Source organism: Pedobacter sp. 22163 (assembly GCF_052045595.1).
GTDB lineage: Bacteria > Bacteroidota > Bacteroidia > Sphingobacteriales > Sphingobacteriaceae > Pedobacter.
In genome coordinates this window covers 230,686-288,356 of the sequence record NZ_JBQEPM010000002.1, presented here as the reverse complement: position 1 = coordinate 288,356, position 57,671 = coordinate 230,686, and the positions used below count along the sequence as shown (strand labels likewise).

At 40.5% G+C, this 57,671-nt stretch carries 43 protein-coding genes, 1 tRNA gene and 1 riboswitch (2 of these 45 only partly in view); of the genes, 18 read left to right on the top strand and 26 right to left on the bottom strand.

Annotation, left to right across the window (positions count from 1 at the left end; all coding sequences use genetic code 11):
• From ACTJKN_RS05755 to serC, 4 genes are all read right to left on the bottom strand, one after another.
• Nucleotides 1-96 carry the 5' portion of a lacto-N-biose phosphorylase central domain-containing protein gene (locus ACTJKN_RS05755; protein ID WP_440823406.1) on the bottom strand. It extends 696 nt beyond the left edge of the window, so 96 of the gene's 792 nt are visible here — the first part of the coding sequence; the start codon lies at nt 94-96; its stop codon lies off the left edge, out of view.
• 181 nt (nt 97-277) lie between these two features.
• Nucleotides 278-424 carry a hypothetical protein gene (locus tag ACTJKN_RS05750; protein ID WP_165456383.1) on the bottom strand — a complete coding sequence of 49 codons (147 nt, stop codon included), beginning with the start codon at nt 422-424 and terminating at the stop codon, nt 278-280.
• Between the two features lie 23 nt (nt 425-447).
• The gene (locus ACTJKN_RS05745; RefSeq protein WP_440823405.1) at nt 448-1,569 is read right to left on the bottom strand and encodes a DUF1015 family protein; all 1,122 of its coding nucleotides are present in this window, start codon (nt 1,567-1,569) and stop codon (nt 448-450) included.
• Nucleotides 1,570-1,580: 11 nt separating this feature from the next.
• Nucleotides 1,581-2,678: a 3-phosphoserine/phosphohydroxythreonine transaminase gene (gene serC / locus ACTJKN_RS05740; protein WP_440823404.1), complete on the bottom strand. Its 1,098-nt coding sequence runs from the start codon at nt 2,676-2,678 to the stop codon at nt 1,581-1,583.
• Nucleotides 2,679-3,001: 323 nt separating this feature from the next.
• On the opposite strand from serC, the gene ACTJKN_RS05735 reads away from it, so the two are divergent.
• Nucleotides 3,002-3,469, top strand: a complete 468-nt coding sequence (locus ACTJKN_RS05735) for an Lrp/AsnC family transcriptional regulator (RefSeq protein WP_230148021.1) — start codon at nt 3,002-3,004, stop codon at nt 3,467-3,469.
• A 53-nt stretch (nt 3,470-3,522) separates the two neighbouring features.
• Here ACTJKN_RS05735 and ACTJKN_RS05730 read toward each other — a convergent pair whose 3' ends face one another.
• Nucleotides 3,523-4,110: a pentapeptide repeat-containing protein gene (locus tag ACTJKN_RS05730; RefSeq protein WP_440823403.1), complete on the bottom strand. Its 588-nt coding sequence runs from the start codon at nt 4,108-4,110 to the stop codon at nt 3,523-3,525.
• Nucleotides 4,111-4,153: 43 nt separating this feature from the next.
• On the bottom strand, nt 4,154-4,699 hold the full coding sequence (locus tag ACTJKN_RS05725; RefSeq protein WP_440823402.1) for a TetR/AcrR family transcriptional regulator: 546 nt from the start codon (nt 4,697-4,699) through the stop codon (nt 4,154-4,156).
• 111 nt (nt 4,700-4,810) lie between these two features.
• On the opposite strand from ACTJKN_RS05725, the gene ACTJKN_RS05720 reads away from it, so the two are divergent.
• The gene (locus tag ACTJKN_RS05720) at nt 4,811-5,056 is read left to right on the top strand and encodes a hypothetical protein (protein ID WP_440823401.1); all 246 of its coding nucleotides are present in this window, start codon (nt 4,811-4,813) and stop codon (nt 5,054-5,056) included.
• 67 nt (nt 5,057-5,123) lie between these two features.
• Here ACTJKN_RS05720 and ACTJKN_RS05715 read toward each other — a convergent pair whose 3' ends face one another.
• Nucleotides 5,124-5,753 carry a DUF4159 domain-containing protein gene (locus ACTJKN_RS05715; RefSeq protein WP_440823400.1) on the bottom strand — a complete coding sequence of 210 codons (630 nt, stop codon included), beginning with the start codon at nt 5,751-5,753 and terminating at the stop codon, nt 5,124-5,126.
• Nucleotides 5,754-5,856: 103 nt separating this feature from the next.
• On the opposite strand from ACTJKN_RS05715, the gene ACTJKN_RS05710 reads away from it, so the two are divergent.
• From ACTJKN_RS05710 to ACTJKN_RS05660, 11 genes are all read left to right on the top strand, one after another.
• On the top strand, nt 5,857-6,903 hold the full coding sequence (locus ACTJKN_RS05710; protein ID WP_440823399.1) for an AAA family ATPase: 1,047 nt from the start codon (nt 5,857-5,859) through the stop codon (nt 6,901-6,903).
• Complete coding sequence (locus ACTJKN_RS05705; RefSeq protein WP_440823398.1) at nt 6,903-7,790, top strand: DUF58 domain-containing protein; 888 nt, start codon at nt 6,903-6,905, stop codon at nt 7,788-7,790. The genes ACTJKN_RS05710 and ACTJKN_RS05705 overlap by 1 nt, the downstream gene beginning before the upstream one ends.
• A gap of 3 nt (nt 7,791-7,793) precedes the next feature.
• A complete protein-coding gene (locus tag ACTJKN_RS05700) occupies nt 7,794-9,161 on the top strand; it encodes a BatA domain-containing protein (protein ID WP_440823397.1) in 1,368 nt (455 codons plus the stop codon).
• Nucleotides 9,148-11,280, top strand: a complete 2,133-nt coding sequence (locus tag ACTJKN_RS05695; RefSeq protein WP_440823396.1) for a DUF4175 family protein — start codon at nt 9,148-9,150, stop codon at nt 11,278-11,280. Before ACTJKN_RS05700 ends, ACTJKN_RS05695 begins: the two co-directional genes overlap by 14 nt.
• Before the next feature lie 2 nt (nt 11,281-11,282).
• Nucleotides 11,283-13,070 (top strand): hypothetical protein, encoded by a 1,788-nt coding sequence (locus ACTJKN_RS05690; RefSeq protein WP_440823395.1) that lies wholly within the window; start codon nt 11,283-11,285, stop codon nt 13,068-13,070.
• Nucleotides 13,071-13,583: 513 nt separating this feature from the next.
• Nucleotides 13,584-15,218 carry a TldD/PmbA family protein gene (locus ACTJKN_RS05685; RefSeq protein WP_440823394.1) on the top strand — a complete coding sequence of 545 codons (1,635 nt, stop codon included), beginning with the start codon at nt 13,584-13,586 and terminating at the stop codon, nt 15,216-15,218.
• Nucleotides 15,219-15,220: 2 nt separating this feature from the next.
• On the top strand, nt 15,221-16,537 hold the full coding sequence (locus ACTJKN_RS05680) for a TldD/PmbA family protein (protein WP_440823393.1): 1,317 nt from the start codon (nt 15,221-15,223) through the stop codon (nt 16,535-16,537).
• A gap of 210 nt (nt 16,538-16,747) precedes the next feature.
• Nucleotides 16,748-18,388, top strand: a complete 1,641-nt coding sequence (locus ACTJKN_RS05675) for a TldD/PmbA family protein (RefSeq protein WP_440823392.1) — start codon at nt 16,748-16,750, stop codon at nt 18,386-18,388.
• Between the two features lie 456 nt (nt 18,389-18,844).
• A tRNA-Cys gene (locus ACTJKN_RS05670) sits at nt 18,845-18,915 on the top strand.
• Between the two features lie 4 nt (nt 18,916-18,919).
• A riboswitch (SAM riboswitch) is annotated at nt 18,920-19,019 on the top strand.
• Between the two features lie 77 nt (nt 19,020-19,096).
• Nucleotides 19,097-19,276 carry a hypothetical protein gene (locus ACTJKN_RS05665; RefSeq protein WP_440823391.1) on the top strand — a complete coding sequence of 60 codons (180 nt, stop codon included), beginning with the start codon at nt 19,097-19,099 and terminating at the stop codon, nt 19,274-19,276.
• A gap of 197 nt (nt 19,277-19,473) precedes the next feature.
• Entirely contained in the window at nt 19,474-19,908 is a 435-nt protein-coding gene (locus ACTJKN_RS05660) for a DUF4833 domain-containing protein (protein ID WP_440823390.1), read from the top strand.
• Between the two features lie 146 nt (nt 19,909-20,054).
• Here ACTJKN_RS05660 and ACTJKN_RS05655 read toward each other — a convergent pair whose 3' ends face one another.
• The 3 genes from ACTJKN_RS05655 to ACTJKN_RS05645 all read right to left on the bottom strand — a co-directional run bounded on the left by ACTJKN_RS05655 (nt 20,055) and on the right by ACTJKN_RS05645 (nt 22,738).
• Entirely contained in the window at nt 20,055-20,330 is a 276-nt protein-coding gene (locus ACTJKN_RS05655) for a hypothetical protein (protein ID WP_440823389.1), read from the bottom strand.
• Nucleotides 20,331-20,435: 105 nt separating this feature from the next.
• Nucleotides 20,436-21,761 carry an amidohydrolase gene (locus ACTJKN_RS05650; protein ID WP_440823388.1) on the bottom strand — a complete coding sequence of 442 codons (1,326 nt, stop codon included), beginning with the start codon at nt 21,759-21,761 and terminating at the stop codon, nt 20,436-20,438.
• 128 nt (nt 21,762-21,889) lie between these two features.
• Nucleotides 21,890-22,738 carry an AraC family transcriptional regulator gene (locus ACTJKN_RS05645; protein ID WP_440823387.1) on the bottom strand — a complete coding sequence of 283 codons (849 nt, stop codon included), beginning with the start codon at nt 22,736-22,738 and terminating at the stop codon, nt 21,890-21,892.
• 250 nt (nt 22,739-22,988) lie between these two features.
• On the opposite strand from ACTJKN_RS05645, the gene ACTJKN_RS05640 reads away from it, so the two are divergent.
• Nucleotides 22,989-23,879 carry a winged helix-turn-helix domain-containing protein gene (locus ACTJKN_RS05640; RefSeq protein WP_440823386.1) on the top strand — a complete coding sequence of 297 codons (891 nt, stop codon included), beginning with the start codon at nt 22,989-22,991 and terminating at the stop codon, nt 23,877-23,879.
• Nucleotides 23,880-24,164: 285 nt separating this feature from the next.
• On the opposite strand, the gene ACTJKN_RS05635 is transcribed toward ACTJKN_RS05640, so the two are convergent.
• The 13 genes from ACTJKN_RS05635 to ACTJKN_RS05575 form a co-directional block, all read right to left on the bottom strand.
• On the bottom strand, nt 24,165-25,382 hold the full coding sequence (locus ACTJKN_RS05635) for a thioredoxin fold domain-containing protein (RefSeq protein ID WP_440823385.1): 1,218 nt from the start codon (nt 25,380-25,382) through the stop codon (nt 24,165-24,167).
• A 39-nt stretch (nt 25,383-25,421) separates the two neighbouring features.
• Nucleotides 25,422-26,597, bottom strand: a complete 1,176-nt coding sequence (locus ACTJKN_RS05630) for a redoxin domain-containing protein (RefSeq protein WP_440823384.1) — start codon at nt 26,595-26,597, stop codon at nt 25,422-25,424.
• Between the two features lie 41 nt (nt 26,598-26,638).
• Nucleotides 26,639-28,075 (bottom strand): PKD-like family lipoprotein, encoded by a 1,437-nt coding sequence (locus tag ACTJKN_RS05625; RefSeq protein WP_440823383.1) that lies wholly within the window; start codon nt 28,073-28,075, stop codon nt 26,639-26,641.
• Between the two features lie 10 nt (nt 28,076-28,085).
• Nucleotides 28,086-28,823, bottom strand: a complete 738-nt coding sequence (locus tag ACTJKN_RS05620) for a DUF4843 domain-containing protein (RefSeq protein WP_440823382.1) — start codon at nt 28,821-28,823, stop codon at nt 28,086-28,088.
• A gap of 13 nt (nt 28,824-28,836) precedes the next feature.
• On the bottom strand, nt 28,837-30,273 hold the full coding sequence (locus tag ACTJKN_RS05615; protein ID WP_440823381.1) for a RagB/SusD family nutrient uptake outer membrane protein: 1,437 nt from the start codon (nt 30,271-30,273) through the stop codon (nt 28,837-28,839).
• 24 nt (nt 30,274-30,297) lie between these two features.
• Nucleotides 30,298-33,558: a SusC/RagA family TonB-linked outer membrane protein gene (locus tag ACTJKN_RS05610; protein WP_440823380.1), complete on the bottom strand. Its 3,261-nt coding sequence runs from the start codon at nt 33,556-33,558 to the stop codon at nt 30,298-30,300.
• A 273-nt stretch (nt 33,559-33,831) separates the two neighbouring features.
• Nucleotides 33,832-35,025, bottom strand: coding sequence for a FecR family protein (locus tag ACTJKN_RS05605; protein WP_440823379.1), 1,194 nt, complete (start codon nt 35,023-35,025; stop codon nt 33,832-33,834).
• A 95-nt stretch (nt 35,026-35,120) separates the two neighbouring features.
• Nucleotides 35,121-35,720, bottom strand: coding sequence for an RNA polymerase sigma factor (locus tag ACTJKN_RS05600; protein ID WP_440823378.1), 600 nt, complete (start codon nt 35,718-35,720; stop codon nt 35,121-35,123).
• Between the two features lie 379 nt (nt 35,721-36,099).
• Nucleotides 36,100-37,614: a glycoside hydrolase family 32 protein gene (locus tag ACTJKN_RS05595; RefSeq protein WP_440823377.1), complete on the bottom strand. Its 1,515-nt coding sequence runs from the start codon at nt 37,612-37,614 to the stop codon at nt 36,100-36,102.
• A gap of 59 nt (nt 37,615-37,673) precedes the next feature.
• Nucleotides 37,674-39,392: a RagB/SusD family nutrient uptake outer membrane protein gene (locus ACTJKN_RS05590; RefSeq protein ID WP_440823376.1), complete on the bottom strand. Its 1,719-nt coding sequence runs from the start codon at nt 39,390-39,392 to the stop codon at nt 37,674-37,676.
• Nucleotides 39,393-39,410: 18 nt separating this feature from the next.
• Nucleotides 39,411-42,491: a SusC/RagA family TonB-linked outer membrane protein gene (locus tag ACTJKN_RS05585; RefSeq protein WP_440823375.1), complete on the bottom strand. Its 3,081-nt coding sequence runs from the start codon at nt 42,489-42,491 to the stop codon at nt 39,411-39,413.
• A gap of 32 nt (nt 42,492-42,523) precedes the next feature.
• On the bottom strand, nt 42,524-43,414 hold the full coding sequence (locus tag ACTJKN_RS05580) for a carbohydrate kinase family protein (RefSeq protein WP_440823374.1): 891 nt from the start codon (nt 43,412-43,414) through the stop codon (nt 42,524-42,526).
• Nucleotides 43,415-43,433: 19 nt separating this feature from the next.
• Nucleotides 43,434-44,765 carry a sugar porter family MFS transporter gene (locus tag ACTJKN_RS05575; RefSeq protein ID WP_440823373.1) on the bottom strand — a complete coding sequence of 444 codons (1,332 nt, stop codon included), beginning with the start codon at nt 44,763-44,765 and terminating at the stop codon, nt 43,434-43,436.
• Nucleotides 44,766-45,101: 336 nt separating this feature from the next.
• Here ACTJKN_RS05575 and ACTJKN_RS05570 point away from each other — a divergent pair, with 336 nt between their 5' ends.
• Nucleotides 45,102-47,876, top strand: a complete 2,775-nt coding sequence (locus ACTJKN_RS05570; protein WP_440823372.1) for a substrate-binding domain-containing protein — start codon at nt 45,102-45,104, stop codon at nt 47,874-47,876.
• 203 nt (nt 47,877-48,079) lie between these two features.
• Here ACTJKN_RS05570 and ACTJKN_RS05565 read toward each other — a convergent pair whose 3' ends face one another.
• Genes ACTJKN_RS05565 through ACTJKN_RS05555 form a run of 3 tightly spaced genes read right to left on the bottom strand, consistent with a single transcriptional unit; the run spans nt 48,080 to nt 54,403 of the window.
• Nucleotides 48,080-49,465, bottom strand: coding sequence for an arylsulfatase (locus ACTJKN_RS05565; RefSeq protein ID WP_440823371.1), 1,386 nt, complete (start codon nt 49,463-49,465; stop codon nt 48,080-48,082).
• A 45-nt stretch (nt 49,466-49,510) separates the two neighbouring features.
• On the bottom strand, nt 49,511-51,001 hold the full coding sequence (locus ACTJKN_RS05560; RefSeq protein ID WP_440823370.1) for a RagB/SusD family nutrient uptake outer membrane protein: 1,491 nt from the start codon (nt 50,999-51,001) through the stop codon (nt 49,511-49,513).
• A gap of 9 nt (nt 51,002-51,010) precedes the next feature.
• Nucleotides 51,011-54,403: a SusC/RagA family TonB-linked outer membrane protein gene (locus ACTJKN_RS05555; RefSeq protein WP_440823369.1), complete on the bottom strand. Its 3,393-nt coding sequence runs from the start codon at nt 54,401-54,403 to the stop codon at nt 51,011-51,013.
• Between the two features lie 910 nt (nt 54,404-55,313).
• Here ACTJKN_RS05555 and ACTJKN_RS05550 point away from each other — a divergent pair.
• From ACTJKN_RS05550 to ACTJKN_RS05540, 3 genes are all read left to right on the top strand, one after another.
• On the top strand, nt 55,314-55,850 hold the full coding sequence (locus ACTJKN_RS05550; RefSeq protein WP_440823368.1) for an RNA polymerase sigma factor: 537 nt from the start codon (nt 55,314-55,316) through the stop codon (nt 55,848-55,850).
• Between the two features lie 42 nt (nt 55,851-55,892).
• Nucleotides 55,893-57,017 carry a FecR family protein gene (locus tag ACTJKN_RS05545; RefSeq protein ID WP_440823367.1) on the top strand — a complete coding sequence of 375 codons (1,125 nt, stop codon included), beginning with the start codon at nt 55,893-55,895 and terminating at the stop codon, nt 57,015-57,017.
• 73 nt (nt 57,018-57,090) lie between these two features.
• A protein-coding gene (locus tag ACTJKN_RS05540) for a TonB-dependent receptor (RefSeq protein WP_440823366.1) crosses the window boundary here: on the top strand, nt 57,091-57,671 show its 5' end (the start). 2,728 nt of this gene lie beyond the right edge of the window; the window shows 581 of its 3,309 coding nt (coding positions 1-581); the start codon lies at nt 57,091-57,093; the stop codon falls past the right edge of the window.

The following is a 57,671-nucleotide window of genomic DNA, read 5'->3' as shown; positions in this document are numbered from 1 at the left end:
ATTAAAAAAATAATCTAAAGTAACGGTTTGTGCACTCGCCAGAACAGATGAGCAAATTAAAATAGAAAGTGTGCAAACTCTAAAAAGTATTTTCATAAAATATATCGGGCTAAATTGTAAATATCAATAACCCAAAAGTATAAAATTTAACTATAATGAAATTGCTATAATCAACCTCTACAGGCATAATCACTATAAAACTTACCCAACGTAAAGCTAAATTGATTTACCACAACAAAAAAAATACCGTGCCCGCCCTTAAAATCAATATAACAGGTTAAAGCCAATGCAGGTAATCTTGCTCTCCATCATTTTTTTTCTTGTTTACTTTAAGGCGCTTTTTGTACAAAGCCACTAAAAAGAAAGCAATTATCAGAAAGGTAGCGCCTATCTGTGCTATACTTTCTAAATCGAGATCGAACATATCGTTTGTTTTAAGTTTAACTATTAATTTACCCTTACCTGTTCTCCTTTCGCCGTTATGGCCACCGGGCTACTCGCCATAAACCCCTGGGGGATCTTAGGCGCTATCCAGGTAGATTTGGGCGGCAAAAACTCACCCTTTTCTGCCGTGGTAATAAATGCATCCGCTGTCATCGGAAAAAGAGAAAAACCAATTGATGTTTCATCGTGATTCAACTCAGCAAGAAATTGATACCATTTGCAATCCGGAAAGCAGACTAGTCTTTCGTCTTCCTTTGGTTTATTGATACCCAGCACGGCCGACAGGATTTTATCTTGTAAAATCACCGTATCTGGCACTTCTGACAATGCAATAGAAGCTTTATTTAAATCCAGTTGGTACCATTCGCCTTTAAAACAAAGGCCTAACCTGTTCTTCTGATCAGGTTTATAAGCTTTGTTATTGGGAATTTTTGAGATATAATAATAAGCTTTCAGTTTTTCCATCAGCAGCGAATAAGAAATATCTACACCCGAAACCACTCTATGAAAGGCATCTATCGAAATTACATCAGCAGAAACAAAAAGCGAACTAATTTGCTGAACTATGTTTTTCTGCAACGAACAGGCTGCTTCCAAACGATGATGACCATCGGCCAGGTAAACCGCATGAAGTTTCATAAACGCTTCAACAAATTTTTCAATAATATCTTCTTCCAATACCTGATAAAGAAAATGTCCCATCTGCGACCATTCGCTTACCAAAGGTTTACGCGTACACACCACAAAATCGATAAGCGCATCTAAAGTTTTATCTTTTTTATGGACCAATAAGATTGGCGATTTTTGCGTTGCTTTATTTTTACGATCGATTTTAAGCGATTCTACTTTCGATGATACCGTTTCTTCGTGCCTTTTAATTGCATTTACTGGCGTTTGAGAGAGATCGGTAGCTGCCCAAATTCCCCTCATTATACCAAATTCGCTACGGAACTCGTAAACATAAATGGCAGGCCGATCATCTAAAGGACATCCGAATAGATTAAGCAGGTCTTCAAACGACAGCTGTTCATTTTTATGCACCTTACCATTTACCTGATCAGAAATCATCAGATCAAAGATGTCTTTACCTGGCTGTAATGCCTTTAAAGGAGAGATTTTTATCATCGTTTAACAGATTATTCGAATTCAAGAACTGTTTTATCAGTGTATATTTTTTCAAAACTGGCCATTGCATTTACCAATACTTCAACGCTCGATAATGGAAGCGCATTGTAGAGTGAGGCTCTAAATCCACCCACTGTTCTATAGCCTTTAATACCAACAATTCCCTGATCTGCTGCAAATTTTAAAAACCCGGTTTCTACCTCTTTGTTACTGGCTAAGAAAGTAACGTTCATTCGAGAACGATGCTCAACATCGGCCGTACCATAAAAAAGCGGATTCCGGTCTATTTCGGCATATAATAATTTTGCCTTTTCTATATTTCTTTGCTCTATTCCATTAACGCCACCCTGGTCTTTCAGCCACAATAAATTAAGCATGGACACATAAATAGAAAAAACCGGCGGGGTATTGTACATGCTCATATTATCGCGGAATACCCGATAATCCAACATTGATGGAATTTCTTTTTTGGCCTGGTTAAGGAATTCATTTTTAGCAATGACCAAGGTCATCCCAGCTGGCCCCATATTTTTTTGCGCTCCTGCATAAACAAGATCAAAATCGGTGATGTTAATTTTTCTGGAAAAAATATCTGATGACATATCGCATATCAACGGCGCACCGGCAGTAGGGAAATCAAATATTTCTGTCCCCTCAATCGTATTATTTGAAGTACAATGCAGATACGCAGCTTGCTTATCATTATTAAAATCAACCGGGATATAAGCATAATCTTTATCTTTCGAAGAAGCCACTAGTTCTACTTCCCCAAACAATTTGGCCTCTTTAATGGCTTTTTGTGCAAAATACCCGGTATCAAGATAAGCGGCTTTTTTTCCTTCACTCAAAAAATTCATTGGAACCATAGCAAATTGTGTACTGGCCCCACCCTGCAAAAAAAGTACTGAATAGTGATCGGGAACAGACAATAACTCGCGCACCAAAAGCTGGGTTTTAAGTACCACATCTTCAAATTCCGGCGATCGATGAGAAACTTCTAAAATAGATAAACCCATCCCTCCCCAATTGATTACAGCCTGAGCTGCTTGTTCCATTACAGATGACGGCAATATGCATGGGCCGGCACCGAAATTGTGTTTTTTATGCATGAGAAAAATAATATTCGGTTAAATTAATTACAGCGTAAAGATCAGTAGTTAAGCAAATTATACCGCAACAACTTATTTTTTTGGTAAAAATTATTTTTTATCAAAGCCTAAACATCCTAAAAATTTGGTTTGGCATATCAGGAAAATAAGCTGGCAGAATATAATTTTTATTTCCAGTCCATAATTTTTACCATTATTGTAATATATACACTAAGTACATTTTTAAATAACGACAATAAATTATATAAATATACCTTATTTTAACTATTTTTAGGCTACACAAAAGCGAACAAAAAAGAAACAATTATACACTAAGTATTTACATGCAACCTCAAAAAGTTGATCAGACTGATATCGAAATCCTAAATCTTTTACAACGTGATGGATTATTAACCTATAAAGAAGTTTCGGGGAAGCTTAGAAAAAGCATGACCCATATTGTAGACCGCATTAAAAAACTGCGGTCAAATGGCTACATCAAATCAACAGTTGCCATTGTAGACATAGATAAGCTCAGGTCACATTTTATAGCCTTTCCGCACATTCAGCTTACCACACATTCAGAAGATATTGTAAGGGCGTTTAAGGCCGAAATGGAAAAATACCCAGAAGTGATGGAGTGTTATCACCTCACCGGACATTTCGATTTTATGCTTAAAGTAGCCATGCCCGATATGGTTTCTTACAACAATTTCCTCAGGGATAATATAGGCGCACTGGCTTATGTAGGAAATATCCAGAGCTTTTTGGTACTGAATCAATCGAAAGCAGAAACCGCGTATGCTTTGTAGATCGGTTAACCGGTTAATTGTTGAAATCGGTTAATCGGTTCCGGATGATCTGCCTAATCCTCAATATCCAGCTTGAAGTGGTATAATAAACCTGAAAGGTTATTCGACGAAAACCTGGCTTTTTTCATCGTGTTCAGTGCAGGATCGAAAGAAAAATTTCTTGCAGTGCGGAAATCAGTTTTCTCCAAAATTGTCCTGTTAAAAGAGGTTGCCGTGAGGTCGCAATTATTAAAAACAGCTGAAGATAAATCGGCCGATTCGAAATCAACTTCCTTTAGTGAGCAGTTAACAAAATTTGTTTTCCTGAGCTTGGTACCATAAAAAACAGAATAATCCAAAATACAAGCCTTAAAAGAAAAGGAGAACATAAATTTATTGCATGTAGAAAAATCAATACCCAGTATTTTACAATCTGTGAATGTAATGTTACTAAAACCTGTACCTGTTACCTGAGTGAGCGAGAAATTACAGTGGCTAAATTCACAGTCTACAAAATCGTTATGGCTTAAGTCGCTTTTAGAAAAATCGCACTTTACAAATTCACACTTAATAAACTCCCGCTTTTGCAGTTGTTTACCCGCGTAATTGATATCAGTAAAAGTTTTATTTTGATGAACGGTTGTTTCAGCAGGTTCTTGCATAAACTATATTTTAATAACTATGGTGGAAAAAGATATTGTCAGTTTAAAGCTTAATGAGGGTTTCCAGTATTTGTTGCTTCTTTTCATCGCTGATGTTATAAATCCCCAGATTATCCGAATACCATAATCCATCGGCAACAAGCATCACAATCAGGTGTTTTATGCCCTGTGCGCTATCATCACCATGACCAATGTGCGTGCTAAACCATTCACCCCAGCCTTTACGGTACTCTGGATTGATGAGAATAACCTGAGTAATAATTTTCATCGTTCTTCTATAAAACAGGTCGTTACTTTTACCAATAATAAAGCGCAGGAAAGCCAAACTTCCCACCTCCTTACCCGACGACTTTTTTTCTTCGACAATCCACTCAGTAAGCTCGACCAAACTTTGGTTCATCAATTCTTTTAGCAGATCTTCTTTGTTACGGAAATGGTGGATAATCCCCCCCTTGCTCAAACCCGTTTTATCGGCAATTGCCTGAAACGTAACACGATGCCAATCTGATGCGCCGATTTCTGCCGCTGCTGCTAAAATAAGTTGTTTGCTTACCTCAGGCTCTTTTTTTCTTTTATAGGGGTTTTCCATACTACAAAGATACCGAACGTTTGGTTTGTTTACAAATTATTATTACGTTTGCATTGACAAAAATCAGTATCAGCTATTGATTGATCTTGAAAATCCATTAATTCCTAAAATATGTCTAGATACATCACTATCATCTCTACCATTATCGAATCGGGCAGCGATACCGGTTTAATTGCTTTAGCCGTTGCAGGGTTGCAGGATATTTCAGAATGGTCTATCGATTTAGAAGATTGCGACAAAGTAATCCGCATTGTTTCGGCTAAGGATATCAGCAATAAGTTTTGCGAAAAACTGGCACTTTTTGGGATAAAAGCATCAGTGATGGAGGTTTTTGATGAAAAATATCACCTGATGTAGTGCACTAAATCTGTCAGATGGCAACATCTGACAGCACGAAAAACAGCCAACTGAAAATTGTCAACTGCTAACTATTTATCCCCATGGCATAAAGGATAATATTTACCCCGAATTTGGTATTGTCTTCAGCTAAAAAACGTTTGTTCCTGAAATCGTAGTCCCATTCGCAACCATAATCTTTATTGCTATACAACACCCCTATCCTATTGTTAATGGTAATTGCTTTCAGGTAATCGTGCACGAGATCATCACCCCAACCATTTAACTCGAAAGAAGTAGTTGGCGGACCTTTGTCAAACTTAAAGAAAGAGCTATAAATACCATGGTTATTAGGGATTTTCTTCAAAGCCTGAGGACCAAAAAGGTTGCTCATCTGTGTTTCAAATGAACGGGCAAATAAACCATCAATATCATGATTGCAATCATCCACAAAAACGAAACCTCCGTTATGCACATAGGTTTTAAAATTTACTGCTTCTTGCTGACTAAATTGAACCAGTTTATGCCCGCTTAAATAACAGAAAGGATATTTAAATAAATCGCGGCTGCTCAGCTCTACAATTTTCTCTTCTTCATCCAAAGGAATGGTTGTATACTCGAGAAGAGAATTTAAGAGGTTAGAAGGCATTCTCTGATCGGTATCCCAATCGCCTGAATTATATTTTAACCTCGCAAATGTAAATTTAGCTCTCTGCATCACCCTAAAATTACCTTCATTTTTTATTATTCTGCTTTTTTATCCTAATTATCTTGTAAATTTTTTGATATTCTTTTCAACTAGGCTAAAACAATCTATCAATATGCCCTATATTGAAGCACAATATCGTTATACTAAAAAATCAACCGTTTTGGAGCGTTCAGAAAGCAACCTAAAAATATTGATCGATAAGATCTCCCTTTTAAAAAGCGAAATACAAAAAGTAATTGTGGGTCAGGATGTGATCATTGAAGAAATGCTGATCGCTTTAATGGCGGGCGGACATTGTTTACTGGAAGGTGTACCGGGTTTGGCAAAAACTTTAATGGTAAGAACCATGTCGCAGGCTTTAGATCTTTCTTTTAGAAGAATCCAGTTTACGCCTGATTTAATGCCTACCGATATTGTGGGAACCGAAATACTGGAAGAAGACCATGTAACTGGAAAACGTTTTTTTAAATTTAACAAAGGCCCTTTGTTTGCCAACATTATTCTGGCCGATGAGGTGAACAGAACGCCTCCAAAAACCCAATCGGCACTATTAGAGGCCATGCAGGAATTTGAAGTCACCTACGGTGGACAAACTTATCCTTTAGATCGGCCATTTTTTATTCTGGCTACGCAAAACCCTATTGAACAGGCCGGAACTTACCCCCTGCCTGAAGCACAGTTAGACCGTTTTCTTTTGTACATCAAAATCGGTTACCCAACGGCAGCCGAAGAAACTCAGATTTTAAGCAGTACAACGGGCATTAAAAAAGCGATGATTAACCCGATTATCGGTGCAGAAGAGATCAAAGAATTGCAAGCCATTACCCGCGAAGTAAGCATCAGCGATGATTTAATTACTTACGTAAGCGAAATCATCCGCGCCACCCGACCTGATACCACCACCGTAAATTTTGTTAAAGAATGGGTGCGTTGGGGCGCAGGTCCGCGGGCAGGACAAGCCTTAATATTAACAGCAAAAGCAAGAGCCTTATTTAAAGGCAGATACGCTGTAATTATGGAAGATCTACAGGCCATGGCTTATCCTGTACTTCGCCACAGGGTATTGATGAATTTTAAGGCAGAAGCCGAAAATGTTTCGTCGGATAAAGTTACAGACGAACTGATTAAAGCCATTTCGAAACCAAAAGCCAATATTTAATGAGTAAACTGCTCGATCCAAAAGTATTGATGGCCATTAAAGACCTTTCATTATCGGCTAAAATGACGATTGATGGTTTTATGAATGGCATTAATAAAAGTACCGTAAAGGGACCGGGATTGGAGTTTAGTCAATACAGAAGTTATCAACCCGGCGATGATTTACGATCGCTCGACTGGAAAATGTTTGCCCGCTCCGACCGTTATTATATCCGCGAATCGGAAGTGGAAACGAATATTGCCGTGCGCATATTAATAGATGCCAGTGCCTCGATGAACCATAGTGATGGCGATTTTACCAAAATAGATTATGCAAAATATCTTGGTGCATCTTTAGCTTACCTCGCTAATTTACAGGGCGATGCGATTGGTTTGTATGTACTGAAAAATTCAGGAATCTTCTCCATGACGCCAAAGCAGGATTACCAGCATTTAGCCCGATTGTTTTACCAGTTAGAGCAGATCAATCCAAATGGAGCATTCACCAAACCCATTCATTATAAAGAATTGTTTGCCGGAGCCCAAAAACGTGAATTGCTGATTTTCATCACCGATCTTTATCAAAAAGAAGATGAAATTATCAAGTTATTGGATACATTGAATACTTTAAGACACGAGATCGTGGTTTTTCATGTGTTATCAAGAAACGAACTGAATCTTGATTTTAAAGGTTACAGCACTTTCGAAGACCTGGAAACAGGAGAAACCATTCAGATTGATCAAACCAAAGCGAGGACCAATTATCAAAACAAGTTTAATGCTTATCTTGAAGAAACCAGGATAAAGCTGCTTGATAGAAGGATTTTTTATCGGACAATTACAACCGATGAACCTTTAGACCAGGCATTGAGGGATTTTTTAAAACAAAGAAGTAAACTTAGAATTTAAACCGTGCAATTTTTATATCCCATAGGTTTACTGGCGCTTGCAGGCTTAATTATCCCGCTCATTATACACCTGTGGAATGTTAAACAGGGTAAAACACTTAAGATTGGCAGCATTGCGCTGCTTGGCGAAAGCTCGAGGGCCAGTTCGAAAAGCTTTAAAATTAACGATTGGCTATTATTGTTGCTACGCTGTTTGCTTTTAGCACTACTCGCATTTCTTCTGGCACGGCCTTACCTTGAAAAAATAATCTCGGGCAAAAATAGAACCGGATGGATTTTGGTTGATAAAACTACTTTTCAACAGGTTTTCAATTCTAATAAAAAATCGATAGATTCATTACTGAAAAAGGGTTACGAAATCCACGATTTTAATGTGGGTTTTAAATCATTAACCTTAAAAGATACCATTCTTAATGAAACAAAACAGGGCGATAGTTTAAGTTATACAGCCTTACTGAGTGCAGCTAATCAATTTGTTCCTCCTGGAGCTGAAGTTTACTTTTTCGCCGACCACCGTTTAAACCGTTTTGGTAATGAATTGCCAACCCTTAATTACAAGTTAAATTGGGTATCACTAAACCGAACTGATACTTTAAGCAGTTGGATAACAAGTTATGCAGGAAAGAAATATGAAGCAAAGTCAAATCCCTCAAGCACCACTTATGAGGCTTTAAATTCGGCAGACGAATCGCCAATAAACATCACCATACACGAAACTTCGGGTATTACAGACAGTAAATACCTTATTGCAGCCTTAAAAGCCATTGAAAGTTTCACCAAACGGAAAATTATCATCAATGCCGCTGCAGAAAAAGCAACCATTGGTTTTTGGTTATCTGATAATCCGGTTTCATCAGCTTTCAGATCATCAATTGCATCGGATGGAGCATTATTTCAATACGAAAAAGGAAAAGTAGTTGTCACTCAATCAACTATCAACATTTATGGTCGTCATATTAAATTGAGTAAAAGAATTGCCTCAACCGGTCAGGCTGAAAAAATATGGACTGATGGCTTTGGAAATGCAATATTGACAAATGAAAAGGCTGATTCTTTACATATCTTTCACTTTTACAGCCGTTTTAACCCGCAATGGAACGAACTGGTTTGGGATGGCTTATTTGTAAAAGCATTGATGCCGATTGTGATCAGAGCGGAAAATTCAACAGACTTTGGTTTTGAATACAACCCTGCCGATCAGCGGAGATTATCAGTTCAACAAAAAGAAGTTACTGAGATTACTAAAACGGAAGCCACAAAAACCACTCAAAACGAGTCGCTCGGAATTACATTCTGGATAGCAGCTTTATTGATTTTTGTTACCGAACGCATTTTATCATTCAGAAAAAAACCTAATTATGTTAAGAGCTGAAGGACAAAATTGGATCCGTAACTTAAGAAAAAAGTGGATTAGCTTTTACCTGATCGGCATCGTTGCGACTTCTTTAGCCATCGCTTTGGTTTTATCTGCTATCGCAGTTTACCTGTTGCATTTTTCTCCATGGCTTTTTGTAGTTGTTTTCGCTGTTGTTCTGGGCATCTTCTTATTCATAAAACCCATTTGGAAAACCACCGATCAGGATGTTTCGCGTTTTGTAAACAACCAATATCCCGAACTGGAAGAGAGTGCTGATCTGCTGCTTCAAAATCAAGATGAATTGTCTATGCTGCAACAATTACAGCGCAACAAAATTGAAAACATAATCCCCAACCTATCGCAGCCAAAAGAACCAGCAAAGAAAATATATTTCGGCTTGATTATCTTTCTTGTAGGATTGTTAATCAGCATTGGTATTAGCCAAATCTCTTTGCATAAAGGTGAATCTTTAAATTTTCACGAAAAAGCAAACCAAATTCCGGTAATTAAAGAAAATATTCCTGCAGAAATTTCCGATTTCAGCGCTACCATTATTCCGCCAGCCTATACCAGAAGAGAAGAGCGTAAACAAAAACAGTTTACAATTGCTGCCGAAACAGGTGCCAAAATAAACTGGAAAATCGAAACGAACATTGGTATTAAAAAACTTAAAATCATCTTTAACGACAACGAAATTGTTCAGTTTAAAGCCTTAAACGCATCAAATACGCAATGGACTTACAGCAAAACAGTCAATAAACCAGGCTTTTATCAACTAGATCTGGACGGTAAAAAATCAGATCTCTACCAGATCGAAATCATTCCCGATTTACCCATTACGATTAAAATTACACAACCCAAACAGCACACCACCATTGATATCGGTCAGCCGCAAAAGATTAATCTGAACGTATCACTTACAGACGATTACGGCATCAACGATGCCTATATATCGGCAACCATGGCCAGTGGCAAAGGCGAAGGTGTAAGTTTCACCGAGAAAAAACTATCGTTTAATACCGGGTTTGATAACAAAAAGAACCTCACGTTAGCTAAACTGATTGACTTAAAAAGCCTTGGCATGAAACCAGGCGATGAGCTTTACTTTTTCATTAAAGCGATGGATAACCATGGTCAATCGAGCCGTTCGGATGTTTATTTTGTTTCAATTGTAGATACTGCCGAATTAATGAGCTTAGCAGGAATGACCAATGGCGTTAACCTGGTTCCGGAATATTTCAGGAGCGAAAGGCAGATCATTATCGATACCGAGAAATTGTTGAAAGAACAATCGAAATTGCCTCCTGCAACCTTTAAAACCAGAAGCAACGATCTGGGTATCGACCAGAAACTGTTGCGGTTGCGTTACGGACAGTTTTTGGGCGAAGAAAACGAAACTGAAATCGGCGGTGATCATGATGACCACGATGAGCATGCGGAACATAAAAGTGAGGGCGAAAAGTTTGGTGATGTGACTGGAATTATGGATAAATATGCCCATAAACATGATATCGCAGAGGATGCTACCTTTTTCGAACCGGAAATGAAGGCGCAATTAAAGGCCGTTTTAACTGAAATGTGGAATGCCGAACTTCGTTTGAGAACCTATAAACCTCAGGAGGCATTACCTTACGAATATAAAGCGCTTAGATTACTGAAAGATCTGCAGCAAAAGTCGCGGGCTTATGTGGCTAAAACTACCGTAAAAACAGCGGCATTAAAACCTGAGAAACGTTTAACTGGGGAACTGGATAAGATTACACAGCCGGTTCAGAAAATGTCGTTTGAGCAAAAAGAAAAAAGAACGGCCTTTTTAAAAGCAACGCTTGCCTTACTGGAGAGCAGAAAAACAGGCAAAAAGTTCATCGAACAAGATCAATTCTTACTTGGCGAAACAGAGAAATACATGATTGGTGCCGCAGCCGATCATCCTTCTACCTATTTAAATGCCTTAAGCAGTTTAAGAAAATTAAGTACAGGCAATAAACTGATCATCAGCGATATTGATCTGGTTCAACAGGCTATTCAAAAAATGATCAATACCGAAGCAGCAAAACCGCAGACACAAAGCGCTGGCCCAGCTTCTGCATTGTATCAAAACTATTTTAACATCCTCAATAAAACCGGCAAATAGATATGGAATTTAAATACATCGCTATTCTGGTTGGCTTATTTTTATTGGTCTTTTTGCTCTACAAAGAGTTGAACCGGACGAATAGAGCTAGGTTAATATGGCGAATTTTAGCCAATATTGTTGCCGTTAGCTGTTTTATTCTGTTAATTGTACCGATAAGATACGAAACACGTGTAAAACAAAATCCTGATGAAATTATTTTACTCAGCGACGGTACAAACCCAGACTCTATTGCAAACTTAAAAGGGAAAAAATATGCATTTCCATCTGTAAAATTAAAAAATACGAAGGCCACAACCCTTTCCGACCTCTCCTATTTCTTAACATCGAATCCCAACATCCGAAAGCTAAATATTTATGGCTACGGTTTAAATGAAGCCGAGTTGGAGCAGATTAAAGAATACCAGATCAACTTCCACCCTTCTGCAAATCCTAATGGCATTATCTCTGCCAACTGGCCAGCAAAATTAAAAACCAGTGAACCACTTCAAGTTCAGGGGACCTATCAAAACACCAGTAATCAGGGAGTTAAACTCGTGCTCAAAGGTTTAGGCAAAGCGATAGATTCCATGACTGTTGAAGCAAAATCGAATAAATCTTTTTCATTTAAAACCAACCCAAAACAAATAGGCAAAGCTGTTTACGAATTAATTGCTTTACAAAAAAACCATATCATGGCCAAAGAATCCGTGCCGGTTCAGGTTATCGATCAGACCCCCATGAAAGTGTTGATTTTAGCTTCTTTTCCCGACTTTGAATATAAATTTTTAAAAAACTGGCTGTTCGAAAATCAATATCCATTGGCTTTCAGAAGTCAGATCAGTAAAAACAAATTTGCTTTCGATTTCCTTAACACAGACAGCATAAACCTTAATCAGATCAATTCATCATCCTTAAAAAAATTCGATATCCTGATCATCGATGAAGAAGAATTAGCAGCTATTGGCCCCAATGAAAGGTCATCAATAGCACTTGCGGTTAATAACGGAATGGGATTATTGATCAGGGTTACAAATACAAAAGCTTTGACAACGCTCAGTGGTAAATTTGGCCGTTTTGAATCTCCTGTTTTAAAAGGCAAAGCATTAAATTTAGTCGTGATAGAAGATCATCACAAAAGTAATCCGTTACCACTTGAACAAGCTTTATTTTTAAGGGCTAACCAAACTGATCAGCCCATTGTTGCCGATGCCAGCGGTAAAACAGTGGTCAATAGCAGCATCAACGGTTATGGCAAAGTATTAGTCTCTACACTTTCCGCCACCTACAATTGGTTACTTTCAGGGCAAAAAACTGATTATGCAACCTATTGGTCTAAACTTTTGACCAGTGCAGCAAGGAAAAGAAACGATATTCAGTCAGTAAACATCATTCCTCAATTCCCTGTTACGCACAAAAAAATGAGGATTATTACAGATCTGGCAGCATCAGATAAGGTACCAGTATTAAAAATGGATAGTATTTTACTCAGTCCACGGCAAAATATGGAGCTTCCTTTCCAATGGGACGCTTTCTACTGGCCCCAAAAATCAGGCTGGACTAATTTAGAAGTAAATCAAGCCATCGAGCCAGTATATATCTACAAAAAAACAGATTGGGAAGCACTCAAGAACCAACAAAAGCTTGATGGAACCCATCAGTTTATCAAAAACCTGAAGACTACTGAAGCCAAAAACAAATTAACAGATACCATTCTAGAGGAAGAAGTATCGCTCTGGTGGTTCTTTGGAGGGTTTCTGCTTGCAGCCGGCTTTTTATGGTACGAATCAAGGATATTGGCCGTTAAATAAATTACTCTGCTCACGCTCGTTTTAACGAGCGTTTAATAAACCATCGTTTGCAACGATGAAACCGTTTAACTATTTCTACACTCGTTTGGAAACGAATGCAAACTTAATCCTTCGACTTGACAGACTTCAATAGAATGGTCGTCATTCCCGCGCAGGCGGGAATCTTAAAGCTTATTGCATTACGATTCCCAATCAAGTTGGGAATGACGATTCTATGCAATTTATTAATTCATTAAAATATCTTGTCATTTATATAGATTTTTATGGTAACAAATAATTCCTCAGGCTGACAAACCGCAGCATTACCCCATTGATCGACTTTGTATTTTCATTGTTTCCGTGGCAAAACCGCTAAAATCTTTGTACATCTGTCGTTAAAATCGCCAAATAATCCCCTTTACGCTCAAATACTAACTTTTTTTCTGCCTTTGAAACTAAAATGTTATAATCAATTTCCAATTTTCGCTTCACAATTGGCTATATTGAGAACGTAAACCAACTAAATTCGACCAATTGAAAAGAAAAGACTTCCTCTACTTATCCGGAATGGGTATGGGTGCCCTGCTCCTTCCCGACCTTTCTGCATTCGGAACTCCTATAGACCCTTTACAGGCCTTAGACGGAGTTGATGTAAAAATTAAAAAGGAACTGGCTGATGTTGCACTAAATGCGGCAAAATCTAAAGGTGCAACATATGCCGATATCCGTATCGGGCGTTATTTAAACCAGTTTGTAGCCACCCGCGAAAAACGTGTTCAAGGCGTAGCCAATACCGAATCGTATGGTGTAGGCATTCGTGTTTTAGCCAATGGCTGCTGGGGCTTTGCTGCCACAAACAATGTAACCAAAGATGCCATTGCCAAAGCAGCCGAACAAGCGGTTGCCGTTGCAAAAGCCAATGCCAAAATACAGGGCGAACCGGTTCAACTGGCCCCTCAGAAAGGTTATGGCGAGGTAAGTTGGAAAACGCCAATTGAAATTAATGCCTTCGAAGTTCCGGTAAAGGAGAAAGTAGACCTCCTTTTGAATGTAAACGACGTGGCCATGCAGAATGGAGCCAATTTTGTAAATTCTGTCATTTTCGCGGTTAATGAGCAGAAATACTTCGCATCAACTGACGGTTCTTACATCGATCAGGATGTCCACCGCATTTACCCAACTTTTAACGTAACTAAAATTGACCGCGAATCGGGTAAATTTAAAACACGTAATGCGTTAAGTGCGCCTTCCGGAAAGGGTTATGAATACATGCATGCCCGCCCTGAAGATAAAGTTGCCGGTGTTGTAACCCGCTACAAAGGCCGTTATGATATGCTGGAAGATGTTAAAGAAGCAGCCCGTGTAGCAACAGAAAAAGTAAAGGCAAAATCGGTTGAGCCAGGTAAATACGATTTGGTTTTAGATCCTTCACATCTTTGGTTAACCATCCATGAATCTGTTGGTCACCCGACAGAGTTAGACCGTGTTTTAGGCTACGAAGCCAATTACGCAGGCACCAGTTTCCTTACTTTGGATAAATGGGAATCAAAAAATTTCAAATTTGGCAGTGATAAAGTAAATATTGTAGCCGATAAAACCCAGGTAGGTTCATTAGGTGCTGTTGGTTACGATGATGAAGGCGTAAAATGCAAAAAATGGGATCTGATCAAGAATGGGATACTCACAAGCTACCAGGCCATCCGCGATCAGGCACACATTATCGGTTTAACAGAATCAAATGGCTGTTGTTATTCGCAGGGCTGGGATGATGTTCAGTTTCAGCGTATGCCAAACGTTTCGCTACAGCCAGGAAAAGAAAAACTGAGTGTTGATGATATGATCAAAAATGTTGAAAAAGGCATTTACATCATTGGCGACGGAAGCTTTTCTATCGATCAGCAACGTTACAATTTCCAGTTCGGCGGACAGATTTTCTACGAAATTAAGGATGGTAAAATTGCAGGCATGCTTAACGATGTGGCCTACCAGGCCAATACACAGGAGTTTTGGAATTCGTGTAATGCCATTTGCGATGAAAGTGATTACCGTTTAGGCGGTTCGTTTAATGATGGAAAAGGGCAGCCTTCGCAAAGCAGTGCCGTATCGCATGGCAGTGCCACTACCCGGTTTAATGGAGTTAATGTTATCAATACAGCAAGAAAAATATAATTATGGCCATATTAAGTAAAGAAGAAGCCCAGGCGATATTAAAAAAAGTAATCGGTTATTCGAAAGCCGATTTCTGCGAAGTAGGTTTAAACGGTTCTGATGGCGGGAATATCCGTTATGCCCGCAATGCGGTTTCTACCGCAGGGCAGATCAGTACCATGAGCTTAGGGGTAAGCTCCACTTTTGGTAAAAAAACTGGTTCGGCAACGATAAATGAATTTGATGATGCCTCTTTGCAAAAAGTGGTGAAAAGAGCAGAAGAACTGGCCATGCTGGCACCAGAAAACCCTGAGTTTATGCCTCCATTAGGTCCACAGACTTTTCCAGAATCGAATACATACAATGCTAAAACCGCTGCCATGACTCCTGATACCAGGGCCGAAATGGTAGGAAAAAGTTTAAGTGTATCAAAGGCAGCTGGTTTAGATGCAGCCGGTTTCTTAGAAAACTCAACCCGTTTTAATGCGATCATGAACTCTAAAGGTTTGTTCGCCTACAATAAAGGCACCGATGTTTCTTTTTCAGTAACCGTTAGAAACAAACAAGGAACAGGATCAGGTTACGTTGAGCAAGGCTTTAATGATCTTGACAAAATGGATACCCTGGCACTTAGCAAAATTGCAGCAAGCAAAGCCAATGGTTCTGCAGGTGCAAAAGCCATCGAACCAGGAAAATATACCGTTATTTTAGAACCACTTGCAGCGAGCGATATTATCGGCAATATGTTTAGGGGTTTTGATGCCAGAAGTGCTGACGAAGGCCGGAGCTTTATGAGCAAAAAAGGTGGTGGTACACGTTTAGGAGAGCAATTGTTCTCGGAAAACGTAAATATCTACTCTGATCCAATGAATACTGAAATGCCATCTTCGACATTCACAGGAGAAGGTTTACCGGTAAAAAGAACGCAATGGGTTGAAAAAGGGGTAGTTAAAAACCTGTCTTATTCAAGATATTGGGCTGCACAAAAAAATGTTCAACCGCTTCCTTTTAGCCGCAGCATGATCATCGAAGGCGGAACACAATCGTTGGAAGATCTGATTAAAAGTACTGAAAAAGGCATATTGGTTACCCGTTTCTGGTACATCCGTTCGGTAGATCCTCAAACGTTATTACTTACCGGGTTAACGCGTGACGGTACTTTTTACATTGAAAATGGCGAAATTAAATTCCCGATCAAGAATTTCAGGTTTAACGAAAGTCCGGTAATTATGCTCAACAATGTAGAAGCTCTGGGTAAACCGGTAAGGACAGGGAGTGGATTGATTCCACCGATGAAAATCCGTGATTTTACGTTTACTTCATTATCGGATGCTATTTAAGAGAATACTCCATAACAAGCTCCGTCATTGCGAGGCACGAAGATAACCGAACGAAGCGAGCTCATGAATGCCTTTAAAAACAACTGCACAAATGAATAATCTTAATGCGCACGCTAGTAGCGGTCGTTGTAAGATTGCTTCGTCGTTCCTCCTCGCAATGACGATTGTAGTATGATGACGACCTTTTATTATTAATAAAAACCAAAAAAATTGAGAAGAAGAGATTTTTTATATATGACAGGTGTTGGCCTCGGCACCAGCATGATGCCCAATATACCTGCCTTTGGCAAAATTATTTCTATTGAAGAATCTTTAACGCCTGTTGATATTGCCCTAAAGAAAAAAATGGCCGATGTTGCCCTCAACGCTGCAAAAAGCAAAGGTGCAACTTATGCCGATGTACGCATTGGACGGTATTTAAATCAGGTTGTGGCTACGAGAGAAAGCAGGGTAGAAAACATCTCCAATTCCGAATCTTATGGTTTAGGCGTGCGTGTTATCGCCAATGGAAGCTGGGGTTTTGCCGCTACCAACAACATGGATGATGCCAGCATCGCCAAAGCTGCAGAAACTGCCGTAGCCATTGCCAAAGGAAATTCTAAACTTATGGAAGAACCTGTTCAATTGGCGGCGCAAAAAGGATATGGGGAGGTAAGCTGGAAAACACCAATCGAAATTAATGCCTTTGAGGTACCCATTGCCGACAAAGTTGACCTGCTGTTAAAGGTAAATAGTGAGGCCATGAAAGGCGGTGCAAAATATATCAGTTCCAACCTGTTTATGATCAATGAGCAGAAATATTTTGCGTCAACCGATGGTTCTTATATCGATCAGGATATCCACAGGATATGGCCAACCTTTACCCTAACTAAAACGGATGCGGCCAGTGGTAAGTTCGAAACCAGAAATGCCTTAAGTGCACCAATGGGTATGGGTTTTGAATACCTGAAACCAAAAGACGAAGAAAAAATAAAAGGTGGCCCGGTAACACTTTACAAAAAACGATACGATATTTTGGAGGATGTACGCGAAGCAGCTGACCATGTTGATGAAAAACTAAAAGCCAAACCTGTTGCCCCTGGCAAATACGACCTGGTTTTAGATCCTTCTCACCTATTCCTAACCATCCACGAGTCTGTTGGACACCCGACAGAGTTAGACCGCGTTTTAGGTTATGAGGCGAATTATGCAGGAACCAGTTTCTTAACGCTGGATAAATGGGAAAGCAAAAAATTCAACTTCGGGAGTAAAGAGGTAAACATCATTGGCGATAAACTAGAAGTGGGTTCATTAGGCGCTGTGGGTTATGATGATGAAGGCGTAAAATGTGGCCAATGGGATATTATTAAAGATGGGATTTTGGTGAATTACCAGACCATAAGAGATCAGGCGCATATTTTAGGTTTGAAAGAATCGCAGGGTTGTTGTTATGCCGATAGCTGGGATAGTATTCAGTTCCAAAGAATGCCAAACGTTTCATTAGCACCTGGAAATGCTGCTTTAAGCGCGGCAGATATGGTTAAAAATGTTGAGAAAGGCATTTATATGTTCGGCCGGAACTCTTATTCCATCGATCAACAGCGTTATAATTTTCAGTTCAGCGCACAACTGGCCTATGAAATTAAGGATGGCAAAATTGTAGGCATGTTTAAAGATGCTGCCTACCAAGCCAATACACAAGAATTCTGGAACTCATGCGTGCAACGCTGCGATAAAAACGACTACAGGTTGGGGGGGACATTTTCGGATGGAAAAGGTCAGCCAGGGCAAGCAAGTGCCGTTTCCCACGGAAGTGCCACTACCCGTTTCAACGGCGTTAATGTGATTAATACAGGAAGAAAATTGGGGTAAATATCTAAAGAAACTTCATCTCGATCCGATAGCTATCGGATGAAGTGCAGTCCCGAAATTTCGGGAGAGAGATTTATAAGCTATATTCAATTCACAGATTTCTCGACTGCGCTCGAAATGACGATATCCCAAGGTTATCATTCTCTTAAAACCAAGTCAATTGTATTGATTTTATGCGATAAATTATCCCTGTGGAGAACATAACTAAAGTGTGGGTGCCATTCTGGACATAGTGAAGAATCCTTATTTTAAAAAATTTAACTACTAAAAGATCCTTCGTTATACTTAGGATGATAGCTTAAAAACTAAAAATCAATATATTAACCAACAGAATAAAAATTAAATATCACAAATTTCAAAAAAACTACTATTTCTATAGAAATTATAGTAATTAATTTTTACTTTTGTTGAGTCTTCTTCAAAATGTGAATTTAAAGCTGCTTGAAAAGATCATATAGTCATGTGGCCGAGTGGTTAGGTAAAGGTCTGCAAAACCTGGTACGGCGGTTCGATTCCGTCCATGACGTCTAATACTTATCAAGAAAGACGTAGGGAATGGCCCTTTGATGTCTTAGCAACCTGTTGATTAACAAGGTGCTAATTCCTTCTGCAATGGCAGAAAAGATGAGTTTGAAAGCAGATCCCTCCACTGTTTTCGGCGAACGATCAATGGCTATCCCTTCAAATTGGTAACCTAAATTTAATAATATGTCAGTTTATTTTGATTATCCATCCATCAGGGATTTTTTCGAGATCCACGGAAACACTTCTTGCGAAAAATTAGATGATTATGAACATTGTAAGGCAGAATCAGACCGGCTTTATAATGAACAGCTTAATGAGATTAACGAAGAAATTCCACATGATCAATCCGAAACCGACACCTAAAAATTATTCAAACCTTTAGCTTAAACGCTCTTTTAAATAATAAGCCTAAAATGTATTCAACACTACCCAGACTACCCATTTTACTCAAAACCTTATTCACTATAGTTTTAATCTTTTTCCTCTTTTCATCCCAAACATGGGCACAATCGAAAGATCCATCCCCTATCAGTTTTCCTACGCCTAAAAATGTAGATCACATGTTATTTTATCTTCAGCGTGACCCGAATACCAACACCCTGATCTACGCACTAAACCTAAAAGAAAATGGCAGCATCAATGCTAATGCGCCTATTCAGGTTTATTGGATCCGCTATGGTGAAAAAGGACAGAAAAAAGACCTGGGCTATATCCAAAGGAAGTTTGCATATGGTATCGACACGAAGCAATTGGGAACAGACAAATATGAATTTCGATTTGTATCACATAAAAAACTACCTTTTTATCTGCAGAGGTATAGCGATAAAAATTATCACGTTTCGGTAACCATAAACAACCGGACCATCAGGGTTACGCGATTGTTTATCAGGATACAAGGTGGCAGTTTCTGGCTTCCGAATGTAAAATACGCAGAAGTGGAAGGCACAGAAGAATCGACAGGCAAACCCGTAGTGGAACGGATAAGTGTGAAGTAAGCTATTCTTCATTACCTTTAGTTAATTGTAATAAGATCCTTCTACTCCGCTCAGGATGACAACCTCATGAGACTTTTCCTATGGAAAAAACAAAGATGGTCTGTGAGACACAGACCATGGATTCACCTCATTTATGATAAAGTTGATTATTTCTGCTCTCTTTTATTGTCTATCGCCGTGTTAAATGTTTTGTCAAACTCTCCCTTTATCCATTGTACTTTTCCGAACGACTGCATGCCTGGGCCAATGATATAGTTTCCGGTTTCAGTATCGAGGATAACGACAAGATTGTTGGCGTTTACTTCCGTGTGGTACCTTCCACCGGTTTGATCTTGTGCATTTTTAAAACTGATGGCCGTAAACATTAAGCCTGCGCCCAAAAACCCCAATAAAAGGGATTTTGTGTCTAATGTGATTTTCATATCCTTAAGATTTATTTGTGTGTAAAATCAAGATAAGATTTTTTCACAAAAAACACAGGTTATAAGCTCATTCTATCAAAAATATTTCATTTCATCTTCACTTGATCAGAAAACCAGATTCCCATCATGTATAAGTGATTTAACAGGTGAAACCCTTGATACGGCTTCTGCAGAGCAACTGGCATCAACCAGCACCAGATTGGCTTTATCGCCAGTGTTAGGCCAGAATCTATTTCCATTATCATCTAACGGAAGGATATTACCTGTAGCCAGTTTCAATATCCTTGAAAGTTCAAATTCTGTACGATAGCCATAAATTTGAGCAGCTATATTGGCTTTTTGCAAAATGCTTCCTATGCCAAAAGTATTCCAATGGTCAACAATACAATCATTACCCGCTACCACTTCTACACCATACTTGTAAAGTGCAGGAATGGGCATTGGATTCCCAGAGAGTGGAATGGTTGAAGCTATTCCCATTTTTGCAGCGCCAAGTTTTTCAGCAATTTCTTCAGTTTTGGCTTTATCGAGATACCTCAATGCAAAAGCATGGCTTACATAGGTTTTTCCTTTCAGCGCTGGGTTTTCCATTACTTTATCAATCAGGTATTCGATTGTTTTTAAACCAGATTCGCCCGACTCATGAAGGTGGATATCAATCCCCTTTCCATGGTCTAGCGCCAACTGCACCACAAAATCCATGTGTTTTTCAATACCGCCATCAATAGAAGTTGGATCAAGGCCACCAATAAAGTCTATATCCATTTTGGCTGCTTCTTTCAGCAGTTCCGCAGATTTAGTATAATAGATCCCATGTTGAGGAAAGGCCACAAGTTCTGCGTGAAATGACTTCTTTTTATTCAATAATGCGATTTCTAAATGCTTCAGCGAGTCTAATCCCGAGGTAGGATCGATATTTACATGCGACCTTGCTGAACTTGTTCCGTAAGATTGAAGCAACTCAATTAATTTTTCACTACGTGGTATAGAAGTTTTTAACAGCTCAGGAATGATCTGTTGCTCAAAAGCAATCATATCCTTTACAGATCTGTTCTTCTTCAGGTGCGCCTGCCACGGTAATCCATAATATGTTTTATCCAGATGGATGTGCATATCCCTGAAAGCCGGGAGCATTAAAAATCCCTTTGCATCGATTGCTTTTGCATTAGGGTTATTAGGAAGAACACGCTTCACCTTACCGCCTTCAATCTCAATAATGAAAAGTCCGGTTTTTGTTTTGATTACCTCATCCTGATCATATTCGAATCCCGTTTCGAGCCTAACATTTTTTAAGGTCAAGTTTTTTACTGAGAAACGGTCTATATTATCATCTGCAATGGCCTGCTCTGCCGACAATAAACAGGTGCTTGCAAGCAAAATAGATGAGCTTTTAATAAAGTCTTTTCTTGAGATCGAATTGGGATTTATCATAACAGGATGCTTTATTACAAAAATAATGTTCTGTTATGTTTATGAATAGTAGGATTTATATGAAAAATTGTATCATTTATAACTATCGGCACTTATTTATCGAATTTACAGCTCATCTCTTGCTCAATTCATAACTGTTCGCGAAATGCACGTGGGGTAATGCGAGTTTGATTTTTAAAGAACTTAGAGAAATAAGCGACGTCATAAAACCCAAGATCGAAGGCAATCGCTTTAATAGGCCTTTCGGTCGTTAATAAAATCCGTTTTGCTTCGAGGATTAAACGTTCGTGAATGAGTGCAGTGGCCGATACATGAAAATGCTTTTTACAGAGCATGTTCAGATAGTTTGCCGAAATACTTAACTGATCGGCATAAAACCCAACAAGTTTTTCCTTCTTATAATGCATATCGATCAGCGAGCGGTATTTAAACAACACAGGTTTGGTTTGGTAAACCGTTTGGTTATTGAATAGCGTTTCAGCTTCTTCACTAACCATCAGCGCAATAAGCCTGATCCTGGCATTGATAATTTCCCAAATTATGGCAGGCTTCGCAAGTTCGGATCTGATGCGCTGAAATTCGTACCGGATTTTTCCATAAGCTTCGGTACTTAAGTTTATTACCGGATAATTTTGGTATAAGATTAATGAAAAACGTAAAGAATTGGCAAGCGTTTCGAATATGCTCCTACTAATCATAAGTTGATGGGCATGGGTTTCTTCGCCGAGCTCCCATTTATGGATCTGCTCGGGAAACAATAAGTGCAACTGCCCCCCAGTAACCTGATGATCTAAAAAATCGATGGTATGTATGCCGCTACCCTGCTCAAATAGCATAAAAAGGAAAAAATCATGCTTGTGTGGTTTTTCGATATGCCTTTTCCCAATTATTTCATGATACAGCAAGTTATTCCCCGAATTTTGCTCGGGCCAGAATTCACTGATATCGAGTGTAGGAAAATTTGCAATCACATCCATCGACGAAAAATACCATTTTTGTACAGAAGTTACGAAAAAAGAAGATGGAAAGTGAATGAAGGAATATTACTACGCATGTTCAATGGTGATGATGCGATCATGATTTTATTTTATACCCTGTTAGCTTCGGCGAAATCATGATGGTTTTATATCGTATAAATTGATTCATCGAAATTACTTTGATATCTTTCCATCTGAAGAACCAGGATTGCAAATAAAAATGTAAACTTTGTAAATATAAACTTAGCAAATGGATTTTATTCGAAATCTCTTCTATGGGAGGCACAAATACCTGTTTGGATTAATATTACTCTCGTTTATTTCTGTAATCTGCGTGGCTTTTAGTATGACTGGCGGTGACGACTTTGCTATCTCCAGAAGGGAAGTTTTGCTGCGCCGGATCGGGCATGAATTACTCCTACAATCGGGCGACAGTATATCGAGGGTTCTTCCCATAAAAAAGATCGCTGAAAATGAATACCAGATCGAGTTTGAGAATGAGCTAACTTTTCAACCCGACTCCCTGGTGACTACCACTCAGCGTTTGTTTACCAAAGACCCGCTCACAAGTGATTATGTTGTTAATGTACTAAACTGTGGCAATTCCAGTGTAGCCTATGGATATGCTATATCCAAAAACAAAAAAGATGATATTGTAACCTGTAGAGGAAGAAAGCAGCCAAAGGCATGTTATATGATCAACATTAAATTCAAACCAACAGGTGTAAATGCAACAACGAAAGGTTATATTCTCGCGGGCCTTCCTTTTTTAGCATTTGTTGGATTTATTTTTTTGAGATCTGTTAAGCGGCAAAAAAGTTTAACTAGCAAGGAGTATAATAGCTTGTTCAATTTGGGCTCGGTATTGTTCGATGCGAAAAATCGGAAGCTGACAATAAATGAAAATATTACAGATTTAACCGGGACTGAAACGCGGTTATTGCTCATCTTCGCATTGTCTCCTAATGAAACTATAGAGAGAAGCCGGTTGCAAAAAGAGATCTGGGAAGATGAGGGTGTTATCGTGGGGCGAAGTTTGGATATGTTCATATCAAAACTTAGAAAAAAGCTTGAAGATGATCCGAATATCAACATTGTTGTTGTACGCGGTAAAGGATATAAGCTTGAAATTAGCATTTAAAAGATTTCTCTCCCGAAAGTTCGGGATTGCACTACATCCGATAGCTATCGGATCGAGATGACGACCACTCTATTAGAATCTGTTAATGGCAGGCTGTCGAAGGACAGTGGTCTATCGCACTAGTCTTCAAATTAAAAGCTAAGGCTGCATCTATCGCAATTTTTTTGCTATAGAGCGGTCAATTGATACGTTTTATTTTTACTGGTTTTAAACTTAGTCTCGTAGCCTCAATAAAAAAGGGATGCAGTGTCATGAACTGCATCCCTTTTATTTAATCTTAAAGGCTTATTCGCCTTTTTTCATTTTATCCAGCGTAATCTGGTATTTCGCTTTATTTTCGGCTGCAACCAGATCAACCGCTTTCTGCTGCATGGCGATCGCCTGGTCCTTTTTGCCCAGCTTATACAGCAGGTTGGCATAAGTGTCCAGGTAGGCAGGCTCCTTGGTTTGAGTCTCATCCACGCTGCGTTTACTCCAGCTCAGCGCCTCAGTAATACAATCAGTATCTTTACAGTTTTCAAAAACCGCCCATGCAAAGAAATTTAACCTATCAGCGGTTACTTCGTCACCATATTTTTTCATATAGCTTAGTATTGCCGGCTGAAATTTGTCCCATTTTTTTTCGGCATGGAAAACCTGAATCTTTATCAGTTCGGTGGCTTTGCTGATGTCTACTGTTGGGTATTTCGCCTGTGCGGCGGCAACCAGTGAATCTATATTTGCCTTGGATTTTCGAAGTCCGGGATAAATGTTTTCCTCCAGAACAATGGCACTCAGGATTTCATTTGATTTTCCTTTTCCCAGAATGGCATCTATCTTTTCAGGATCTTTTAACATCAGTTCAAATCCCTTGCTTTGGCTGCTTCTGGTGTATTTGCTCACAAACTCCAGGTTCTCTTTGGTATACAGGTCTTTTTGTGTAGCCATGTAAGCACTGGCAAACTTTTCGGAGTTTTCCTCGTCATAGGCAGCCTCGGCACTAACTGCCAACTGTTTCAGGGTCTCAGGAGCAGCATTTCCAGACTCGCTTTTTTTCAGTAGCGTGTAATATTGGGTTTCCGGGTTCAGTGCCATCTTCGCTTTGGCGATAAATTCATCTGCCTCACCACCGCCTACAATACGGTGTACAAGCTTGCCCTGCGGAGAGAAGATCAGAAAAGTAGGATAGGCATTTATCTTGAACGCTTTGCTCATCGATTGGGCATCCGCATACCAGCTTTTAACCTCTTCGCTGTCATTTTTGGTCTGGTCGAACTGTATCTTAACATTTACAAAATTCTTATTGAAGAATTCACCGACCTTTTCCTGCGGAAAAATGGTACTGGCCATGTATTTGCAAGGGCCGCACCAGGTTGTAAAGCAGTCTACCAAAAGATACTTGTTCTCTTTTTTAGCTTTATCTTTTACCTGCTGCCAGGAAAGTCCATGTTCAAAATGTGTGCCTTTAATTTGGGCCGTACCAATAAAAGGCAGCAGCAGGAATATTAAAAATAACTTTTTCATACAGTTTGTTTTCTATGAATTTCTTTGGGTGATTACATTTTAACGGGACAATTCTATCATGGTTGAAAGTTGCCTGACGGCAACCTCATTTGGCCAAAGCAATCCCAGCTCCTTGAAACGTATTTTACCATTGCCATCAATAATAAACTTTGCAGGGATTCCTGAGACGCCAAATGACGATACTGCAGGATTCTTTTTTGTAACGGAATCTTTAGTATCCATATACAATGGTAAATCCAGGTTATGGGTTAACAAATAGTTCACCGCATCAGGCTTGGGGTTTGGAACCGTTTCCCAGGTATGTATAAACAAAAACTTTACAGTAGGGTCGTTTTTATATTTATTAACGATCATCTGCATCGCTGGAAGCGACTTCTTACAGGGGCCACACCAGGTTGCCCAAAAGTCAAGAATAATGGTCTTTCCCTTAAAGTCTGACAAGGATACTTCTTTACCGTTTATGTCTTTGACTTTAAATTCAGGTGCCTGCTCCGACATCATTTTGGCTGCTATTTCTGCTTTATATTTGTCGTCAAACTGCTTGGTTAAAGTAGCCAGATAGGCATTTGCATCGGTCCCCGGATGCTCACTTATATAGGCTTTTTTCAGTTCATTCTTAAAGTCATCATCGGCCAGGCCTGATAAAACTGCTTTCTCCAGTTCAGGAAGCGCTTCCTGGTACCTGCCGGTTTTGCTCATCAAATAATAATACTGTGCAGTCAACCCTGCACTTTTTCTGGTAGCCTGCTCATAGCACTCTTTTATAGCAGCGAAAGCTTTCTCATGATCGCCCAGTTTATCCGCCACCTGACTATATAGCTGTAATAAATACAACCGCTCTTCCTTGGCGTTTGTTGAGTTGTTCAATTCTTGCTTAACCAAAGTTTCAGCAGCTTTCAAATCATAAGCCATTAAACCGGTAGTAACATTTTCTACATACATAATTCTTGCAGTTTCCTGTATCTGGTTAAAATAATATAAAGCCTTCTCAGAATTTTTTGCTACTATAAAATTATCTACGAGTATAGCTCTGTATTGGTCAAAGCTTTCGTTTGGATGGGCTTTGACAAGGCGATTAACAATGGCTTCTTTCTTTGAAAGATCAATAAATAGCTTCATAGAATCGAGACTTGCTTTATAAGCCGGTTGTGCCTGCTGGGTAAATGCAGACATTCCGATAGTCAGGATTGCTAGAAGCAGGACTATTTTTTTCATAATGATATATGCTAAATGATTATTTATGGTTCAATTCGTAACTATAGGTTTTGTCTGGCAGGCGCAATTTGTATAATTTCACCAAAGCCTGTAAATTTCTTATCATAAGTACCATTGGTGAATTCTCCAGGACCATTGATACTGAAATAATATACTTCACCCGCTGCACCATTGTTCACACCGATCACCAATTGTTTGCTTGTGCCGCGCAACATCTCGATGTCCTTAATTACATATCCAGCTGGGAAAGTGTAAATCAGGCGTGCTGATTTTGCAAGCATGTCATACAAATACACCCTATTGCCAACAGTATAATACAGTTGTTTTACGATGGAGGAGGTTGCAAAGTTAGTTGCATTAGCAATTTCCGGACTATTTACCATTTCCTGATTAACCCCAGGCCTAGTATTAAAAGTATTATCATACGTCAAGGACATCAGGTAGCGGCTGTTATTTTCTTCCATGATAAAATACCACTCAATTTCTTCTTCAAATAGCGTCGACATGCCGCGATCAGACGCAATCATTTTTCTTCCCACATTTGCCAGGTCGAATGAGCCTGTTGTACTAGGTGCATTTTCCAGAACTCTTGAAAGAATACCCATTCGCATAAAGCGCATGTTTGCATTATCGTAAAAATAGTTTACATCATAAGTATTAGGAAACACACCTGGGAATAGATTATAGTTGCCGGGAATGCGTTGAGAGAAAGGCTTGATGTTATCTGAAACCGAGCCCGAAATGCCAGCATATAAGCCACCATCCGCAACGATGAACTGGTCAAATTTCGAGGTGCTCATGATAAAAGCTGGTGTAGTTTTAAATGGAAGTGGCGTAGCCAAATTCGGAAGTATAGAACTTTTATCACCAAGCTCCAGCCAGTCGTTCATGTTAAACCGATACACATTTTGATCGGTGAAATAATAAAAGAAGCTACCTTTTCCAAAATTATATAAGGCCAGTGGCTTTCCTGGATAGGTTTTATTATTGGCCACCTCCATAGGATTTTCAAAGATCACATCGTCGCTACGGATCAACGAAACCTTGCCTTTTCCATCTTTACTATTAACAACGTACCAGCCATTTGGATAGACTCCGTTGACGGTGATGGTATATTGTTTTAGCGTAGAAATACCATTTCTGTTGCTCGTCACTTTGTATACTACCAGGTAAACGCCGGGGCTTAATGTTACTTTTATGCGTAGATTTTTTGTTTTAGCAATTGTTGTTGTATCTGTTGGTGTATTAAATTTCCAACTATAGGTAAATGAATCACCCTCGGGCATTGTTTGGGCCAATGTTGGTGTGATAATCAGTGAATCCAGTTGAGGAACCGTAAAACTGGTTGTTGCATCAGTTATCTTAATATCGTTAATTTGATCATATTTAAACGATTGATTGTCTTTTTTACAGGCCGAAAATGCAAGCATGATGACAATAAAAACCGGGCTAAGCTTTAAAATGTATTTTATATGCATAATATTTAAATTAAGGGAACGATATCTTTTGACCGTTCTCATCTAACAATGGACCATTTGCAGCCTCATAAGCGGCCAGTGCATTTCTCAGCGTCACGGGGAAGTTTAAAGAACCTGCAAGCCCGATACTCTCGTAAGAGAAATCTGTTATACCCAGTACTTTAACCATGAATTTATACTTTTCAGCGCTAAATTCTCCAAAATCTGCCTCTAAACCGTCCCAATAAGAAGGTCTGGTGTACATACCGGATACCTCTATCGTCAAGTATCGAAAGTTTTCTTCCGTATTCAGACTACCATTAGTGGGAGGTGTCTGGCCTAAAGTACCCAAAGTAAAGTCCTTGGTTTCTGCTGGTTCCAATACAATTTTATAGACATTGCTGGCCATTCCTGCAGAGTTGATCAATACAAGAGGATAATTAAATGTAGAAACCCCAGGTGGAATGGTCGCTTCTTTAAGCTCAAAATCAACGCCTGCAGTTGCAGTCGTTCCTTTAGCCACCTTTAGCAATACCGTACGCGGCTGATCAGACAGCTTGCCTGTAAGTCTCAGGGGTATATACATGGTATCCCTTGTTTTTACGGTGCTTTGAAAAGCAAAAGAGTAACTTCTCTTGGCTGTGGTATGTAATTGTTGGTAAGTGTAAGCAAAAAAGCTAACGCCATTTTTTCCCTGATAGGTTTCTACTGCTTCCTTCTTACAAGAAAAAAGGGAGAAAACCATCGTCACATATAATAAATATTTCATAATACGAGTGTGATTAATTTCCATAATTCGGATTAAATTGAAGTTCGGCATTTGGGATTGGCAGCACGTATTGCTCTGGCGCCATGTCGACATTACGGAATTGCATTCTTATTGCTTTAATACGTTTATAGTAAAAGAACAATTGGCCTTCCGCATAAAATTCCTTCTGGTATTCCCTGGTAATCGCTGTTTTAAGTGCGGTAGCTGTAATGTTTGTTGGGAGATTAGTAAGCCCCCTGTTTTGGCGCACCGTATTTAAATAACCGACACCGGCAGCAGGTGTCTCCGCAGTTTCTGCCAGGATATAATACATTTCGGCAAGGCGAATACCAGGTACATACTGGTCCAGTAAATTGTCGGTAATTGTCGTTGTAGCGGTTGAGGCCTGCCAGAATTTAGAGGGGAACGGTATTCCGCCATCCTGCTCAATGCGGTATACATACCTGATGTCGGTACCACCACCACCTGATACGGTTTCATATAGCGTAGAAAAGCTGGCAGCGGTAAGTGTGAGGCTTTGTCCTGGACCACCCCTAAATCTAAAATAACGTTGTACATTGGGCAATATATCCCTGACCCTGATCATAAACACCTGTTCGTTGAAATACAGGCGGTCGCGCACCACAGTCCCTAAGCCAACTACTGAGGCTGCAGCCGGGGTAACAAACGCATATTTATTTGAGTTGATCACTACATTTGCGGCAGCTGCAGCACCGGCTTTATCACCACTGTATAATTTAATTCTTGCTTCAAGTGCTTTTATACCATAGTAATTCAGTTTACTCCGTCTGCTCCTTAAATCACTGGTCACGATCGGGTCGACTGGTTGCAATAAATCTGCTGCCTCTTTCAAATCAGCTAAGGCGAATTTTACCACCTCAGCAGTGGTAGACGGTATAACTGCGTTTTCGTTTACATCTTTTTTATAAGGGATGGCCTTCAGGTTTGCGCCGGCAGTATATTCAGGACCGAACATGCGCAATAAATCAAAATGTAAAAATGCCCTTAAGGCCAAAGCCTCACCGCGCAGCATTGCGTATGAATTATTGCTTAACACAGACCGGTTTGTCTCTGCATTTGCGATAATTTTATTTGCTGCTGCAATTGAACTGTAACTGGTAGACCAGATGGCATTGGTATAGCCCGCTACTTCTACTGAAGCATAGTTTAGCAATTGTGTTTGTTGCAGTGGAACTGCTCCGGTGGTACTAAGTGTCGAATAATTTTGTGCCAGAGCTGAAACGAAACCCATAGAAAGGTTATCGCCGTAAAGACTGTCACTGGCCAGCTGGCCATATATACCTGTTAAAGCCTGCTGAAAACCAGTTTCCGAAGTAAACAGCTGTTTTTCAGCCAGACTTGTTTTTGGGGTTACATCCAAAAATTTCTTACAACCGGAAAACACCGCAACTATTGCCAGAATTCCTATAATTAATGTTGTTTTTTTCATTGGGATATGAATTTGTTTTTTGAATTAAAATCTTGCACTTAAACCAAATGTATATTCTCTGGCAAAAGGGTTATCTGTACCACGTTCAATTTCGATGGAGCTGAAGGTGCCCAGGTTATTGGTTGTGGCGCTAACACTAAGGTTCTGCAAGCCTAATTTTTTTACGAATGGTGTTTTAAACTGATAACTTAAATTAATTGAGCTGAGCTGAATGTTGTTATCACGCTGAACAAACCTTGAGGTAAGTTGTGTTGGTATTGGCTCACCACTGGTAATCCGACGATACGGACTTACACTACCGGGTCCGGTCCAGCCAAGGTCATAAGCTCTACGGTCTACGTTGTTGCGTGCATCCACAGCCTCAACACGATTTAATAAGGTACTGTTGTACAAATCAGCACCATAATTATAATTGATGCTAAAGTTTAAGGCGAAACCTGCGTATAGGAAATTTGAATTTAAAGCTCCCGTCCACTTAGGGCGGCTGTCGCCAACATAGGTCTTATCATTAACGTCCCAAACAAAGGTCGGGGTACCATTTAATTTAAGATAAACCTCCTGACCAGTTACCGGATCGATACCCAATGACCTCACCGCATAAATAGCGGTTGTTGATTGGCCTTCAATAAACTGTGCATTTTCAACTGTCTGATTGGGGTTATTGGCATTTAGCGCAGCATTAAAGGCTTTAAGTTTCTCTGAAATTTCCTTTAACACAGATTTATTAGTGGCTGCGTTAACAGAGACATTCCATTTTAAGCCTGTACGAGGTTGAGATAGTATGGTGTAACCCAGGTCAAGCTGCAATCCTCTGTTCTGGATTTTACCTAAATTTTCAGTATACGATGGGAAGCCGGTACTAGGTGCCAGCGAAACTGTAGTCAGGGCATTCTGGGTTACTTCATTATAAAACTCCGCATTGAAAGTCAAACGGTTGTCCAGAAATGCTGAAGCAATACCAATGTTCGACTTCAATACTTGCTGCCAGCTTAAATTCGGGTTTCCAAGTCCACCAGGAAAGGCACCTACTTCACCAAAGTAACCATTTGATGTACCCAGGTTGTACCTGAATTGTGATGCGTAAGGATTTTGTACAGATGTACCGGTAGAACCATAACTACCACGTATCCTAAGGAGATTGATACTTTGGCGATCCTTCAGGAACGCTTCATTAGTGATGTTCCATCCTAAACCTGCAGACCAGAAGTTACCAAATTTATTGTTGTCCCCGTAAGCAGATGAGCCATCCCTTGTATAGGTAAAATCGGTAAAATAACGGTTATCATAAGAGTAATTCGCACTTCCGGTATAAGAAAGATTGTTAATGGTGCTTTCCGTTCCGGTAGGCCTGCTGTTTGCATATTGCGCAGCAAACAAGATGTTATCCAGACGATCGAAAGGGAAACCCTGTGTCGATACGTTATATGAATTTAAGTTGGTGCTGGCAAGTCTGAATCCTGCATAAACAGTAATGCCGTGCTTTCCAAAATTCTTGTTGTAGTTCACAGAACCTGTTCCATCCATAGTAAAAGAATCGCTATTGTCTTTGGAATAGGTACCTCGTGCACTTATATCTGAAATACTATTGAAACGACTGTCTAATGCGGAATAGAAATTATCTATTGTGCCATTCACTTTGGTGATGCCCAGTGCACCAGTAAACCATAGAGACTTACTATAGTCGTAACGAATAGTGGTGTTGTTTCTTAAATTAAAGTTCTTATTTCTATTGTTAATAGTGTTGTAATTAATGTCCATCAACGGGTTCGTTACAACAGAACCTGCTACTCCGAAACCCAAATTTATGTTTTCCAGGTATTTGTTTACATTACCGTTTTCATCATATGGTTTCCAGTATGGATTCAAAGCTAGGTACTGACTAAATTCTCCATATGGCGAGTCATTAGAAATTACCTGCGTTGCAATCGTATAATTTTGGAACGTTAATTTATTGGTTTTGTAACTCAATGTAAAACTTCCCGCATAATTTTTCCTGTCTTGTCCCTTCATTACACCCTGTAAAAAATTTCCGCTGAAATTAAGGTTGAAAGTCAGAGACTGATCACCACCACGCAACGAAAGGTTGGTTCTGTTGTTGATGCCTGTTTGAACCGGAATAGATTTCCAGTCTGTATTTACACCACTCACTACGGCTTTATATCGTTCGGCATTAATTGCTTGTCCTCTATAACTGTCCACAAGACCTACACGGCGTTCTAAATCCAGTTTTTCCTCTGCGTTGAGCATATTGTAAACAGAAAGGTCTGGTGATGACAAAGTGAGGTTATTGGTAATCGAAACTTCTACTTTTCCTCTCGGTGGGAGAATTGTTGTAACAACCATCACACCATTACCGCCACGAGAGCCATACATCGCGGTAGCGGAGGCATCTTTTAACAAAGTCACAGATGCAATCTGATTCATGTCCAGGTCTACGATTGCCTGTAAAGAAACCTGAAATCCATCAAGAATGAATAATGGTGTATTTGGATTGCCAACAAGCTCTGAACCAAGGGTTGGATAGGACGTTTGCCCACGCATGGTCACTTCCGGAAGCGCGTTGATATTCCCGCCTATCTTGTTGTTGGGAATCATTCTGAAAGACGGGTCCAGGGCAGCAATGCCTGCAAAAATATTTACCGGACTCACCGCCTTAAGCTCGGCAGCAGTTATGGTTTTTGCAGCTCCGGTGTAGGTACTCACCTTCCGGTCAACCATCCCTGTAATCACCATCTCATTTAGCGTAACCTGATTCTCCTCCATGTAAATGGTATAATTAGAATTAGGTGAGATGGGCACATCAACGGTCTTGTAACCTACAAATCTAAACTCCAAAGAGGTTGCACCCTGTGGTATACTGATGGTAAATTTTCCATTTTTATCCGTCTGAACGGTAGACTTTGTTCCCTTGATCGACACTGTAACGCCTGGAATGGGCTTACGTTCTTTGGCATCGCCTACAAAACCGGAAATAACTTCCTGCCTGGCCAATTCAATGGCTTTGATGACCACAGTTTTGTTACGGATAACAAAATCCAGGTTTTGCGCGGCAAAAATTTGGTTAAGTACAGCAGGCAATTCTGCATCTTTAACATTAATGGTTACTGGCGACGAATTTTCCAACAAATTGTCCGTATAAAAAAAATTGTAACCTGTCTGTTGGTTAAGCGCTTTGAAGACAGATCGGAGTGAAGCATTCGACTTGGTTAAAGTCACTTTTTGGGCAAAGCTCGACGCACTCACCTGCAAAAAGCACGCTATTATAATTACGATGGTTAAGCGCATAGTTAGCAATAATTTAAGGTACAGCCGTTTAGGCATACCAAATTTCCTTGAATTTTGATACATTAGTAGTCGGTTTGGTTAAGCAGCCTCTTTTGCGTTGGACCGTACAGAGGACTGCGGTTATTAGTTTGATTTTTAATTGAATGTTCCAAACTTTTGCCAGGTCCTGATGGCTAATCGGGGCCTGGTTTTCGTTTAACATGTCTTGAGTTAGTGTAATCTTCTTTTCATCTGGTTGGTTTAGGTTAGTATTCTATTAATAGTTTAGTTTGTTTATTTTGATACATAGACTGTTCGTCCTTTTAAATCGAACCGAGCTTCCCCTGTTGATTCCACGATTTCAAGTACTTTTGACAGTTTATCAAATCTTGACACTTTGCCGCTGAAACGCTGGGTGGTTTTTTCGCCAACGTAAACAACCTCCAAATTATACCAGCGACTGATCATTTTCATGATTGTTTCGATGTTTTCACTTTCGATTACAAATTCATTATTTTTCCAGGCAACAGCCAGATCGGTATCCGTTTCACTAATCTTTATTTTGCCAGCGGATAGCTTTGCTTGTTGCCCTGGTCTTAGTACTTTAGCATTACCTGATGCAGATAACTTCACGCTTCCTTCCAGCAAGGTGGTTTTTTCCACTTCATCATCGGCATAGCTGCTGATGTTAAAATGAGTTCCCAATACTTCTACTTCCTGCCGATTTGTTTTTACAATAAATGGATGTTGCTTATCCTTCGCCACTTCAAAATATCCTTCACCACTAAGGGTAACTACTCTTTTTCCGTTTTCAATGAGGGAGGTGGTATAGGTGAGGCTGGAAGCGGCATTTAAATATACAAGCGTGCCATCGGGCAACCGCACCTGATAGGTTTCTCCACGGGCGGTAGACAAGGTATTTGAAGCATTTGGATCCGAAACCTTTTCACTAACCTGGTAAACCAGTTTGCCGTCGCCTGATTTAGTGATGACTATTCCTGATTCCCTTCCTATTTCACCTTTAGACGCATTTGCTAAGCTGACCTTCCTGCCATTTGCCAGGGTAAGTGTAGCACCATAGCCCCCTGACTTGATATCATATAAAGTAACTTTGGGAACAGTGGCAACCTTTTCCGGTTGGTTATTGAAAAAATAAACACCCAGGTATACTACAGCCAAAACAGCGGCAACAGCAGCGATTTGTAACCAGAGTTTAAGTGTTTTATTTTTACCTTCAGGTACGGCTTGTGCTGATTCCTGAATCTGAACGAACAGATCCCGGTCTACCTTAGCCAGTACACCGGCAATGGCAGGATCAGTTTCATAACGTTCATCCTCAATTTCTAAAGCGCCGATAATGAGATCTTTCAACACTTCCTGATCTTCATCAAGTTGGAAATAACTCATCAGACGCTGTGTTTCTTCAAGACTACAGCTATTATTAAGGTATTTTTTGAAGAGAATATGGAGTTGATCGGATGGCTTCAAGGTTCAATTTTTACAGCTAATACGGAGCTAAGCAAAAATATCCTTAGTCAGTTAATAAAAAATTAACAATTAATTTCCAAAAACAACGATCAGGATCAAAAGCCTTTGAATAAAATGCCTAAAACTATCGAAATGGTAAGTGTAGGAGAATCTCTAAAATACGTTTTAAGAAACCTATTGGCTTGTAGCATGTGGCTACTGATTGTTTTGACACTAATGCCCATAATCTCCTCTACTTCTTTATAAGATTTACCTTCTAATTTGCAGAGTGTAAATACCATTTTACGCTGAGGGGGCATCAGGTTTATGGCTTTCTGCAATTTTTGAGCATCTTCTTTGCTCAGCATATCTTCTTCAACATGAAGATAAAGCTCTGAACTTGAAGCAACTATTTTAGTCAGTAAACGTTTGTCTTTTGCCACTTTCCGAAAATAATCATGCACCAGGTTCTCCGCTATACGAAAGAGGTAAGATTTAAAAGACTTTTCGGGATCAATCTGTGTCCGCACTTCCCATATTTTAAAAAAAAGCTCCTGCAGCATTTCTTTTACGAGGTCATCGGATTTTAGAAGTTTGAATAAATTTCCGGCGATCCGGAATTTATAGTTATTATATAGTATTTCAAATGCGCGCTCATCACCGTTTTTCAATTGAAGCAATAAAGACTTTTCATCCGTGTGATTAATGTTGACCATTCGTCCGACAAATATACATTAACTTAAAAATACAAGATAATAATAATTTCGGTGAAACGTCATTGATATATATTTCAATGAATACTTACAGGATATTTATTTGCCAGGGTCTTGGTGATTAATGTTTTATTATAAGACAAATCCTATAGAAAGGTCGTCATTGCGAGGAACGAAGCAATCTTAATGCGCACGCTGGTAGCGATCGTTGTAAGATTGCTTCGTCGGCTGAAAAAGCCTTCTCGCAATGACGATTCTTCGCAGCCTATCACTGCAAAAAAACGTCTCTCTCATCTATTTTGATTTTTATAAAATAAATTACCCTCCGTAGGAGTCCTTTGGAAAGGATGACAAATCTATATTTAAGATACAACCTCTTATGCTATTTTAATTGCTTCTGGTCAATCTTTGACAGAGAAAGACCGCTTAACTTACTAACGCCATTGCTTTGAATCTTGATTGTTTCAATAGCACTATCCGGAAAGAAGATATCTGTCATCACAGTTAATCCATTATCGGCAAAAAGTTCTACGGATGCTACATCCAGAATCAAGCTAATATTGATTTTCTTATCGGCCAGTAACCTGGGTGCATTATGTTTTTTGGCAAATCCTTTTTCAAATGATGTTTCGCCAGATAGTGTCCGGTCGATAAAGTAATTGTTGTTCTTTTTGTCGTAGCCTATAATCAACTTTTGTCCGCTAACGTTCGATAATACAATATTCAGATCGCTGGTATTTTCAAGGCTGAGATCGAGTTTGAACTTTCCGTCCAGAGGCCTGGCATACGCAGATAGGTCAATCTCCTTATCAATAGTAACAGGTCCTTTCTTATAAACAGGCTTTAATAATGGAGAAATTTCCTTTACAGGTAACGAACGAAGATAATAATCACCATCTACACTTGCGAGCGATAAATCTCTGGCAATTGTTGTAGCACCTCGCCATGCCTTGGTAGGCACCTGGTTGGCATACTGCCAGTTATTCATCCAGCCAAGGAATATCTTCCTCTCACCGGTGTTAGACCAGGTAACCCCTGCATAATTATCGGTCCCGTAATCCACCCATTTCTCTTTTGTAGAATTTGGCACAAATTTATTCCCATCAAAGTTTCCTGTAAAGTACTGGGTTGCAGAGCCTCCGTTAGGGCCTCCGGGATTGATGCTGACTAAAAGCACCCATACCGTTTTACCATTGTTTTTGAGTGGAAATAGATCAGGGCATTCCCAAACTCCTCCATGGGCACCCAGGTTGAGTCCAAAATCACTTTCGCGTTTCCAGGCTTTAAGATCCGGGGAGGAATAAAAAGTAATTCTGTCCTTTGTAGCTAAAGTCATGACCCATTTTTTGCCTTGCTCGTACCACATCACCTTTGGATCCCTGAAATCGCTTATCCCAGGATTTGGAAGCACAGGATTGCCCTTATATTTAGTCCACGTTTCACCTTCATCATTACTATAAGCAATACTCTGGTATTGGTGCAGGCCGGTTTTGGTTTCTTCGATTTTTTGGTTATGATGCGTAAATATTGCAACCATTGCGTTCTTGCCAAATCCTGCGGTATTGTCTTTATCAATTACGATACTTCCCGAAAAAATAGTGCCCAGGCTATCTGGATAAAGTGCTATGGGCTTTTCCTCCCAGTGAAAGAAATCTTTGGTTGTGGCATGTCCCCAGTGCATAGGTCCCCAGGTTGTACCCCCGGGATGATACTGAAAGAAAAGATGGTAAACGCCATTATAATACACCATTCCGTTAGGATCGTTCATCCAATGTGCCTTTGGTGAGAAATGGAAAGCTGGCCTGTATTTTTCGCCTCCTGTAGATTGGGCTTTAGAACCGACAGAAAATAGGCAAAAAAGCAAAAAGAATATCGATCTTATAAATTTGTTTTTCATGTTATATTTTTTAAAATTTAAACAAATATCCAGGGAAGGCTCCCTGGACATTAGAAATATTACCATCCGTTGTTTTGTTTATACACCCCGCTACTAAAGTTAATCTGATTTAATGGAATTGGGAAATATTCATCCCTCCCTGCCGTAAACCTGGCATCTGAGAGATGGGCAACCCTTGATTTTTCGACCGTAAAATAAGCGTTCATAGTCTGCGCAGCAACCCCCCACCTCACCAAATCAAAAAAGTGATAACCTTCTGTTGCGAACTCAAGTCTTCTTTCAAATCTTAAGGCCTGTCTTGCAAAATCCAGTGTCCAGGTACAATTTACCCCAGGTTGATAAAGCTGAGCGTTATAATTTGAAGTTGGGCTTCCTGCTGCATTTTTCAATAGGTTACGACTTAGGTTTGCACGGTTTCTAACCTGATTGATCAGCGGAACCGCTTCCAATGGCCGCCCCAGCTCTATCAGTGCTTCTGCTTTCCAAAGCAGCACATCTGAGTAGCGGATGATCTGCCAGTTTTTCGAACTTCCGATAAATGGTGGTACTTTCTGAAAAGAAGCGTCATCGGGAAGTACTGCTTCTTTCATACTGGCAAATGCATCGTAAATAGCCGGTGCTCTTGACCACGAGCGCTGGAATACAAATGTTGGCTTATATTTAAAAGGCGCACCTGGTTTGGCCACGGTATGATCAAGTCGTGGATCGAATGAACTGCTCTGAAAGTCGAGAGAAGCTGCCGCATCTGTATTGTTGTAGGTGGAAAAAAGAGGCAATCCGTCGGTTCCTGTTTTAAAAGCATTGATCAGGTCATGGCTGGGCACATTAAAACCGCAGCATCCATACTCCTGGTTCATCGGATAGTTAAGGGCGTGCCCATAATCCAGTCTCCCCTTTGGCGTACCATCATCTTTTGAATACTGGATAGCAAAAACAGATTCCAGGCCGTTATCAGAAGCAGATAAAAAGTTGCTGGCATAATCCGTACTCAGGCTGAATTTGCCCGATGCGATGATCTCGTCACATAATGTGTTTATTTCATTTAATTTAGCAGCATCAATACCGCTTACCGCGTTATTTTCGCTTTGGGTATAGGCCTGGTACAACAGCACTTTGGCCAGATATGCTTTTGCCGCATTTTTGTTTACCCTGCCCTTATCGTTCTGATCTGTCGGCAGCGCTGTAACGGCCGCTCTGAAATCATCTGCAATCTTCGTCCAAAGCGCATCATTACTCAAGGCCTTGTTAGAAATGGACGGATAGTCGGCCTTTGCCATATTCTCATCGATAAAGGGAACATATTTGAAAAGAATCTTTAGCAGAAAATAAAAATGTCCTCTCAGAAAGCGAAGTTCTCCCTGGCGTTGAACCTTATTTGGATAATCAGTAGCAGACATGGTATTAACTCTTCTCAACGCATCATTAGCTCTACCGACACCAACATATAGCCTGAACCAAAGCTGGTCGAGGAGTGCATTATCAGGCCTGTTAAGGGAAAATGTCTCAAACAGATGGAACTCTGACAGGTCTCCAGGGCCATCCCCTCCTTTATAGGTGTCTCCTCCACGAACGCTTCCATACGGCCACATACTGGAATATGGAGAAGTATAGTGATCATTTCCAAGTGCAGAATAAGCTGCAATAACCATTTTATCGATATTCTCCGGAGTATTCAGATCATCGCCTGAAACTACGCCCTGTGCCGGCTCATCAAGTGCTTTTTCGCATGAGAACAATAGGGTTGCGAAGAATGCCAGTGTATATATTAATTTTTTCATCTTTTGATATATCTAATTTTACAATGTAATATTTACCCCAAGGGTACCAACAACCGGTACAGGAAATCCATAATTTGGAATCTCAGGATCAGTACCGGTAAAAGATTTGCTCTTTATCGTAAAAAGGTTACTGCCCTGAACGAATATCCTGAAGTTCTGAATTTTCATATTCAGTGCCTTTTTAAGATTATAACCTATCTGCAGGTTGCGCAGCTTGAGATAAGATCCGTTTTCAATAAAGTAAGTAGAGAACCTTCCTTCATTATTGCGGTCTACAAGAGTAAGTGCCGGAATGCTAGAGCCCGGATTTGAAGGACTCCAGGCATCAAGCGTCCTGCTGCCCCAGTTTGTACCTGTCCAAAGTGAAGAAAAATCGGTATAAGTCTTAAAGTCGTTCACCACATCCACATTGATGGCCTGTAGGAAAAAACTCATATCGAAGTTCTTATAACTAAGAGAAACATTAAGTCCATAGGTGAACTTAGGGCTATTGTCGCCTATAAAGTCGCGGTCCAGATCGTTAATCACTCCATCATTGTTCAGATCTTTATATTTAATCCTGCCCAATCCTTTTCCAGGCTGGCTGGCATAAGCATCCACTTCTGCCTGTGAAGTAAAGAGGCCATCGGCAACATATCCAAAGTAGGAGTTTATTGGCCTTCCGAGTACGTTTTTGTCAGTACCATTGCCTGGATAGGAAGCCAGTACATCTTTAGGTAAATCGGTCACCTTGTTCCTGTAGAGCGAAAAGTTACCCGTCAGGCCGAAGCTAAAATCATCACCAATCTTATCTTCGTAAGTAAGAATAGCATCAAGCCCTTTGTTCTGGAGCGAAGCCCCATTGCTGTAACTGTTCCCTCCATCTCCAAGTACTGCCAGGTAAGCAGGACTGATTAGAATATCTGATGTTTTCTTAATAAAATAATCAACAGAACCAGTAAGCTTATTGTTCCATAAACCAAAGTCTAAACCAAAATTCGATTCTCTTAACGACTCCCATTTCAGGTTGTCGTTGCCCTGTTGGATAAGGCTAAAGCCAGAGGGCAGCTGACCTGTACCTGCACCTGTGATATCATATGCAGTACCTTTATCAAAGTCCCACGTTGGGTCAGTCCCGTAAATAGCAGCGTATAGCGATCGTGTGGCGTTGTTGGGGATTTCCTGGTTTCCAGACCGGCCCCAGCCGTATCTAAGCTTCAGATCAGAAAACAGACCCAGATCCTTTATAAACTTTTCTTCACTCATTCTCCAACCAAGTGAGAAAGCTGGGAAAGTACCGTATCGGTTATCTTTACCAAAACGCGAAGAACCGTCTCTTCTCAAAGTTACAGAGGCAATATAACGGTCGTTGTAACTGTAGTTGACCTTACCGAAATAAGACAACAGCCTGTTTCCTGCCCCACTTCCCCCGTTGAGGGTATTTGAGCTACCTGCATTAAGGTAGGCATAATCAATATTTTCTATCGCCAGCCCTTGTCTGCTTGCAGAAAACTCCTGGCTGATGTTCTTTATGTATTCCTGACCAGCGAGTATTTCCAGGTTATGTTTATCTTTGGTGATCTTATAGTTAAGGGTATTCTGCCAGATGATATTACCCTGATAGGTTTGTGCATTGCTAACCTGGTTTGCAGGGTCTGCCAAAAAGCCCGAAACATATGATTTCTTTAACAGGCGCTGATAGCTACCGTTATAGTCTACACCAAAATTTGTCCTAAAGTTCAATCCAGGAATGATCTGGTAATCCGCGTATGCATTTCCAAAGAGCCTATAAAAATTATAAGTATTCTGCTTGTTGTCTTCTATTAGTCTAACCGGGTTCTGTCTATCGGTCATTCCTGCTGCAGGGCCTCCCCAGCCTCCGCTTGTGGTATATACCGGCACAATAGGTTGCTGTACGAGCGAGGCAAATAGGATATCGCTTGTCGGGATCTGGGCATTCTTAATGTAGCTTGCTGAAAAATTCTCCCCAATCTTTAACTTGCCGTCCAGATAATTGTAATCAGAATTAAATCTTGCCGTATATTTCCGGCTTCTTGACTCCTTTACGATACCTTTATTATCATAATAACCCACTGAAAAAAGACTGTTTCCCTTTTCACCGCCATTGGAAAGGGCTGCATCATAGGACTGGATAATCGAATTTTGTGCAATCTCATCAAACCAGTAGGTATCTGCAGGCTTCATGGTCTTTGCCGCATCGATATACTCTGGAAAGATCACACGGTTGAGTGCCGGATTGTTAAAGTTATTATTCCAGTCATACTGATAGATCTGGTTATTATTGGGGTTGGCCTTATCGTTTACCGCCGCCTGCCAATAGGCACGGCCTCTTTCTTCGGCATTAAGCGTTTTAAGTTTGGTGGCGTAATTCTGAATGGATGTCGAGGCATTGAAGTCGATCTTTGAATAACCTTTCTTGGCCTTTTTTGTAGTAATGATGATTACACCATTGGCTGCACGTGAACCATAAATAGTAGCCGAAGACGCATCCTTAAGCACCTGAATAGATTCAATATCGTTCTGGTTTAACTGTTCCAACCCGTTTTTGGTTGGCACTCCATCGATTACATAAAGCGGGTCGTTATTGCCCAGGGTTCCAATACCCCGGATTCTTACCGTTGCCTGACCGGTTGGAGAACCGTCGGTGGTAATCAGTACCCCTGGAACCCTTCCCTGAAGAGACTTTACAGCATTACCAGAAGGGATATCCCTGATCTTTGAAACATCAACCACATTGACTGCTCCGGTGATGTCTTTCTTGCGTTCCTTCTGATAACCTGTTACCACGACCTCGTTGAGCTTATTGATCGCGATGTCGAGTTTGACCTTAAGATTGGCCGATTCTGCGGTAATCGGAATGGTTAATGGCTCTGCTCCAATATAAATGAACCTCAGCGACTGACCGGCAGAAGCTTCAATTTTAAAACTACCATTGGCATCTGTAATCACCGTTTTTTGGGTACCTACAATCACTACGGTTACAGCCTCCAGAGGAAGGGATTCATTGTCGGTGACAACGCCACTGATTACCCTGGTCTGGCCAAATGCCAGGCCCGTTACCATACAGGCAAAAAGCCAGGTAAGGAAAATTTTTCTCATAAAAATTCAGATTTGGTTAGTACTATGTTTAGTTAAAATATTTCGTCAATAAACTTTTTGTATTCTTCAACCTCATATTCCGGACAGCCCCCCTTTTTGGTGGCGATAAAAGCGCCCATTCCGATCGCATTTTTTATAATGGTTTTTGGTGCCAGCCCCAATTGATGATTGGCAATGAAGGCTGCAAGAAATGAATCTCCACTCCCAATGGTATCGTTAACCTTCACCTCAGATCCCCAGGCATGGTAGGATTGATCCATTTTATAATAGGAAGCCCCAAATTCTCCTTTAGTTACGATTATCTCTGGAACATTGAAGCGTTCCTGTATAAAACGGACCTGCTCTTTCTCATTTATGAACCTTCCCCCGAAAAGGATCTGGGCCATGTGTAGCTCCGACTCGTTAAATTTTATGATATCAGCCCGTTCCATCAGATTTGCCAAAAGGCTCTTATCAAAGAAAGGGGGGCGGAGATTGATATCAAATACCTTTATCGCATCGCTTTCCAGGAATTTGAACAGCGTTTCTCTGGAAAGCGTATTTCTGGAAGCCAGGCTTCCGTATACAAAATATGTGGATGACTGCAGTGCGCTATCGATAATGGACTGGTGATCGATAAAATCCCATGCCACGGGAAACACGATTTCATAAGAAACCTCATTTCTGCTGCCCACCCGGGCAATTACTTCACTGGTAGGATGGATCGTATCGCGCTGAAGGAGGCTTTTGTTAATTTGCCAACCATCAAGTAAACGTTCCAGTTTCACTCCATTTTCATCATCTCCGATTTTACTGATGATACTGCTGGACAGGCCAAGTTTATTGAGGTGATAGGCAACATTTAGTGGTGCACCACCTGGCATGCGCCCATCAGGCAGCACATCCCATAATATTTCGCCAAAGCATATAGCAGGTGTGATCATATTCTTGTCTTTTTTTTATTTAGTGCATTACAATTCCGGTCTCTATCTGCTCCAGAGATTTCCCCTTTGTCTCTGGCATCATTTTCCAAACGAATACCAGCTGCAATACCATCATCGCACAGAAAAAGAAAAATATGTTTGCACCTCCAAATGACTCCGCCAGATAGGGAAAGCAGAATGCAATCAGTGCTGCCATTACCCAATGGGTAGAACTCCCTAGTGTTTGCCCCTTTGCCCTGACCTGATTTGGGAAAATCTCTGAAATGAATACCCAGATAACCGCCCCCTGCGAAAAAGCAAAAAAAGCTATAAAGAGCATTACGTAAACCGGGATCTCAAACCCGCTGGATGAACCGCCCAAAAATGCAACTGCTACAAGTCCAAGAGAAATAATCAATCCGAAAGAGCCGATCAGCATCAGTGTTTTTCTCCCAACTTTATCTATAATATTGATCGCAAGAAGCGTAAATATAAAATTGACCATTCCGATACCAACAGTTGATAAAAGTGAAGAATGCGCACCAAGCCCTGCCATTTCAAAAATTCTTGGTGCATAATAGATAATGGCATTTATGCCAGATACCTGATTGAAGAAGGCAAACAGCACGGCCAGGATAATAGGCCTGTTGTACTTTCCTGAAAAAAGTCCATCTGAAGATTTATCCCGCTGCATATCCTGTCCGGATTTCTGTATAGCGGCAAGCTCATCATCACAGTTTAATGGGTTTATAATGCGTAGGATTTCCAATGCTTTATCGTATGCACCACGCTTAAGTATAAGCCATCTTGGACTTTCGGGAATAAAGTAGATTAGCACAAGGAATATTATGGATGGAAATGCCTGAACACCAAGCATCCATCTCCAGGATGCCTCTCCTCCCTGGCTTAGCAAATAATTTGAAAGATAGGAGATCAATATTCCCAGTACAACATTGAACTGGAAAAGCCCTACAAGCCGCCCCCTTCTATGCGCCGGAGATACCTCTGAAATATAAATGGGTGCAGTAACAGAAGATATCCCTACACCTAAACCACCCAAAAAACGGAATGCTAAAAAGATATACCAATTATCTGCCAGCGCGGTACCCAATGAGGAAAGTAAGTATGCTGCAGCTACGAAATAAAGTGTATTTTTTCTTCCAAAATAATCAGACGGACGGGATCCCACCAGAGAGCCGATTACCGTACCGATAAGTGCAATAGATATGGTAAGTCCATGTGCAAATGCTGAAAGGTTCCAAAACTGTTGAATGGATTTTTCAGCACCTGATATAACAGCTGTATCGAATCCAAACAGAAAGCCGCCTAGGGCTACGACCATGGACCAAGCCAGGACGGAATGTTTTTTCATAAGGGTTTATTTATTGGTTGAGGATTGCAAGTTGGTCAAAAACAGGAAGGGAGGATAACAAATCTGTTCCAAAAAAATACAATCTTGACACATCACACAAACATCTGATTAACAGATAATTAAAATTTATTATTTTTATCTGGCCTGATGTGGTTACACTTTTGAAACATCAATATTAAGGTTTTGATGCATCTGTACCTTTCATCCTCCCACCCGCAGCCGAGCGCCAATTCCTTAAAGTTTCAAATTTGATTATCTTTAGAATTATTTTCTTACAAACAGGATCCTAACCAGATACAACCGGTGCCAGACACTGCCCTTATTAAAATGATAGATATGACCGCAAGACTTCACCTCCTTCATAGGATACTTATACTGGTCACCCTAACGGCTATTCTTTGTGGCTGTAGCGACAAGAAAAAGGAAGCAAAATACGTTATAGGCTTTTCACAATGCGTTGGCTCAGATCTGTGGCGAAAAACCATGCTGGAAGAGATGAAAATGGAACTTTCATTGCATCCGGGTGCCACATTGATATATAGAGATGCAAACAACAGCAATAAAAAACAAATCTCACAGGTTGGGGAACTATTAAAAATGGATATCGACCTGTTGATCATATCTCCTAATGAGGCCCGGCCGCTCACTCCAATCGTTGAACAGGCTTATAATAGTGGTATTCCTGTGGTTATTATCGATAGGAAAACATCATCTTCGGCTTATACCGCTTATGTAGGTGCAGACAACTACCAGATTGGCAAGATGGCAGGGCAATATGTATCTGGTCTGCTTAAAGGAAAAGGAAATATTCTGGAAATCATGGGACTTCCCGGCTCCTCTCCCACAATAGAGCGCCAGAGAGGATTCGCCGAAGGGCTCCAAAAATCCGCTAATATTAGAATTTCGAATCAGATCTATGGAGATTGGTTAAAATCGCATGCTATTGATGAGCTGCTGAAAATGAAGGAGACATTGCTCACTACAGATCTAATTTTTGCGCACAATGACCAGATGGCTTCTGCAGCCAGGGAAGCGTTGGATAAACTCGGAATAAAAAGGAAGGTGACCATTATTGGAATAGATGCACTACCCGGACAAGGAGGCGGCCTCCAGATGATTGATGACAAAGTGATAGATGCCAGCATGCTTTATCCAACAGGAGGCAAAGAGGCAATTTCTACAGCATTCCGTATCCTTGGAAAAGAATCCATCCTTAAAGAAAATATCCTTCAATCTGTGGTTATAGATTCATCGAATGTTCAGCTTATGAAACTGCAGTGGAGCAAATTTAGCAGCCAGCAGAGAGATATCGAACGGCAGCAATCGCTCCTGGCTGAACAACGTTCTTTATTTGACAATCAACAGCTTACATTAAACATCACCGTGGTTACGCTAGTGCTCTCTGTGGTTTTCGGGGGACTGGCTTTTTTCTCCCTACTGGAAAACAGGAAAATCAACAAAAACCTGGAGGCGAATAACCTGGAAATCCTTAACCAGCGTAATAAGCTTATTGAGATGTCTGAAAAGGCAAAAGAGGCGACAGAGGCCAAACTGAACTTCTTCACCAATATATCTCATGAATTCCGCACCCCTCTTACCTTGATACTCTCTCCCCTTGAAGATCTGCTTAATAATGAAAAAATTAACGCCCTTGCAGGAAAAAACCTGAAGCTGATCAATAAAAATGTTTTTCGTCTGCTGCGCCTGATCAACCAGCTCATTGAGTACAGGAAGATTGAGTATGGTAAGATGAGAATAAGATCGACATCGAACAATATTATAGATTTTATTGCGGACATTATTGAGACCTTTCAGCTCGCTGCAAAAAAACAGAACATAGACCTCAGACTCTTCACTAAAGAATCGGATATAACAGTATGGTTTGATGTGAATATGTTCGATAAGGTAATTTTTAACCTGATATCTAACGCATTAAAATTTACGCCAGCCAATGGAACGGTTCACCTTACAGTGAGTAAAGACGATGCTCATATCGCTATCAAAGTGGAGGACAATGGACCTGGAATGGATCAAGAAGAAATCCTCCATATATTTGAACATTTTTATCAAGCAGACTCGAACGCAAGAAAAGGATCTGGATTGGGCCTTTCCCTTTCGAAGGAGCTGATGAATCTTTTACATGGAGACCTAACCGTAGAAAGCCGGAAATGGCATGGTACTATCTTTACCGTCACCTTGCCCCTTGGGTCATCACACCTTCGGGAAGAAGAAAAGCACACCCAACAGGCGGAAAGAGAAGAGCTTTATGAAAATGCAAAAATCTATACGAGCGAACTAGAGCATCTCAAGAGAGAAAAGAACCATGATTTGTTGCGCGAACTAAAAGAACGTTCGGTATTGATAATCGAAGACAATGCAGACCTTCTGCATTATCTGGCTGAGAAACTTGATGAGGAATACGAGGTATTTATTGCAAATACCGGAGAAAGCGGAATCACTTCTGCCTACGAGCAGGTACCAGATCTGATTATCTGCGATGTGGTACTGCCAGACCTTTCCGGGAAGAAAATTACAGAGAAGCTCAAATCCGACATTCGTACATCTCATATCCCCATCATCCTGCTCACCGCACAGGGAAGTGTAGAACAGCAGATCAATGGTTTCGAGAGTATGGCAGATGCCTATATCGTTAAACCTTTCAATTATGAATATTTACTGGCTACTGTGCGGAACCTGATGAAAAACAGGCTCCTGCTAAAGTCTCATTACACAAGCGACATCAGTTCTGGAAACAGGCAACCGATTTCAAAAAGCCTAGATAAAAAATTTGTAAATGATTTTTCAGGTCTCGTAGAGCAGAACCTAAGCAATGAAAACTTCAGTGTAGAGGAGATTAGCAAAGCCCTGGGGGTTTCAAGGGTGCAGCTATACAGAAAAGTAAAGGCCTTACTCGATTGCAGTGTAACCGACTATATCATAAACAGAAGGTTAAAAAAGGCAAAATTTTTATTGATCAATGAAAGGTATACAATCGCAGAAATCACCTACATGGTTGGATTCTCCTCACCAAATTATTTTTCGACGGTATTCAAATCAAAATATGGCATGAGGCCAAGTGAGTTTAAGAGAAACCAATCTCCAACCCAATAGCCAAACTAGAAAAACGGGTTCGATTTCACCTTCAGACTTAGCGCCTACTTAAATTTTATTATAAATTATTAGTATGTCAGTCTGTCCAAAGGACTCCTGTGGAGAGCGTAGTCGAAGACCCGTTTTTCGATATATTAAAAGCAATCGACTACGCTCAGATAAACCGTTAGTTCAAGATCGAACATAAACTGAAAATACTACCTTTATTTTACCGTCCAATAAGGCGAATCTGTTCTGGCAGTTAAAAGATAATCCTCAATTTTCTTCACAATATCAGGATGGGCAGCAGCCACATCATTGGTTTCGCCAATATCCGTTTTAATGTCGTAAAGTTCGAGTTTATGATGTCTTTTCACCCCTTTCCACCGACCGTAACGCACACCCTGCTCAAAGCCCAATTCAAAAAATTCCCAATATAGAAAGCGGTCGGTTTTAACCTTGCCGCCCTTAATAACCGGATAAATACTAGCGCCGTCTGTACGGAATCCAGTAGTTTTACCCGCAATCTCTCCAAAAGTTGGCATAATATCGGGGAAATAGCCCGGCACATCACTTGTTTTCGGCGCATTTTTAATAAAGGGCGCCCATGCGATAAACGGAATCCTGATCCCTCCATCGTACATATCTCTTTTGTACCCTTTAAGTTTACCGTTCGAATCAAAAAATTCGGATACCGCTTTCAGCTGACTGGTCGGCTCCGACCTTGGGCCATTATCGGATGCAAAAAATACAATCGTATTCTCAGACAGGCCGCTTTTGATCAGGTAATCTTTTATTTTACCTACCGACTGGTCTAAATAATACACCATAGCCGCATAGGTCTTCATATCTTCAGGCCAGTTTTTATTCTTATAAATCGCCTGGTCTGGCACATCCAGCGGTGAATGCGGATTATTAAAGTTCAACATTAAAAAGAAAGGCTTTTTGTTATCTTTCTGGGTCTCCAGGTAAGCCAGTGCTTCATCTGTACAGATATTGGTTTCATAATAGCCTTTTCTTGCATTGGTATTAGGCTCAACTGTTACAAGTTTTCCATTAATGTAACGGTGATCAGGCCAATAGGTGCTTGCATAAGTTGAAGGAATATTAATCAGCCATCCCGAAAATTTATCGAAGCCCCTTTGTAGAGGTGTAGCGAGCGAATCGTATCCATCCACATGCCATTTTCCAACCAGCGAGGTATGATAACCAGCATCCTGCATCAGGTTTCCTATAGTATAATCATCCTTGGTAAGATTTGCCCGGTACACCACATTTTTTCCTTTCTTCCCTGCAAGCCCTCCCTGTTCGGTTGCATTGCCCCTAATCGTAGCATGCCCGGTGTTGAGGCCTGTAAGAATAGATCCACGTGAGGGTGAACATACTGGTGCACCGGCATAAAAATCGGTAAACCGCGTTCCTTCATTGGCCAGCTTATCGATGTTTGGCGTGAGGATTTGTTTTTGCCCGTAAACACCAACATCTCCATAACCCAGGTCATCAGCCAAAATAAAAACAATGTTGGGCTTTTGCCCAGCCTTTCGCTGGGCAAATGTTGCTCCACTATACAACAACGAAAAACCTATGATGATTAAACTTCTTTTGATCATTTTATTGAATTGAAATCTTATTCCTCCCATAATATACATAATATACTAGTTATAGCCCGGATTTTGAGTATAAAGGCCAGGTGCAGTCTGAATTTCTGCAGCAGGCACCGGATAAATGACATAGTTCGGTACAATTTCATTAATTTTCGTAATCGCATCTGCTACTCTCCAGGCATTCATCTGCGAGATGGCTAGGCCTTCGCGCACAAGGTCGTTCCAGCGGAGCCCTTCGCCTAAAAACTCCCTTTGCCGCTCCTGCATCAGGGTCTGAATATTTACATTCGATAATGCACCTACGCCGGCCCTGGCCCTCACCCTGTTCACTGCCGCGTCTACATCACTTTGAGCACCTGCTGCACCATGAAGGATACACTCGGCTTTCATAAGCAAGATATCGGTATAACGCAGCACGATAAAATTAATCGGCCAGTCTCGTCCCGATAAGCCCTTTTTGGCCACATCGATGTATTTTTTGATAAAAGGACCAGCGGTATAGGTGGTGGCCACATTGAAAGGATATCGCACATCGGTGCCGCTTACCGTATTGGTGGTGTACGAAGTGACCAAGCTTTTTGATACCGGAAAAGTACTGGCTCCATAACCATTTCCAAAACTATTGGAAATACCATTACTGGTCCAATAAGCTACAGGTACCAAATGGGAAGGAAAACCTGCTCCGTTTAAGCTCGAGGCAAACTGTACATCAAACACCACTTCACTATTGTTTTCGTTGGTGTAAGAAAATATTGATGCGTAATTGGAGGCAAAACTGTAAGGGCTTCCGGTAAGCACTGCATCGAACAAAGCAGCAGCCTTGTCATATTCATTGCTGTTAAGGCCAGGTCCGTTTATACCAAATGTTGGGCCCGATTTGGTAAGATAAACCAATCCCAGCAGTCCTTTTGCTGCATAGGAAGTTGGTCTTCCAAGGTCAGTTCCGGTAAAAGCTGCAGGTAGATTGGCCGCTGCATACTGCAGATCAGATTCGATCAGTGCATAAACATCAACTACCGGACTACGTGGAATGCTTGCTACTTCCGCGGCGCTCTTTACCGTCGATATTAATGGCACCTGGCCAAAAGTCCTTACCAGGGAAAAATAATAGAATGCCCTTAAGAAACGGATTTCGGCGGCATACCTTGTTGCATTTGCGGCAGTAAGCACACTTCCTTTGGTTTCTAAAGCTGCCAGAACAGTATTCGCATTATATATGCCATTGAAGTTGGCTTTCCAGGCAGTAGTGATAAATCCTGTTGTGGTAATACTCGGTGTAAAATTATTGATCCCGTCCCAATCGCGGTTACCATCAGAAGTCGCATTTAAGTTGTCGCTGCGCATTTCACCAAGCCACAATGCCTGACTTGGATAATTGCTCAACTGGGCATACACCCCATTTACAGCCTGAAGAAAGTCGTTATTATTGGTAAAAAAATTCGCTGTAGCCAAACTCGACTCTGGTGTTTGATTTAATTGTTTTTCGCAACTGCCCAACAGCAGTATTGCGGAGAAAAGGGTTAAGTATATTTTCGTTTTCATTTTATTCTGCTAAAAGCCAATGTTTATTCCAATTGAAGCTGTTTTACTTAATGGTGCGGAACCGTAATCGCCTGATATTGCATAGCTGGCATCGCCACTTACGTTCGTATTCTGTGCCTCTGGATTCGCTCCCCCCTTATATTTATCATGAGAGAAATAGTTTTCGAGTGCTACAAATATTCGTGCCGAGGAAATGCCAGGGGTTTTGATCAATCCCTTAAGGTTATAGCCCAAAGTAATGTTCTGTACCCGAAAGAAATCGCTTGAATAAACCCAATCAGAGGTTACGTTTGGATAAGTATAATTTGCGCCCAGTCTACCCCTTGGTGCATCCGGATTGGGGTCTGCTGTAGTCCAGCGGTCTCTCCATACCCCAAGAACATTTGCGGTTGTACTTCCTGAAAAGTCGATTGCGCGGCCCAGATATGAAAGTATCGACCCTCCATGCTGACCATATAGCTGTATACCAAGGTCGAAATCCCCATATTTAAAATTGTTTGTCCAACCCCAGGTATATTTGGGAGAAGGCTGTCCGCCAACTACCCTGTCGGTAGCACTGATTTTTCCGTCGCCATTGGTATCAACGTATTTCGCGTCGCCAACTTTCTGTCCGGATACTTTTGCCACAGCCGGATTGGCAATATCAGCAGCCGTTAAAATTCCATCGGTTTTAGTGATGTAATAGCTAAAAGCAGGGAGTCCTTCCCTCAGCAGATATGGTGCATTGCTACCGCTATAGGCAGAAGCGATTTCGATATCGGCATGTGTTGGGCCAAGATCGGTTATCGCATTTTTGTTAAAGGCAATATTGGCGCTCATTGTCCAGGTGAAATTGGCTGTTTTAACGTTTACCGTATTCAGCCCAAATTCGAATCCTTTATTTACCACCGCACCTATGTTTTGCAAACTTGTACTGAAGCCACTTGCTGATAGTACGGGCAGGTTTAGCAGTAGATCTGTATTCTTTTTATGATAGGCATCGAAGGTGAAATTGATTCTGTTGGCCAAAAGGCTGAGGTCTAAACCAAGATCATAGGTGTTGGATGTTTCCCATTTCAGCGCTTTATTGGCAAGCCCCGAAACCACCTGCCCTGTAGCCGTTGTTGGTGTATTGCCACCAAATACGTAATTCGAATTTACCAGGGTGCTTATGGCATTATAGTCGCCAATGTTGTTGTTGCCCGATTTACCCCAGCTTAATCTTAGTTTTAACTCACTAATGGCCTTAACATCTTTAAGAAAAGGCTCTTCTGAAACTTTCCATCCGGCAGATACCGAAGGAAAGGTTCCCCAGCGGTTTTCGGATCCAAATTTAGAAGAGGCATCTCTTCTGATGGTACCAGATAAAAGGTATCTATCCTTAAAAGCATACTGTAACCTACTGTAATAAGAGAATAAGGTATTATTAGCTGCAGTTGACGTTCCTGTAGTGGTTACCCCTGCAGCGTTGGCAATGGCATTACTTAGGGTTTTGATGATATCGTTGGCAAAACCTCCGGCCGTTGCAAGGCTCACCCCTTCGGTATGCACTATATTGTACGACACCCCTGCAATGGCAGAAATCTTGTGGACACCGGCAATTGTTGTAGTATAATTAAGGGTATTTTCGTTAAGAAAGTTTTGTTTCTTAGTTACCGCGTAAGAGCCTGTTGAGTAAAGACCGGGATTGGTTAACAGGGCCGATGCTGCACCAACGGTAACCTGATCGGATGTATATTTTGAAGTATTTCGATCAATGTTATCATAATTTACGCTCGACCTTACTGAAAGGCCTTTAATTATTTGGTAATCTGCATATATGGAAGCCAATAATCTCGAGGTTTTCACCTTGTTCATCGCGGTTTCCAGATAGGCATACGGGCTAATCAGCCTTGGGCTCCCCCAGGTGTAAGTACTGTTTCCATAGGCACCAGAATTTAAGCCTGCCGAACTTTCAACTACAGGCACCATCTGTAAAGCATTCATGAGCTGGTTATCCTTACCCTCCCCCGGAGGTGCATTATTAACAGAATAAGATGGCGCAAGGTTGATCCCGAATTTAAGCTTCTTACTGGCATTGGCCTCCACATTGGCCCTTAAACCATAGTTCTTAAAATTGGAATTAATCAACGTTCCGTTTTGGTTAAGTACGTTACCTGAAATAAAGTAGGTCACATTTTCTGATCCTCCGCTTGCTGAAACCTCGTAATTTTGATAAGGTGCATTGGTAAAGATGGCATCCTGCCAATCTACATAATCAAGGCCGGGGTGTCCAGGCTGTGCCCATCTCGGATCAGTCATAAAAGAGGTGTTAATAGTACCTGGAGCAAGGCCTAAAATAGCGGCTCTTTCAGCATTGGTTTGAGTAGCAGTTCTTCCTGTACCAGAGGCTACCCATGCAGCGTTGGCAAGTTCTGTTGCCTGGGCAACCCACTCATCAGCACTTAGCATATCTATCTTTCTGGCTACCGAACTAATACCTGCGTTGGCATTCACACTAATTCTTGGTTTCCCCAAAACACCTTTTTTGGTTGTGATAATTACTACCCCATTCGCCGCACGCGAACCGTAAATGGCTCCCGCAGCGGCATCTTTTAATACCTGAACACTCTCGATATCGTTTGGGTTAAGATTATCTAGTGGACTGTTCGAAATACCTCCTGAGGCATTCTGACTGGCTACATCCAAAGGAAAGCCATCCAATACGTAAAGGGGTTCATTACCTGCCGTGATTGAGCCAGCCCCGCGTACCTGAATACTTAAACCAGCTCCGGGCGTGCCGCTTTGCTGCCTTACCTGAACGCCGGCCATCTGGCCGATAAGCGCCTGCTCAACTCTTGATATCGGCTTTTCTTCTACAGCTTTTGCATTAAAAGTGGCTACTGAGCCTAATACATCACTTTTTCTTTGCGTACCGTATCCTACCACAAGTACTTCTTCAAGCTTACTTTGATCCGGATCAAGTTTTATGGAAAGCGGCTGGCCTTTATAAAACACTTCCTGTGTTTTATAACCTACATAGGTAAAAACCAAAGTAGGCTGATTTAGCTCGGTAACCAGTTGAAATTCGCCATCGGGATTTGTTGATACCACCTGGGCAGTTCCCTTGAGCCTAACACTTACCCCAGGCAGGGGAAGGTTCTTTTCATCTGTTACTTTTCCCTTAATTGTAACAGTCTGCGAGCGTAGATCAGAGATATTTGAAATCTCAAAAGAACCAGGAAAATTATATGCTGTCAAATTTGCCACAAGTGCTATCTTTGAATGAGAAAGGAGGTTAATATTTTGTCCTTCGCCGCTTCTTTTTGCCCTGGCCTGCAGTACGGAGGAAATCAGAAGAATTCCCGTTAGGCAGAGTAATAAAAGTATTTTTAACAAAGGTGTATTATGCGAGTCCTTCCAGGACTTTCCGCTTATTTTCATAATTTATATTGTTTTATGCCAATCATGAAACTGCAACAAGCTTTAGGAATATGAAAAATTCCCGTGCAGAATTCATAATTTTGACATGATCATTGAATAAACTGACGGGATGCAACGCCAATTGATCTCCGGCAATGGTCGAAATCTGGGGAGAATGCATTCCTGCATTTTCCCTTATTTATATGCAGTAACTATCCTATTTTTGCAAACTCCTTTCTATACCTTTGGGTATTGTGTTTTTAATTGATCTTATTTATCCATTCAACATTTCCACTTCGGTCAGTCACTCCTTTATTCCATTCCCATATCATGTTAAGATTATACAGAGGTCATAACTTTAGCGTATCTACTTAGGTTTGATTATTTCCCTTCCACATGGTCATTAAAAAAAATAAAAAATTCAGGAAGAGACTAAAAATTAGAGGAAACCAGGTTCAACAACAGCAACCAAAGTTATTGCAGAATTTATTAGAGGTCGGATTAAGGGGATAAGTAAAGTTTCGGATATCATAATATATTAAATCTATAGTATTAGTAGACAAAATTATATTATCTTAACATCCCCTACAAACATTTAACAAATTTTACGACTTTGATAATTTTTCAACTTCCGGCAACGATGGCATAACAATTTATACGCTTAAAAATTATTCTATTCATAAAACTGTGTTATTGTGTTTAAACATTTACTTTTTCAGCTAATTGCTCAACGATCCAAATTAAAGTGCTGCAACGGCCATAACCAGACTTTCTCTTACTATAAGCCATAATTACAACTGTACAAAAAATATCAGCGAGGTTTAAATCCTCAATCCGAATAGTGGAAAAGTTGCATCATGCTTAGTACCAAGCCTTTCTTGTTTTTCTGAATTTCAAAGTATATATTTATCGCCTGCTTTAATCTACATTAATGGAGATCACTGACCAAATATTATTGAATGACCTCAAGAACGGCAAAAAGACTGCCTACGAACAGGTATTTAAAAAATATTACAAACCACTCGCGCTAAAAGCATACATGATGCTGGAAGACGAGATGGAAGCAGAAGATCTGGTCCAAAACCTGTTTATTTCCATGTGGCAAAGATCACATTACCAGTCTGTAAACAGTTCACTTAAGGCTTACCTTTTCAGGGCTGTGCACAATCAATGCCTGATGGCCTTAAGGACAAGAAAAGTTACCCAGCAAAAAATGGATGAATATACCGAAAGGATAAATCTGGAGGAGGATATTGAACAATCAGAACAGACCGGTAACGAAAATACCATTAACCTTGCCCTTAACGAGCTTCCTGCCCAGCGCCAAAAAGCATTTAAGCTGGTTTACATGGAAAATAAAAAATATCAGGACGCAGCCAATGAAATGGGACTTTCTGTTAATTCAATAAAGACACATTTGAAGCTTGCGGTTAAAATGTTACAGGAAAAATTAATCACATTCAGATGAGCGTTCACCTAATGATACTATAACTGCATCTATAAATAAGTGATGGAATATAACGAGGATTTTATAAAAGGGCTTTTATTTGAAAAGATTGCAGGCACAATAAGTGAGGGCGATGACTTTATTGCTGAAAAAGCGATTCTGGCAGACCCCGATACCAGAAAATTCTGGGAAGACCTGAAATCAAAAATGAAAAGACCTGGTACAGCATCTTTCCTCTCAGGTCTTGACGAAACAAGAGCATGGGAAAATGTTGAGACTCACCTTCCGGAAATACCAGTTAGATCCTTTTATGAGCGGAACCGGCGATATATCAGCGCCGCTGCAATGTTACTTATCGGATTGCCTTTGGTATGGTATTTTTTTAATAAGCAGCAGTTAACGCCTCAAGAGAAAGGTACTGTACAGCAACAGGTATATCTCAAAACAGATAATGGCAAGATAATCGAACTCACAGCAGGCCGTACCATCAACATGGACGGTGCCACAGTACACACCAAACAAAAAGAATTAAGTTATGCACCTGCAGGAGCTGGCAATAAAGACTGGGCAACCTTGCACGTACCACCAACTAAAGATTACAAGATTACCCTGCCCGATGGTACGGAAGTTTGGATGAACTCTGCTTCCAGTCTGCGCTTTCCCTACAGCTTTGATAAAAAAACAAGGGAAGTCTATTTAACAGGGGAAGCTTATTTTGAAGTGTCCCACAATCCACAATTGGAATTTATCGTACATACCGGATTTGCGGACATCAAGGTTCATGGTACTTCTTTCAATGTTAATGCCTATAATGTGAAAAATTTTGCCACATCCCTTATAACCGGATCAGTTTCGGCCACTAACGGAAATGAATCCATCATGTTAAAGCCAAATCAACAGGTAAGCTACGGTAATGAGAAACTCATCATCAAACCTTTTGACCCTCAGGAAGTACTTTCCTGGCGAAATGGCACTTATTATTTCCATAACCAGTCCCTGTCCGAAATTGCACAGGTACTCAGTCGTTGGTACGATGTAAAAATCGACTGGAAATCCCCTGCTGTATCAGAACAGACATTTACCGGCGAAATTGACAAAAAACTTCCGCTGGATGTTGTACTATCAAATTTAGAGTTATCTTCAGGCATAAAGGCTAAACTGGAAAGCGGAATATTAACATTCAGATAATTTTTTCAGGTTCCGTTCACCCATTTTGGTTAAAGCTGCATCTTAAGGGAAACCAATATAAACTTTAACTGTTATGAACAAAAACCTTACCCGAACGGGCCGGATTTCTTTGCCGGTTGCTTTCATGCTGCTGTTCATCCTCATTACCGGGGCAAGCCCCCAAACAATAGGCCGAATCAGTATTGAAGGCAAAAACATTACAATCGCATCTGTATTCAGGACAATCAAAAAACAAACCGGCTTTACTGTTTTCTACAGCAATAAGCTCCTCGATGATTCTGAGAAAATTTCCGTCAATTTTAAACAAGCTGAGCTTCCCGAAGTGATGAACCTGACTTTAAAGGGAAAAAAGCTTGAATGGGTTTTAAAAGAGACCTACATTGTACTGCAAAAGGCTACATCTCCCGAAAAGAGTGAAGAGCGCATTCAAAACAAGCCTATTGGGGAACAAAAAAAAGAAGACCGGACGGGCGTTGTTACCGATGAAACCAGTAAACCGGTTCCGGGGGTGAGCGTAAAAATAAAGGGCAGTAATGGCGGAACCGTGACTGATGAAAACGGTAAGTATAAAATCAATGCCAATCCAGGAGATGTCCTGATATTTTCATACATAGGATTTGCAGTACAAGAAATACCTGTTGGAGCGGAAAGCCG

Excerpts from the sequence above, each read along its gene's own strand:
- ACTJKN_RS05750 (WP_165456383.1), bottom strand. The coding sequence starts at position 424 with ATGTTCGATCTCGATTTAGAAAGTATAGCACAGATAGGCGCTACCTTT.
- ACTJKN_RS05745 (WP_440823405.1), bottom strand. The coding sequence starts at position 1,569 with ATGATAAAAATCTCTCCTTTAAAGGCATTACAGCCAGGTAAAGACATC.
- serC (WP_440823404.1), bottom strand. The coding sequence starts at position 2,678 with ATGCATAAAAAACACAATTTCGGTGCCGGCCCATGCATATTGCCGTCA.
- ACTJKN_RS05735 (WP_230148021.1), top strand. The coding sequence starts at position 3,002 with ATGCAACCTCAAAAAGTTGATCAGACTGATATCGAAATCCTAAATCTT.
- ACTJKN_RS05730 (WP_440823403.1), bottom strand. The coding sequence starts at position 4,110 with ATGCAAGAACCTGCTGAAACAACCGTTCATCAAAATAAAACTTTTACT.
- ACTJKN_RS05725 (WP_440823402.1), bottom strand. The coding sequence starts at position 4,699 with ATGGAAAACCCCTATAAAAGAAAAAAAGAGCCTGAGGTAAGCAAACAA.
- ACTJKN_RS05720 (WP_440823401.1), top strand. The coding sequence starts at position 4,811 with ATGTCTAGATACATCACTATCATCTCTACCATTATCGAATCGGGCAGC.
- ACTJKN_RS05715 (WP_440823400.1), bottom strand. The coding sequence starts at position 5,753 with ATGCAGAGAGCTAAATTTACATTTGCGAGGTTAAAATATAATTCAGGC.
- ACTJKN_RS05710 (WP_440823399.1), top strand. The coding sequence starts at position 5,857 with ATGCCCTATATTGAAGCACAATATCGTTATACTAAAAAATCAACCGTT.
- ACTJKN_RS05705 (WP_440823398.1), top strand. The coding sequence starts at position 6,903 with ATGAGTAAACTGCTCGATCCAAAAGTATTGATGGCCATTAAAGACCTT.
- ACTJKN_RS05695 (WP_440823396.1), top strand. The coding sequence starts at position 9,148 with ATGTTAAGAGCTGAAGGACAAAATTGGATCCGTAACTTAAGAAAAAAG.
- ACTJKN_RS05690 (WP_440823395.1), top strand. The coding sequence starts at position 11,283 with ATGGAATTTAAATACATCGCTATTCTGGTTGGCTTATTTTTATTGGTC.
- ACTJKN_RS05680 (WP_440823393.1), top strand. The coding sequence starts at position 15,221 with ATGGCCATATTAAGTAAAGAAGAAGCCCAGGCGATATTAAAAAAAGTA.
- ACTJKN_RS05665 (WP_440823391.1), top strand. The coding sequence starts at position 19,097 with ATGTCAGTTTATTTTGATTATCCATCCATCAGGGATTTTTTCGAGATC.
- ACTJKN_RS05660 (WP_440823390.1), top strand. The coding sequence starts at position 19,474 with ATGTTATTTTATCTTCAGCGTGACCCGAATACCAACACCCTGATCTAC.
- ACTJKN_RS05655 (WP_440823389.1), bottom strand. The coding sequence starts at position 20,330 with ATGAAAATCACATTAGACACAAAATCCCTTTTATTGGGGTTTTTGGGC.
- ACTJKN_RS05650 (WP_440823388.1), bottom strand. The coding sequence starts at position 21,761 with ATGATAAATCCCAATTCGATCTCAAGAAAAGACTTTATTAAAAGCTCA.
- ACTJKN_RS05645 (WP_440823387.1), bottom strand. The coding sequence starts at position 22,738 with ATGGATGTGATTGCAAATTTTCCTACACTCGATATCAGTGAATTCTGG.
- ACTJKN_RS05640 (WP_440823386.1), top strand. The coding sequence starts at position 22,989 with ATGGATTTTATTCGAAATCTCTTCTATGGGAGGCACAAATACCTGTTT.
- ACTJKN_RS05635 (WP_440823385.1), bottom strand. The coding sequence starts at position 25,382 with ATGAAAAAGTTATTTTTAATATTCCTGCTGCTGCCTTTTATTGGTACG.
- ACTJKN_RS05630 (WP_440823384.1), bottom strand. The coding sequence starts at position 26,597 with ATGAAAAAAATAGTCCTGCTTCTAGCAATCCTGACTATCGGAATGTCT.
- ACTJKN_RS05625 (WP_440823383.1), bottom strand. The coding sequence starts at position 28,075 with ATGCATATAAAATACATTTTAAAGCTTAGCCCGGTTTTTATTGTCATC.
- ACTJKN_RS05620 (WP_440823382.1), bottom strand. The coding sequence starts at position 28,823 with ATGAAATATTTATTATATGTGACGATGGTTTTCTCCCTTTTTTCTTGT.
- ACTJKN_RS05615 (WP_440823381.1), bottom strand. The coding sequence starts at position 30,273 with ATGAAAAAAACAACATTAATTATAGGAATTCTGGCAATAGTTGCGGTG.
- ACTJKN_RS05610 (WP_440823380.1), bottom strand. The coding sequence starts at position 33,558 with ATGCGCTTAACCATCGTAATTATAATAGCGTGCTTTTTGCAGGTGAGT.
- ACTJKN_RS05600 (WP_440823378.1), bottom strand. The coding sequence starts at position 35,720 with ATGGTCAACATTAATCACACGGATGAAAAGTCTTTATTGCTTCAATTG.
- ACTJKN_RS05595 (WP_440823377.1), bottom strand. The coding sequence starts at position 37,614 with ATGAAAAACAAATTTATAAGATCGATATTCTTTTTGCTTTTTTGCCTA.
- ACTJKN_RS05590 (WP_440823376.1), bottom strand. The coding sequence starts at position 39,392 with ATGAAAAAATTAATATATACACTGGCATTCTTCGCAACCCTATTGTTC.
- ACTJKN_RS05585 (WP_440823375.1), bottom strand. The coding sequence starts at position 42,491 with ATGAGAAAAATTTTCCTTACCTGGCTTTTTGCCTGTATGGTAACGGGC.
- ACTJKN_RS05580 (WP_440823374.1), bottom strand. The coding sequence starts at position 43,414 with ATGATCACACCTGCTATATGCTTTGGCGAAATATTATGGGATGTGCTG.
- ACTJKN_RS05575 (WP_440823373.1), bottom strand. The coding sequence starts at position 44,765 with ATGAAAAAACATTCCGTCCTGGCTTGGTCCATGGTCGTAGCCCTAGGC.
- ACTJKN_RS05570 (WP_440823372.1), top strand. The coding sequence starts at position 45,102 with ATGACCGCAAGACTTCACCTCCTTCATAGGATACTTATACTGGTCACC.
- ACTJKN_RS05565 (WP_440823371.1), bottom strand. The coding sequence starts at position 49,465 with ATGATCAAAAGAAGTTTAATCATCATAGGTTTTTCGTTGTTGTATAGT.
- ACTJKN_RS05560 (WP_440823370.1), bottom strand. The coding sequence starts at position 51,001 with ATGAAAACGAAAATATACTTAACCCTTTTCTCCGCAATACTGCTGTTG.
- ACTJKN_RS05555 (WP_440823369.1), bottom strand. The coding sequence starts at position 54,403 with ATGAAAATAAGCGGAAAGTCCTGGAAGGACTCGCATAATACACCTTTG.
- ACTJKN_RS05550 (WP_440823368.1), top strand. The coding sequence starts at position 55,314 with ATGGAGATCACTGACCAAATATTATTGAATGACCTCAAGAACGGCAAA.
- ACTJKN_RS05545 (WP_440823367.1), top strand. The coding sequence starts at position 55,893 with ATGGAATATAACGAGGATTTTATAAAAGGGCTTTTATTTGAAAAGATT.